General features: G+C 37.8%; 49 protein-coding genes and 1 tRNA gene (2 of these 50 only partly in view). 34 read left to right on the forward strand and 16 right to left on the reverse strand.

Features of this window, described 5'->3' with window-relative positions; all coding sequences use genetic code 11:
* Positions 1–575 carry the 5' portion of a MutS-related protein gene (locus tag EL17_RS12640; RefSeq protein WP_035074479.1) on the reverse strand. 1,180 nt of this gene lie to the left of the window's left edge, so the window shows 575 of its 1,755 coding nt (coding positions 1–575); its start codon is at positions 573–575; the stop codon falls past the left edge of the window.
* A gap of 132 nt (positions 576–707) precedes the next feature.
* Here EL17_RS12640 and EL17_RS12645 point away from each other — a divergent pair, with 132 nt between their 5' ends.
* Positions 708–893 (forward strand): hypothetical protein, encoded by a 186-nt coding sequence (locus EL17_RS12645; protein ID WP_035074481.1) that lies wholly within the window; start codon positions 708–710, stop codon positions 891–893.
* A gap of 5 nt (positions 894–898) precedes the next feature.
* Here the strand turns inward: EL17_RS12645 and EL17_RS12650 are convergent, their stop codons facing one another.
* From EL17_RS12650 to EL17_RS12660, 3 genes are all read right to left on the reverse strand, one after another.
* On the reverse strand, positions 899–1,771 hold the full coding sequence (locus tag EL17_RS12650) for a mechanosensitive ion channel family protein (protein ID WP_035074484.1): 873 nt from the start codon (positions 1,769–1,771) through the stop codon (positions 899–901).
* Positions 1,772–1,845: 74 nt separating this feature from the next.
* Positions 1,846–2,550, reverse strand: a complete 705-nt coding sequence (locus EL17_RS12655) for a methyltransferase domain-containing protein (RefSeq protein ID WP_035074486.1) — start codon at positions 2,548–2,550, stop codon at positions 1,846–1,848.
* Complete coding sequence (locus EL17_RS12660) at positions 2,547–3,632, reverse strand: type III polyketide synthase (RefSeq protein ID WP_035074489.1); 1,086 nt, start codon at positions 3,630–3,632, stop codon at positions 2,547–2,549. Before EL17_RS12660 ends, EL17_RS12655 begins: the two co-directional genes overlap by 4 nt.
* Before the next feature lie 88 nt (positions 3,633–3,720).
* On the opposite strand from EL17_RS12660, the gene EL17_RS12665 reads away from it, so the two are divergent.
* The gene (locus EL17_RS12665) at positions 3,721–4,623 is read left to right on the forward strand and encodes a UbiA family prenyltransferase (RefSeq protein ID WP_035074491.1); all 903 of its coding nucleotides are present in this window, start codon (positions 3,721–3,723) and stop codon (positions 4,621–4,623) included.
* A gap of 15 nt (positions 4,624–4,638) precedes the next feature.
* Here the strand turns inward: EL17_RS12665 and EL17_RS12670 are convergent, their stop codons facing one another.
* Positions 4,639–5,751 carry an NAD(P)/FAD-dependent oxidoreductase gene (locus EL17_RS12670; RefSeq protein WP_035074495.1) on the reverse strand — a complete coding sequence of 371 codons (1,113 nt, stop codon included), beginning with the start codon at positions 5,749–5,751 and terminating at the stop codon, positions 4,639–4,641.
* Positions 5,752–5,875: 124 nt separating this feature from the next.
* On the opposite strand from EL17_RS12670, the gene EL17_RS12675 reads away from it, so the two are divergent.
* Together EL17_RS12675 and EL17_RS12680 are read left to right on the forward strand one after the other, a co-directional pair.
* Positions 5,876–8,398, forward strand: a complete 2,523-nt coding sequence (locus EL17_RS12675; protein ID WP_035074499.1) for a zinc-dependent metalloprotease — start codon at positions 5,876–5,878, stop codon at positions 8,396–8,398.
* Positions 8,399–8,528: 130 nt separating this feature from the next.
* Positions 8,529–8,951: a Fur family transcriptional regulator gene (locus EL17_RS12680; protein ID WP_035074502.1), complete on the forward strand. Its 423-nt coding sequence runs from the start codon at positions 8,529–8,531 to the stop codon at positions 8,949–8,951.
* Here EL17_RS12680 and EL17_RS12685 read toward each other — a convergent pair.
* The gene (locus EL17_RS12685) at positions 8,948–9,175 is read right to left on the reverse strand and encodes a hypothetical protein (RefSeq protein WP_035074505.1); all 228 of its coding nucleotides are present in this window, start codon (positions 9,173–9,175) and stop codon (positions 8,948–8,950) included. The two genes, EL17_RS12680 and EL17_RS12685, sit on opposite strands and share 4 nt — an antisense overlap.
* 162 nt (positions 9,176–9,337) lie before the next feature.
* Between EL17_RS12685 and EL17_RS12690 the strand changes: the two genes are divergently transcribed.
* Positions 9,338–9,808 carry a YcxB family protein gene (locus EL17_RS12690; RefSeq protein ID WP_035074508.1) on the forward strand — a complete coding sequence of 157 codons (471 nt, stop codon included), beginning with the start codon at positions 9,338–9,340 and terminating at the stop codon, positions 9,806–9,808.
* A gap of 105 nt (positions 9,809–9,913) precedes the next feature.
* Here the strand turns inward: EL17_RS12690 and EL17_RS12695 are convergent, their stop codons facing one another.
* Both EL17_RS12695 and uvrA read right to left on the reverse strand, forming a co-directional pair.
* A complete protein-coding gene (locus EL17_RS12695; protein ID WP_035074510.1) occupies positions 9,914–10,963 on the reverse strand; it encodes a YCF48-related protein in 1,050 nt (349 codons plus the stop codon).
* A gap of 27 nt (positions 10,964–10,990) precedes the next feature.
* On the reverse strand, positions 10,991–13,798 hold the full coding sequence (gene uvrA, locus EL17_RS12700) for an excinuclease ABC subunit UvrA (protein WP_035074678.1): 2,808 nt from the start codon (positions 13,796–13,798) through the stop codon (positions 10,991–10,993).
* A 407-nt stretch (positions 13,799–14,205) separates the two neighbouring features.
* Between uvrA and EL17_RS12705 the strand changes: the two genes are divergently transcribed.
* From EL17_RS12705 to EL17_RS12725, 5 genes are all read left to right on the forward strand, one after another.
* Positions 14,206–14,808 (forward strand): RNA polymerase sigma factor, encoded by a 603-nt coding sequence (locus tag EL17_RS12705; RefSeq protein WP_035074514.1) that lies wholly within the window; start codon positions 14,206–14,208, stop codon positions 14,806–14,808.
* The gene (locus EL17_RS12710) at positions 14,783–15,037 is read left to right on the forward strand and encodes a hypothetical protein (RefSeq protein WP_035074516.1); all 255 of its coding nucleotides are present in this window, start codon (positions 14,783–14,785) and stop codon (positions 15,035–15,037) included. The genes EL17_RS12705 and EL17_RS12710 overlap by 26 nt, the downstream gene beginning before the upstream one ends.
* Positions 15,038–15,381: 344 nt before the next feature.
* Entirely contained in the window at positions 15,382–16,068 is a 687-nt protein-coding gene (nth, locus tag EL17_RS12715) for an endonuclease III (RefSeq protein ID WP_035074519.1), read from the forward strand.
* On the forward strand, positions 16,068–17,864 hold the full coding sequence (gene asnB / locus EL17_RS12720) for an asparagine synthase (glutamine-hydrolyzing) (protein ID WP_035074522.1): 1,797 nt from the start codon (positions 16,068–16,070) through the stop codon (positions 17,862–17,864). The genes nth and asnB overlap by 1 nt, the downstream gene beginning before the upstream one ends.
* On the forward strand, positions 17,861–19,060 hold the full coding sequence (locus EL17_RS12725; RefSeq protein ID WP_035074526.1) for a glycosyltransferase family 4 protein: 1,200 nt from the start codon (positions 17,861–17,863) through the stop codon (positions 19,058–19,060). The genes asnB and EL17_RS12725 overlap by 4 nt, the downstream gene beginning before the upstream one ends.
* On the opposite strand, the gene gldB is transcribed toward EL17_RS12725, so the two are convergent.
* Complete coding sequence (gene gldB / locus EL17_RS12730; RefSeq protein ID WP_035074529.1) at positions 19,029–20,024, reverse strand: gliding motility lipoprotein GldB; 996 nt, start codon at positions 20,022–20,024, stop codon at positions 19,029–19,031. The genes EL17_RS12725 and gldB overlap by 32 nt on opposite strands.
* A gap of 432 nt (positions 20,025–20,456) precedes the next feature.
* Between gldB and EL17_RS12735 the strand changes: the two genes are divergently transcribed.
* The 14 genes from EL17_RS12735 (at position 20,457) to EL17_RS12805 (ending at position 38,144) form a co-directional block, all read left to right on the forward strand.
* Positions 20,457–21,473, forward strand: coding sequence for a radical SAM/SPASM domain-containing protein (locus tag EL17_RS12735; RefSeq protein WP_240485991.1), 1,017 nt, complete (start codon positions 20,457–20,459; stop codon positions 21,471–21,473).
* Positions 21,474–21,681: 208 nt separating this feature from the next.
* A complete protein-coding gene (locus EL17_RS12740; RefSeq protein ID WP_051719986.1) occupies positions 21,682–24,267 on the forward strand; it encodes an SLBB domain-containing protein in 2,586 nt (861 codons plus the stop codon).
* On the forward strand, positions 24,264–25,349 hold the full coding sequence (locus EL17_RS12745) for a GumC domain-containing protein (RefSeq protein WP_035074532.1): 1,086 nt from the start codon (positions 24,264–24,266) through the stop codon (positions 25,347–25,349). Before EL17_RS12740 ends, EL17_RS12745 begins: the two co-directional genes overlap by 4 nt.
* 5 nt (positions 25,350–25,354) lie before the next feature.
* Positions 25,355–26,650, forward strand: coding sequence for an oligosaccharide flippase family protein (locus EL17_RS12750; protein WP_035074535.1), 1,296 nt, complete (start codon positions 25,355–25,357; stop codon positions 26,648–26,650).
* A 293-nt stretch (positions 26,651–26,943) separates the two neighbouring features.
* Positions 26,944–27,696, forward strand: coding sequence for a class I SAM-dependent methyltransferase (locus EL17_RS12760; RefSeq protein ID WP_035074540.1), 753 nt, complete (start codon positions 26,944–26,946; stop codon positions 27,694–27,696).
* Entirely contained in the window at positions 27,693–28,625 is a 933-nt protein-coding gene (locus EL17_RS12765) for a glycosyltransferase family 2 protein (protein ID WP_035074543.1), read from the forward strand. The genes EL17_RS12760 and EL17_RS12765 overlap by 4 nt, the downstream gene beginning before the upstream one ends.
* A 134-nt stretch (positions 28,626–28,759) precedes the next feature.
* Complete coding sequence (locus EL17_RS12770; RefSeq protein ID WP_035074546.1) at positions 28,760–29,752, forward strand: NAD-dependent epimerase/dehydratase family protein; 993 nt, start codon at positions 28,760–28,762, stop codon at positions 29,750–29,752.
* Between the two features lie 169 nt (positions 29,753–29,921).
* The gene (locus tag EL17_RS12775; RefSeq protein WP_035074548.1) at positions 29,922–30,866 is read left to right on the forward strand and encodes a methyltransferase domain-containing protein; all 945 of its coding nucleotides are present in this window, start codon (positions 29,922–29,924) and stop codon (positions 30,864–30,866) included.
* 466 nt (positions 30,867–31,332) lie between these two features.
* Positions 31,333–32,262, forward strand: a complete 930-nt coding sequence (locus EL17_RS12780) for an O-antigen ligase family protein (protein WP_316932664.1) — start codon at positions 31,333–31,335, stop codon at positions 32,260–32,262.
* Entirely contained in the window at positions 32,259–33,374 is a 1,116-nt protein-coding gene (locus EL17_RS12785) for a glycosyltransferase family 4 protein (protein ID WP_035074552.1), read from the forward strand. The genes EL17_RS12780 and EL17_RS12785 overlap by 4 nt, the downstream gene beginning before the upstream one ends.
* A complete protein-coding gene (locus EL17_RS12790; protein ID WP_035074555.1) occupies positions 33,367–34,080 on the forward strand; it encodes an acyltransferase in 714 nt (237 codons plus the stop codon). Before EL17_RS12785 ends, EL17_RS12790 begins: the two co-directional genes overlap by 8 nt.
* Positions 34,034–35,233 (forward strand): glycosyltransferase family 4 protein, encoded by a 1,200-nt coding sequence (locus EL17_RS12795; protein ID WP_240485992.1) that lies wholly within the window; start codon positions 34,034–34,036, stop codon positions 35,231–35,233. Before EL17_RS12790 ends, EL17_RS12795 begins: the two co-directional genes overlap by 47 nt.
* Positions 35,230–36,366 carry a DUF1972 domain-containing protein gene (locus EL17_RS12800; protein ID WP_035074559.1) on the forward strand — a complete coding sequence of 379 codons (1,137 nt, stop codon included), beginning with the start codon at positions 35,230–35,232 and terminating at the stop codon, positions 36,364–36,366. The genes EL17_RS12795 and EL17_RS12800 overlap by 4 nt, the downstream gene beginning before the upstream one ends.
* A 407-nt stretch (positions 36,367–36,773) precedes the next feature.
* Positions 36,774–38,144, forward strand: a complete 1,371-nt coding sequence (locus EL17_RS12805) for an undecaprenyl-phosphate glucose phosphotransferase (protein WP_035074561.1) — start codon at positions 36,774–36,776, stop codon at positions 38,142–38,144.
* A gap of 921 nt (positions 38,145–39,065) precedes the next feature.
* Here the strand turns inward: EL17_RS12805 and EL17_RS12810 are convergent.
* Positions 39,066–39,974 carry a universal stress protein gene (locus tag EL17_RS12810; protein ID WP_035074563.1) on the reverse strand — a complete coding sequence of 303 codons (909 nt, stop codon included), beginning with the start codon at positions 39,972–39,974 and terminating at the stop codon, positions 39,066–39,068.
* An 81-nt stretch (positions 39,975–40,055) separates the two neighbouring features.
* Between EL17_RS12810 and EL17_RS12815 the strand changes: the two genes are divergently transcribed.
* The 6 genes from EL17_RS12815 (at position 40,056) to EL17_RS12840 (ending at position 47,706) form a co-directional block, all read left to right on the forward strand.
* A complete protein-coding gene (locus EL17_RS12815; protein WP_035074566.1) occupies positions 40,056–40,622 on the forward strand; it encodes a 2'-5' RNA ligase family protein in 567 nt (188 codons plus the stop codon).
* A 526-nt stretch (positions 40,623–41,148) separates the two neighbouring features.
* Positions 41,149–44,262 carry a SusC/RagA family TonB-linked outer membrane protein gene (locus tag EL17_RS12820; RefSeq protein ID WP_035074568.1) on the forward strand — a complete coding sequence of 1,038 codons (3,114 nt, stop codon included), beginning with the start codon at positions 41,149–41,151 and terminating at the stop codon, positions 44,260–44,262.
* Between the two features lie 11 nt (positions 44,263–44,273).
* Complete coding sequence (locus EL17_RS12825) at positions 44,274–45,725, forward strand: SusD/RagB family nutrient-binding outer membrane lipoprotein (protein ID WP_035074685.1); 1,452 nt, start codon at positions 44,274–44,276, stop codon at positions 45,723–45,725.
* A gap of 11 nt (positions 45,726–45,736) precedes the next feature.
* Entirely contained in the window at positions 45,737–46,234 is a 498-nt protein-coding gene (locus tag EL17_RS12830; RefSeq protein WP_035074570.1) for a hypothetical protein, read from the forward strand.
* A 65-nt stretch (positions 46,235–46,299) separates the two neighbouring features.
* Entirely contained in the window at positions 46,300–47,013 is a 714-nt protein-coding gene (locus EL17_RS12835; protein ID WP_035074572.1) for a hypothetical protein, read from the forward strand.
* 114 nt (positions 47,014–47,127) lie between these two features.
* A complete protein-coding gene (locus EL17_RS12840) occupies positions 47,128–47,706 on the forward strand; it encodes a hypothetical protein (protein WP_035074574.1) in 579 nt (192 codons plus the stop codon).
* An 81-nt stretch (positions 47,707–47,787) separates the two neighbouring features.
* Here EL17_RS12840 and EL17_RS12845 read toward each other — a convergent pair whose 3' ends face one another.
* The 3 genes from EL17_RS12845 to polA form a co-directional block, all read right to left on the reverse strand.
* A complete protein-coding gene (locus EL17_RS12845; protein WP_035074576.1) occupies positions 47,788–48,210 on the reverse strand; it encodes a secondary thiamine-phosphate synthase enzyme YjbQ in 423 nt (140 codons plus the stop codon).
* 178 nt (positions 48,211–48,388) lie between these two features.
* The gene (gene radA / locus EL17_RS12850) at positions 48,389–49,765 is read right to left on the reverse strand and encodes a DNA repair protein RadA (RefSeq protein WP_035074579.1); all 1,377 of its coding nucleotides are present in this window, start codon (positions 49,763–49,765) and stop codon (positions 48,389–48,391) included.
* A 328-nt stretch (positions 49,766–50,093) separates the two neighbouring features.
* Complete coding sequence (gene polA, locus EL17_RS12855) at positions 50,094–52,925, reverse strand: DNA polymerase I (RefSeq protein WP_035074582.1); 2,832 nt, start codon at positions 52,923–52,925, stop codon at positions 50,094–50,096.
* Positions 52,926–53,139: 214 nt separating this feature from the next.
* Here polA and EL17_RS12860 point away from each other — a divergent pair, with 214 nt between their 5' ends.
* The 3 genes from EL17_RS12860 to EL17_RS12870 all read left to right on the forward strand — a co-directional run bounded on the left by EL17_RS12860 (position 53,140) and on the right by EL17_RS12870 (position 54,498).
* Positions 53,140–53,457, forward strand: a complete 318-nt coding sequence (locus EL17_RS12860; RefSeq protein ID WP_035074584.1) for a hypothetical protein — start codon at positions 53,140–53,142, stop codon at positions 53,455–53,457.
* Positions 53,458–53,503: 46 nt separating this feature from the next.
* Positions 53,504–53,824 (forward strand): seryl-tRNA synthetase, encoded by a 321-nt coding sequence (locus tag EL17_RS12865; protein WP_035074586.1) that lies wholly within the window; start codon positions 53,504–53,506, stop codon positions 53,822–53,824.
* 239 nt (positions 53,825–54,063) lie between these two features.
* Entirely contained in the window at positions 54,064–54,498 is a 435-nt protein-coding gene (locus EL17_RS12870) for a hypothetical protein (protein ID WP_035074588.1), read from the forward strand.
* 68 nt (positions 54,499–54,566) lie between these two features.
* Here EL17_RS12870 and EL17_RS12875 read toward each other — a convergent pair whose 3' ends face one another.
* Positions 54,567–54,998 (reverse strand): hypothetical protein, encoded by a 432-nt coding sequence (locus EL17_RS12875; RefSeq protein ID WP_035074692.1) that lies wholly within the window; start codon positions 54,996–54,998, stop codon positions 54,567–54,569.
* A gap of 55 nt (positions 54,999–55,053) precedes the next feature.
* Here EL17_RS12875 and EL17_RS12880 point away from each other — a divergent pair, with 55 nt between their 5' ends.
* Positions 55,054–56,718, forward strand: coding sequence for an amidase (locus EL17_RS12880; protein WP_084166208.1), 1,665 nt, complete (start codon positions 55,054–55,056; stop codon positions 56,716–56,718).
* 560 nt (positions 56,719–57,278) lie between these two features.
* Here the strand turns inward: EL17_RS12880 and EL17_RS12885 are convergent.
* Together EL17_RS12885 and EL17_RS12890 are read right to left on the reverse strand one after the other, a co-directional pair.
* Positions 57,279–57,353: transfer RNA gene (locus EL17_RS12885), tRNA-Val, on the reverse strand.
* Between the two features lie 113 nt (positions 57,354–57,466).
* Positions 57,467–57,671: the final stretch of a M14 family metallopeptidase gene (locus EL17_RS12890; RefSeq protein ID WP_035074592.1), read on the reverse strand. 2,324 nt of this gene lie beyond the right edge of the window; only the last 205 of its 2,529 coding nucleotides appear in the window; its start codon lies off the right edge, out of view — the gene reads right to left on this strand; it ends in the stop codon at positions 57,467–57,469.

Genomic DNA, 57,671 nt, shown 5'->3' on the forward strand with positions numbered 1-57,671 from the left:
CAATCATAAAAGGCTATTTTGGGTTTTTCATCTTTTAAAAATGCTTTTCCAAATGCTTCAAAGTGAAGCAAAAAGTCAGATTTAATCGATAATTCTTTTATAGCATCAAACCTTTTTTCGGCCACTGCAGCTGATACCAATGTTTTCATCTCATTAGCCAATCTTAACCTGCCTTCCTTGCTTACCGTGTGGTTTAGCAATTGGAAAAGAGAGTGTTCGCCAAATAGGTCCAGGTCATTGCTGAATGGATGTTTTTTATCTATAAATTCCTGGCCCTGATCAAAGGAGGCCAGTTTTCTGCTTTTCCTGAGATTTTCATCTTCTTTGATCTGGATGACTGCTTTCAGAAAAGCCTGCCTATCTTTAAGAGTATTGAATCTTTTAATTAAATAGACAAATAATATGCTCATCGGAAAAAAAAGAAAGAGGAGCCACCGCATCTCTGATAAGCCTACTATAACCACAGCCAATAACGCAAAAAACAAAACAAGCCTGCTGATAGATAAGCCAGCAATTTTTTTGCCTGTAAGGCTTAGCTCTTTTTCAGGATGGTCTAAATTAAAATCAATTTGCATCTGTTATAAATTTTATTTGTCGGTCAAAACATGTCCTCCCCAAAGCTAGGGTTGGAATCTCGCAAAAGGTAACCAGTCATCTGTGTGAGCAGCTATTTGAAACTACAGACAGGACTACTGCGTTAGTAACATATGGCTAAGAAGAATAAAAAACCAAAAAGCAATAGTTCGGATAAGGAACAATTAGCAGATGAGCTTGATTTTACAAGTGGTTTTGGGGGCTTTCCCTCAGATGTTGAATTTACCCGTAATATAGGTTGCGCTTCAAACAGTAAAAAAAAAGATTACCAAAACATCTACTTAATACTCAATCTTTAATCATATCAATCTTCCTTTTGATTATTATTGAGAGATATGGCGGGATTGCCCTCAGGAAAATAGTGGTTAACATCTCTCTGAGGGAATGGTACTTCTATATCATTTGCTTCAAAAGCTTCTTTTATCGCTTCCATATTATCCCAATATACTGGCCATAGATCTGCTGCATTGGCCCATGCCCTTACCGTAAGATCCAGTGAACTGTCTCCAAAGTTAGTGAAATAAACCACAGGAGCTGGATCTTCCAATACCCTTTCATCTTTCTGCAGGGTATCTATAATCACTTGCCTGGTTTTTTTTAGATCAGTTCCATATGCTACACCCAGGTTCATTTCCACTCTTCTGGTAGGTTTGGCAGATAGATTGGTAATGCTGTTATTAGCTAGTCCACCGTTAGGTATCACGACTACCTTATTATCAAAATTCCGTACTGTAGTATATAATATATCAATTTTTTCTACACTACCTAAAGTACCCTGTGCTTCAATAGTCTCCCCTACTTTGAAAGGTTTAAATATCAGGATAAGGACCCCTCCCGCAAAATTGGATAATGATCCCTGTAAAGCAAGACCTACTGCCAATCCTGCTGCTCCCAGAATGGCCAAAAAGGATGTAATGGGGAAACCTAATGTGGAGGCTACTGCTAAGATGAGCACCACATAAAGTACTACCCTTAAGAAGCTCAGTAGAAAAATAGATAAAGATGCTTCTATTTCATATTTGGAAAAAATCTTGGTAATGGTATCTATGATTACCCTGATCAAAAACCTACCTATAAAATAATATAGAAGTGCCTGAAGCAATATAGGGATGATAATCCAAGCATAAGTAATTACCCCTTTAGTAAAGTCTTCAATAGAAGAAATATCAAAATCCATAAATTATATAAAATTATTCAATCGATAAAATTAATAATTATAAACATATATTAAGAGTCTAAATAGGATAAAAATCAACTGAGGGCGATCACCTGCCACCTAAATGCCCAAAACCAGCGTATGCTAATCATACTCCAGCCTGATTTTTTTAGGACGGAAGTAATGTCGCCTGATTTGAAACTTCTCAATACCGATAGTGGACCGTCATTTTTTACCATTTCAGATTTTGAGAATAATTTTGTAATATATTTTATACTGTAATAGGCTAAAGGATGTCGGTGGAGGTCGTTTATGATCAGGCCGATAGTAGCATTATGCTTAAAACTCTGAAACATTTTGACGAGCTCATCATCAGTGAAATGATGGGTAAAAAGTGTGCAGGTAATGATATCCATTTTTTCCTTGGCAAAGGTTTCGTCGAATACATCTGCAGTATGATATACCACATTCTGAAGGTCTTTTAAGTTATCTTTGGCCATTTCTATAATATGTGGATTAGCATCCAATGCATGTATGGTTATTTTGGTACCATTTTTAATAGCCCATGAAGCGATTAACCGGACCATATCCCCTCCTCCACAGCCTATATCTGCTATATGGTAGTGAGGCTGAGGGTGATCTTTAATCACCTTGGACAATGCCGTGGTGAGTACTTTATTCCCTCCCAATAATTTGTTTACAATTTTTAATTCATGCAATGTTTGCTTCATCTCAGGGCCTGCTGAAGTAAAGTCATCCATCAATTCTTTCTGATAGCTTCTTTGTTTAAAAGATATCATAATTTTTCAAGGAGTAAAGTTTCAAGGGTAAGGCCTGGTCCAAAGCCCATCGCAAGGGTGTCCCCCTGCTGTCCGGGATGGCTAAGAATAGCATTCAGAACAAATAATATGGTAGCTGATGACATGTTTCCATATTTGCTTAATATACTATGGGCATGTAGATTTTGTTCAGGCTGTATACCAAAAGATTCTTCTACTTTTTTCAAAATAAGTTTGCCGCCTGGATGGATGGCAAAATTCTTAATAGCAGATAAGTTATATTTGTTTTCCAGTTTACTTTTCAGAGCGTCTATACCTTTTTCTAAAAGACCGGGGATATATTTGCTTAATTTCATCTCAAAACCGTAATCCCCAATATGCCAGGCCATATCATTTTTTCCCTCCCGGACCAAATTGCTCTGATAGCTTTTGATTTTCATACCTATAGGTTCTGAAGAGATAAGTGCTGCAGCCGCTCCGTCCGCAAACAGGGCATTGGCCAGCAGGTTGTCTTCGTTATATTCTTTTTGAAAGTGAATGGTACATAATTCGACCGAAACCACCAACACCTTGGCAGCAGGATCGCTATCGCAAATTCTATCTGCCATTTTTATGGCAGTAAATGCGGCATAGCAGCCCATGAAATGAATACAGTAACGTTCTATGGTATCATTTAGGCCTAAGCTGTCTATAATATCCAGTTCAACACCAGGTGCATACATGCCCGTACAGCTTACCAATATCAGATGAGTGATTTCTTGTGATTGATAAGGAGAAGATGCCAGACAGTCTTCTATAGCGGATATAGCGAGAGATGGAGCGGTCTGTTGAAAAATCTTCATACGTTGCTGGGTACTGGGAAATGGATTTAATGAGCGGTTGTTTGGAAAAAAAGTAAATTTAGAAGGATCGTCAAAGTTAAAATCACCCAGTACGCTATATCTACTTTGAATCCCTGAATGTCTGTATATAAAATTTAATTTTCGGGCCTCCTCTTCCCTGGTGTCCAATCCGTGGGCTATATTCATAAATGCTTTAATGGTATCCTGGGGAATCGCTTCTCCGGGAGAGGCAGTTCCTATGCTAACAATATGGTTCTTCATCTAAATAATTTAGTGTAAATTGTTATATATTGGGTGAGTTACTTATAAAACATAGTATATAGCTAAAAGTTACTTTTAAAAATGATATATGTTTAGACTATCGAACTGGAGACATCTTAGAGTATCCTTTTCATTTTACCTCTTACCCGTTTTTATTTTTGCTTTAGCTCATACGCCTAACTTAGACCCGTATAGGCTATGGATTGTTTTTTTTGCACTTCATTTTTTTTTGTATCCGTCCAGTAATGGATACAACAGCTACTATGATAAAGATGAGGGGAGCATAGGGGGGTTAAAGCATCCGCCAAAAGTATCAAGGGGTCTGTATTATTTATCTTTCGTGTTTTTGGGTATAGCACTTATGTTGGGGTTACAGATAAATATAGCTTTCACCGCTATGATGGGACTATATGCCGTTGTATCCATGGCTTATAGTCACCCCAGCATACGCTTAAAAAAATATCCAATCGCTGGATGGCTTGTAGCAGGGATGTTTCAGGGCTATTTTACTTATGCCATGGTATATGCTGGGTTGAACGGATTTGGCTGGCACGTTCTCTCAAGTTCACATGTATACATTCCCGGCATGCTTACCAGTATCATGATCTGGGGCAATTATCCCCTGACCCAGGTCTATCAACATGAAGAGGATAGCAAAAGAGGAGATATTACCATGAGTATCAAGCTAGGAATAAAAGGGACTTTTTACTTTTCAAGTTTATGGTTTTTACTCGCAGGACTGGGTTTTAGCTATTATTTTATAGCACAAAACCAGTTTTGGGCATTCTGGGCTTTTTTAGCGGCCATGTTCCCTTCTGTAATATATTTTTATGTTTGGTTTTATTTTGTCAATAAGGACGCTGAAAGGTATGCTAGCTATGCATGGGCGATGTGGATGGTTAGAATAGCAGCCACCCTACTCAATTTATTCTTTGTTTATTATTTTCTGGAACGAACCCAGCTGCTTCAGGTTATCGATTCGGGGTTTTGATTTCTTTAATAATGTTTATACAATAATCCGGCCGTGCGTATTTTTGATGATTTGAGTTCCTATATATGATGATTTTTGTAATAGGGCTACTGCTATATTGGAAGAAAGATTTGTTCCAAAAAGTTTTTGTACCGTACGGCCTACCCTTAGTCGGGTTTTAAAATTTTTAGTCCAGTTATCCACATATTGGCGTTCGATATCATTTCTGTTTTTATTTTGCAGAATGGCTTCAGCAGCCAGTTTACCTGAATGTATCGCTATAGCCATGCCATTGCCACAGAGTGGAGTGATCAGACCTGATGCATCTCCTATCATCAAAATGTGGTTATTGATCGGTTCTTTAGAGGAAAAATTCACTTCATTAATCACCTCCGGTTTTTCGAAGAGAAAATCACTGTTATGGAAAAGAGCTGATATGATAGGATTCTTATGGAGGACCTGTTTTTCCATTTCAGATATGTTCCCATATTTTTTTAACTGATGCTTGCTTCCAAGATAGCAAATATTAAAAGTGTCTTTTGCCACCTTATTTATCCCGAGATATCCTCCTTCAAAGTTGTGTAAAGCTACTATATGTGATGGAAAATCTGTTTTCACATGATATTTTACACCTATATATGGGGTTCTGGTATTTATAAAGGGCCGGGACAGGGATTTATCCATCTTTGATCTTTTTCCAAAGGCTCCCAATACATAGTTAGATGTTATAGAAGTTCCATCACTGAGATTTACATCAAAAAGGTTGCTTTTATTATTATAATTAACATCCAATACCTGTGTTTCCAAAAGGAACTGAACATTTATTTCCAAACATTTTTCATATAAAAATTGGTCGAAATGGTATCTACTTATACCAAATCCTCCAAGATCAAGTGGTAGGTCTACCATTTTACCAGAGATAGCGCTTAGCCGGAAGGTGGAAATATTTATAGGATCGTGTTCATAGGGATAAAGGTTTTCTTTGATAAGAAAATTTTTGACTTCATTGGACACATACTCTCCGCATACCCTATGGAAGGGATAAGTTTTTTTCTCTACTACTGTTACTTTTTTACCTCCTTTGGCCAGAAGATAAGCTGTAGTCAAACCGCCTAGCCCACCTCCTATCACCACTACTTTATCATCCATAGCGCTTTACCCTTTATTGTCCTTTTGTTCCGTTCATAAAATAATTTAACTAAAAGAAATATATTATATTAATTCAAAGTTAATTTGGCCATTCAACCAATTCTAAACTGATTAATTAATACAGATGTTTTCATCCAGTAATTTAAGGCAGGTGGTTTTGAGTACTTTGCTGTTAGGTGCTATCTTCTTCTCAGAGGACGTACAGGCCCAAAGGAAAAAGAAAAAAACCAACACAACTGCCAGTACATCATCTGATGCTCCTGCAAAAGCTGCTGCTGCAAAAAATGGCATCAAAGCTTATACCGAGGTTATCACTGCCAAAGCCAATTCAAAAGAAGGATTATTTAAGGTCCATGAAGTGGAGGGTAAATATTACTATGAGATTCCTGACAGTCTTATAGGAAGAGAAATGCTGATGGTCACGACTATAGCCAAGACCGCTGAAGGTATCGGGTATGGCGGAGAGCGTACCAATACTCAAATGCTCCGATGGGATAAAAGGAATGATGATAAGGTAATCTTAAAACTGGTTTCATATAAAAATACTGCTGCAGATTCATTGCCTATCTTTCAGGCCGTCAGAAACTCTAATCTAGAACCGATCATCTATACCTTTGATGTGAAGGCCAAATCCAAAGAGGATGATGGTGTGGTCATAGAGGTAACCGATCTTTTTACCAAAGATGTCCAGGCCATAGGTTTACCAAAAAATAGAAGAACGGAGTATAAAGTCACCAGACTGGAACCAGAAAAATCATATATTGAAAACATCAATACCTATCCTATCAATATAGAAAGTCGGTACGTAATGACTTATGCTGCCTCTGAACCACCATCTAATTCCAGTACGGGTACAATTACGGTGGAATTGAACAGTTCCATGCTGCTTTTACCCAAAACCCCAATGAAGCAGCGGCTATCTGATAGAAGGGTAGGATGGTTCAATACTACAGTAACAGATTATGGACTTGACGAGCAGAGGGCCACTAAACGGACCTATCTGGATAGGTGGAGATTAGAAGTAAAAGAGGAGGATATTGAAAAATTCAGAGCGGGGGAATTGGTAGAACCTAAAAAGCCGATAATTTATTATATAGATCCTGCCACTCCGGATAAATGGAGGCCTTTTTTGAAGCAAGGTGTAGAAGACTGGAATGTGGCTTTTGAAGCTGCAGGATTTAAAAATGCCATTCAGGCAAAAGATGCACCCACCCCAGAAGAAGATCCGGGATGGAGTGCTGAAGATGCAAGGTATTCAGTCATCAGGTATTTCGCATCTGATATACAGAATGCGTATGGCCCCCATGTATCTGATCCAAGATCAGGGGAAATATTGGAATCAGATATAGGTTGGTATCACAATGTGATGAATTTATTGAGAAATTGGTATTTTATACAGACTGCTGCGGTAAATCCAGATGCCAGAAGCGTCAAATTCAAAGATGATGTAATGGGTAGACTTATTCGATTTGTTTCATCCCATGAAGTAGGGCACACGCTGGGACTTCCCCATAATTTTGCTTCTTCTCATGCTATACCGGTGGATTCGCTTAGAAGTGCGTCGTTTACAAACAAATATGGTACCGCCCCCTCTATTATGGATTATGCAAGATTTAACTATGTGGCGCAGCCTGAAGATGAGGGTGTAAGCCTTTTTCCTGAGGTGGGGGTATATGATAAATATGCCATAGCATGGGGATATAGACCTATATTGGATGCAGTTACACCAGAAGATGAACAATCAGAATTAAATGAGTGGATTACATCTAAAAAAGGTGATCCGCTGTATAGATACGGAAGGCAGGGTAATTCATATGATCCGAGTACCCAAAGCGAAGATTTAGGAGATGATGCCATGAAAGCATCCGGTTATGGGATTAAAAACCTAAAGCGAATTATGCCCAATCTTATGGCATGGACAGCTGAGGAAGACAAACCTTATAAAGATTACAGCGATCTGAATGAAATGTATGGGCAGGTATTAGCACAATATAACCGGTACATGGGTCATGTAAGGACTAATGTGGGTGGTGTCTATGAAGTGTACCGATCTTCAGGTGATGATGAGAATGTGTATACGCATACCGATAAAAAAATTCAAAAAGAAGCAGTTAAGTTTTTGAACAAAGAGCTATTTGCTACCCCTACCTGGCTTATTGATAATACAATAATTGCACGTACCGAAGACTTTGGTGCTTTAGAAAGGATCAGAGGTATACAAGTGGGAACACTGGATAATTTATTGGATTTTGGAAGATTGGGCAGGCTAATAGAAAACGAAGCTATAAATGGCAAACAGGCTTATACCATGTTAGAGCTATTCGATGATCTACGCGATGGCATTTGGACAGAGTTAAACGCCGGAAAGACGATAGATGTTCACCGTCGATCTTTACAAAGAGCACATTTGGAGAGACTATCTGTACTGATGAATGATGATGAGCCTAAGATACCATCCCAATATAGAAGATATGTGGGTGCACAGATCAATGCATCCCAATCTGATATCAGACCTTTGGTAAGGGGAGAACTGAAAACACTTCAGCGTCAGGTAAGAGCTGCTATCCCACGTACATCAGACAGGGTTTCAAAATTACACCTGGAAGATAGTCTAGAAAGAATAAGCATAATGTTAGATCCTAAGTAGGAAGATACTTAGTAGTTTATTACAGAATAAAGGGGAGACAAAAGTTCTCCCTTTTTTATGGATATTCTTGTTTTGTTACGTAGGAGAATTATTTTTACATTTCATACGTTACAAACCTAAAAATCAGACTATGTCCCAAAATACCGCAGACATTCTTAAAGATCATAATTTACGGGTTACCAGCTGCCGGAGAGATGTTTTAAGTTCTTTTTTTAAAAGACAGGAGGCACTTTCCCACTCGGATTTAGAAGAGGAACTAAAAGATGATTTTGACAGGGTCACTATATATAGGACCTTGAAGACTTTTTTGGAAAATGACCTTATACATAAGGTATTGGATGACAGCGGAGCGACGAAATATGCCCTTTGCTTACACGAACATAGCAGTGAATCCCATCATCATCAGCATGATCATGTTCATTTCAAATGTGAAAAATGCGGCAAAACAAATTGTATAGAAGAAATTTCCCTGCCTATGGTGAGTTTGCCAAACGGTTACATCGGCAAGGATGCGAGTTTACTCATACAGGGAATCTGTAATAAGTGCAGTTAAAATTCTAATAATTCAGGCTTTGCCTTTTTAGGGGCATCTTTTGGCCAAATTACGCCCGGGGGCAGGTCTATTTTAGGTGGTGTCAGATCTTCTACTCCACCGTCACCATCATCTGTATCATTATCTTTTTTGTTTTTACGCGCCTTGGTCATGGTAGCCACAAAATAGATTAACACTACATAGGCCATTCCGCACAAAACCAAATCAATAAATAGGCTGCTCATGTCTATAAAAATTTAAATTTTTTACTTTTATTATAATGCTCAAAAATCTAACCATAAGCTTCTTATGTTTGTTAGAAAAAAATAAAATTAACCTTCCTATTTAGATATGATTTGCTTAATAGGTGATATCATTAGATATTTGCGCTCTGAAATAGCAAAATCATGATTATAAAAACCAAAAAGTATAAATTAGAAACCGGTACTTATATCAAGCTCGGGCTTCGAAATGTTTTTAAAGAACAATGGTGGGTTATTTTTATTGCCCTTGCTATTGCTTCCGGATATTTTTTTATAGCCTCGTGGTGGTGGATCAGTATGGCCATTTTGGCTTATGTACTGTATTTGCTTTTTTGGGTAATACAGTTTGCAGGAGTGACCCAAATGGAGCAGAACAAAGTGATGTTTACCAAACTTGCCTATGAAATAGACAGTAGACAGGTGCTGATGAAGGTCAATACCAAGCAAGGTATGCCCGTAAATTGGGATATGATCAAAAAAGCGTATATTGATAAAGATGCCTTTGTCCTGATTATGTCAAAGGCCCAGTTTATACACCTTCCATTTAGGATATTCAATAGCCCCAATGAAAAAAAATTTATGGAGACTATTTTAAAAAGGAAAGCACTTGTTTAAACAAAATTATATCTGAAATTTAAAGTTTTACATTATGCTTTATCTTCATGGATGATAAGAATCAATAAAGCAGTATAAAAACCGGGGCCATATGGCCTCGGTTTTTTATCTTTTGGTATAGTCAAGTTTGGCTACAATACCATTTGAACCGGAAGCCCAAACAGATCCACCTGATTTGGAAAGCTTGACAGCGTGAAATCCATCATCAGAGAACTTTACCCAATTTTCTCCTCCATCCGAGCTATAATCAGAACCATTAGGGCCTACCGTTATCAGCCAATGAAACCTGGGAAAATATGTGACGCCGGACCTATAGCCTTGAGGTTTTTTACCTTTATTTGATATCCATGATTTTCCTTCGTCATGGCTTAATATGATATTGTTTGAAGCATCATCTGGGGCTTCAAAATCTCCACCTACTGCTATCAGGTTTCGGTTATCTATCATACACAGGGAGAATATACCCTGCGATATAGTTCCCTGTTGAATAGGTGTATCTATAGTCTCCCATCGACCCCCCCGGTTGTGGGTATAATATATGTTACTATTAGTGCCCCCACTGGCCAGCCATATTTCATCTTCTTCTATAACCATAGCTGATCCACTGGCTGCAAATCCCGCCTCCCCTTCTTTTGCAGTTGGTGTATTCCGCAGCTGTTCCCAAGTTTCACCGGCATCTAAAGTCCTTAATATGACCCATATACCCTCTACAGGATCTCCGTATACAAATCCCTGTTTTTCATTTACAAATTCCATCCCGTTGAAAAAATCCTCCTTACTTCCTTCATAAATCTGCTGCCAAGAATTTCCTCCATCTATGGTTTTATAGATGGCAGCAGGTTGGCCAGCTGATAAGGCTATGGCAGTGGCGGCATTGATGGCTTCTATGTCCCTAAAATCGACACTATCCATTCCATTAATAAGTCCATGAGACCAAGTCTGCCCCCCGTCTATGGTCTTCATCCAGGTACCACCTGATCCGGTAGCCCAAGCTATTTCTTCCGTCAATGGGGATAAACCCCTTATTGATCCTGCTGTACCGGAATCGAAAATGATCCAGCCCTGAGGGTCGGTATATTCTCCCTTATGTTGTCTGGTTTCACAGCTTGTAAGGATAGATATTATAATAAAAAACACTAACACTCTATTGGTCATGATGTTTATATAAGCTGTAATATGTTTCTAATCTAAAAATGATTCTCTTAAATACCTCGCAGTATGGTTATCTTGTATTTCTTTCAGTGCTTTTGGCGTTCCTTCAAATGTGACATATCCACCTTTGTCCCCACCTTCAGGACCTAGATCTATCACCCAATCGGCCGATTTGATTACTTCGGTATTATGCTCGATAATGATCACAGAATGTCCCTGGTCTATCAGCGCATTGATAGAATGAAGCAATTTTTTTATATCATGGAAATGCAGCCCGGTAGTTGGTTCATCAAATATAAAGAGGATATGATCATTTGATTTATTATTGTTTTTACCTAAATATGAAGCCAGTTTTACCCTTTGCGCTTCACCTCCACTTAATGTGTTGGAAGATTGGCCAAGGCCTATATAGCCAAGGCCGACTTCCCCAAGCGGTTCCAGTTTGTTTATAATAGCAGGTTTATCCCTGAAGAAATCCAAGGCTTCATCTATGGTAAGATCCAGGACATCCGATATATCCTTATCATGGTATTTTATATCTAAAATTTCGTTTTTAAATCTTTTTCCCTTACATGATTCACATGTAAGGAAAATATCTGCCATGAATTGCATTTCGATCTTTTGGGTACCTTCTCCCTGACAGGCTTCACATCTTCCGCCGTCGACATTGAAGCTGAAAAATGCAGGCTTATAATTCCGCTGCTTGGATAAGGCTTGTTCGGCATATAAATTTCTGATTGCATCATAAGCTTTTACGTAGGTCACGGGGTTGGATCTGGATGATTTTCCTATTGGGTTTTGGTCTACAAATTCTATTTGGGTGATTTGTTTATAATCCCCTTCCAGTTTGTCAAATTTTCCCGTTTCATCTATCACAGTACCCAGGATTTTGCCTAAAGCAGGATAAAGTACTTTTTTGATAAGCGTAGATTTACCAGAACCACTTACTCCTGTTATGACGGTGAGAGCATGGAGTGGAAAACTCACCTGAAGGTTTTTCAGATTATTTTCTCTTGCGCCTTTTACGGTTATTTTGTCTTTCCAGGTTCTTATTCCCTGTTTTACGTTGATTTTTTCTTCCCCTTTTAGGTATTTGGCGGTATGGCTGTTACCTGCTTCCAGCAGCTGATCAAGATTGCCCTGAAATACAAGCTCTCCACCATGTACACCTGCATCTGGCCCTATGTCTATGATTTCATCTGCGGCTTTCATGATTTTCTCCTCATGTTCTACTACGATTACTGTATTGCCCATATCTCGTAGGCTCTTCAATACAGAGATCAGTCTGTCTGTATCCCGGGGATGGAGACCTATACTTGGTTCATCTAGGATGTACATTGATCCTACCAGAGCTGATCCAAGCGATGTAGCCAGTTTTATGCGTTGATATTCACCTCCAGATAGTGTAGAAGTAAGCCGATTAAGTGTAAGGTATCCCAGCCCAACCTTATTAATATATTCCAATCGATTTATTATTTCTTTTAGGAGGCGATTAGCTACTTTTTCTTCCGAAGATGTAAGTGTGATATTGAGAAAATGATCATATGCCTGTTCTATGGGCATCAGTACGATATCAATGATACTTTTTTGATCTACTTTCACATATGAGGCATCTTTCCTTAACCTGGTTCCTTTACAGTCCGGGCAGGTGGTCCTGCCACGGAAGCGGGACAGCATTACTCTATATTGGATTTTATGGGTTTTACTTTGAAGGTGTGTAAAGAATTCATCCAGACCTTTAAAATACTTATTGCCCTTCCATATTAAGTCCTGATGTTCCTGGTCCAGATCTTCATATGCCCTGTGTATAGGGAAGTCAAACTGGATTCCATTTTTGATGAGAGGCTCAACCCATTTTTTGGAACTTTCCCCCCTCCAAGGTGCTATGGCGCCTTCATAAATTGATAAGCTCTTATCAGGAATCACCAGATCAGGACTAATGCCCAGAACGGAGCCAAATCCCTCACATGTTTTACAGGCCCCATAGGGGTTGTTAAAACTGAAAAAGTTTACAGAAGGATGTTCAAATGTCATCCCGTCCAGTTCAAATCTATCATTGAATGTCTGATCCGCTTTACCGGGGACCAATATATGACAGGATCCATGGCCTTCGTAAAATGCGGTCTGTACACTATCTGCTATTCTAAACTGATTGTCCTCATCTTCATGTTTTACTGAAATCCTATCTATAAGGATATCATAATCTCCTTCCGGGAAATGGTCTTCATTGATAAGATCTTCTACAAAAAAAGCTTCCTTATTAATCAATACCCTGCTGAAGCCTTTTTGCAAGAGGATTTCAATTTCTTTTTTGATGGTTCGATCGGTAGAGATCAGTAGTGGGCAGCTGATCATCACCTTTTCCCCTTCTTCAAAACGGTGAATGAAATCAACTACATCAGTAATGGTGTTGTGTTTCACCTCATTGCCGGATATAGGTGAAATAGTCCTGCCTATGCGGCTGTACAGCAGTTTAAGATAATCGTAGATTTCGGTGGTGGTACCTACAGTAGAACGGGGGTTTTTGGTAGATACTTTTTGCTGTATGGCTATAGCCGGAGATACTCCTTTGATATATTCTACATCGGGTTTCTCCATTCTTCCCAGGAACTGGCGGGCATATGAGCTGAGGCTTTCTACATACATCCTCTGGCCTTCGGCAAATAAGGTGTCAAAGGCGAGTGAGGATTTACCGGATCCCGATAGGCCTGTCACCACTACTAATTTATTTCTGGGGATAGCTACGCTTAAGCTTTTTAGGTTATTTACCTTGGCATTTTTTATTATGATGAAGGCTCTTGGATCTAGTTGATCAAAAGGGACCGATTTATCTTCCATTATATGATGCATAAGTACAAATATACCAAGAGAACATGGTAAATAGTAATTTTGTTGGTATGGATAAATACGCCATTTTTAAAGTTTGGATAATAGGTATAGGGTTATCAAATTTTTTGTGGGTTTTACTCCTTAAAATAGGAGCATTTCGACGCTAAAGTTATAATTTAAAATAAAATTCGTTCGATTAGTATTTAGCTGTAAACTTCTTTTTTATAAAGGCTAGCAACATGTTACAGAGGAATGTTCGGTGGATATTACAATGATGTAGTTAATAAATCCAAAAAAACTCAAATTTGATTGCATTGTATTTTTCTAATATATACATTTGGAAAATAGCATAATATTGTTTCACGATAAATTCATAATATGGGATAAAACTCTACGTTATTTAAAAGTTAGAATTTATGAGTAAAAGGTTAGGGCCTAAGGACAGCGAACTTATCGCACAGTACAGAAATGGTAGCGAAGCTGCATTCGAATCATTAGTTGATAAGTATAAATCCAGGGTGTTTACGACGATTTATATGATCGTAAAAGATCATGGTGTGGCAGAGGATTTATTACAGGACGTATTCGTCAAAGTAGTACAAACACTCAACTCTGATCGATATAACGAAGAGGGGAAATTCCAACCCTGGTTAATGAGAATAGCTCACAACCTGGCAATTGATTATTTCAGAAAAATGAAGCGATACCCTTCCATTTTGATGGAGGACGGGTCGAATTTATTTAATACGCTGCAGTTTGCTGACGAAAATGTGGAAGATCTCCGGGTAAAGGAAGAAACGCATAAACTTGTCAGGCAGCTGGTTGATGAACTTCCAGAGACTCAGAGGGAGGTGCTGATCATGAGGCACTTTATGGATTTGAGCTTTCAGGAGATAGCAGAACAGACCGGAGTCAGTATTAATACTGCCTTAGGCAGAATGCGCTATGCGTTGATCAATATGCGAAAGAAAATGAATCAAATAAATTTCGCCTATGATAAAATCTTTTACCCCAAATGACCTGGTCAGCTATTTATACCAGGAGTTAAATGATGATGAATCTGACCAGATCAGGCAGGCATTGCATAGCAATGATGACCTTATGGATGAGTTTCTCGAGATGAAAAATGCATTCGAGGGATTGGATCATGCTTTTATTCAGCCATCTGATAAAGTAGTCATAGCGATTAAGAAAAAATCCAAACCTACAGGTCTAGAAAAGTACAATGATATACAAACCGCTCGATGAGCGGTTTTTTTTTACCACAAAAGGATCTGAATTCTTGCTTTCATAAGTATTTACCATATAGACTTTTTTAGATTTTTTGTAAAACTGAGCTTTTGAAGGAAAATCAATATTTTAGTACCTAATGAAAATGGTTTATCTTAAGTGAATGGCAATCCCTTTATTTAATTTTGAATATACATATGACATACAGCTTGCACGAAAAGCGCGGTTGATTCTGTTTCTAACCGCTTTAACTCGCCGATTTAATACTGGAGATTTCATTTACCTTTAACTATATTTCCATAAACTTGTTACTTTAGATATCCAAATTGGATCTACCGGTTAAAATATACTAAACTTTAGAAATGCTCAAGAAAGAAAGATACAAAGCTTTTATAGATCACTTTGCAGAGAATATGCCCGAAGTAGAGACGGAGCTGCATTATGACAGCCCATTTCAGTTGCTTATCGCCGTAGTCCTCAGTGCACAGTGTACAGACAAAAGGATTAATATGGTCACTCCTGCCATTTTTCGTGATTTCCCTACCCCTAAATATCTGGCAGCGTCAAATTTCGATGAGCTGTATCCTTATATTAAATCAGTATCTTATCCAAATAATAAAACCAAGCATTTACTGGGACTTGGCAAAATGCTGGTGGAGGAATTTAACAGTGAAATTCCATCTACGGTAGCAGAGCTGATCAAGCTACCAGGGGTGGGAAGAAAAACGGCCAATGTGATCACCAGCGTGATCTGGAGCCAGCCCAATATGGCCGTAGATACGCATGTATATAGGGTTTCCCGTAGACTGGGGCTCGTGCCTATGACGGCTAATACTCCTTTAGAAGTGGAAAAGCAGTTGATCAAACACATACCCACCCAACATATCCATAAAGCCCACCACTGGCTGATATTGCATGGCCGATACATATGTTTGGCCAGAAAGCCAAAATGTGATGTATGCAGCATCACCCACCTTTGTAAATACTACCATAAGCTCAAAAAAATCCACAAAATGGAGCAGGAGTTATTGTCAGAAAAACATAAGTAATGTGCGGAATTAACCTCATCATCAATAGCTCCGGTCACGACCCTTCTCATATCAAAAAGATGATGAAGGCTACCGCACATAGAGGTCCCGACCACTCTGATTGGTTGGATGTGGGTGAGGGTGTGATGGTGGCAGGGAACCGGCTAAAGATCCTTGATCTAGGAGATCTACCTAACCAGCCGATTACCACCCCGGATGGACGCGGCATATTGGTATGGAACGGGGCGCTGTACAACTATCAAGACCTAAGAAATATCCTGCTGGATGAGGGCATACAATTCCAAACACGATCAGATTCTGAGGTTTTGATCCATTGGCTGCAACAACATGGAATAGAGGGTGTGGAAAAGTTGGAAGGGATGTTTGCTTTTGCTTATGTGGATAAGTCAAAGAAAGAGGTGATCATCGCTAGGGATACATCGGGAAAAAAACCGCTATATTATGCTAAAAACCAGAATAAATGGGTATTCTCATCCGAAACTATCGGGGTAATGGCATCGGGTATAGTTCAAGCTGCTTTAAATCATAACCAATTAATGCCTTATTTTTATTCCAGACATACCTTTCCAGATGCTACCTTATATGAAGGGATTTACCAGTTTAAGGCCGGTAGCGTCTGTTCTTATAGTTTTTTGGGGGAAAAGCTTGAAGAGAGATCGCTTGAAAAAAGTTTTGTGCCTATAGCCATGCCCACTTTGGAGCAGTTTAAAGAGTTGCTTATAGATGCAGTGCTGAAACACTTCCATGCTGAGGTGCCTGTTGGGATGGTTCTTAGTGGAGGTGCTGACAGTACTTTGCTGTTGAACACCTGGTATAAAGAAACCGGAACGCCTCTTCATACTTTTACTGCTACATTTGGGAATAAATATAATTCCACTTACCCTGATGGCCGATTTGCTACAGGATTGGCTGCCAAATACCATTGTGCTCATCATGAAATATTGGTCACACCCCAAACAGTACAGGAAAATTGGGCTGACTATATAGTGAGTCTCGACCAACCAATAGGTGACAGTGCCGGCTTTCTCACCTGGCTGATAGCAAAACAGGCAAAGCAGTATGTGAAGGTGCTGATCAGTGGTGCTGGGGCGGATGAACTTTTTGGCGGATATAACCGGCACATCGCCTTCCAGAAATACCTTAAAAATCCCGGATTATATCATTCGATGGGAAAAGTAGCCAGATGGGTTCCGCTATTACCACGCTCTATACGCAAATTTTTTGATGCCCTGGAAAAGGATGTCTGTTCCAGCTTTCTGAATTTCACTGCACTTCAGCCTATACCGGATCCATATAAACCTTTATATTTATCTTATTATAAGCAGACCGGTAAGCCTTTTAAAGATGCATTGGAGTGGGACCGTTCCTTTTATCTCATCAATGATGTGCTAAAAATCCATGATAATGCCTCTATGGCCCATGGACTCGAAGGCAGAGCACCTTATCTGGATGGACCTTTAGTAGACTTGAGTAAGAGGCTATCGGAAGAGCAGCATTTATCACTGTCGCCAAAGGAGTGGATCAAAACTTTACTTAAACAACAAGATTTATCTCCTATCGCCAAACGCAAAAAAATTGGGTTTGGGATACCTATAAAGGAATGGCTGAAGGAAGATCTGAACTTTAGAAACAAACTATTGGTCACAGTAAAATCATTTGGAAAATCCCATGGGAAATATTTTCCAGAGGAAATGTTATTTATTTGTAAGGAACCAAATAGGTATATTGACAGCAGCTATTTACAAATCTGGAATCTTTATGTGCTAGCATCCTGGGTAAAGCATCATAAATTATGAGGATCATCTATATCCATCAATATTTTGTCACTCCAGTGCAAGGTGGAGCTGTACGTTCCTACTATCTGGCCAAAGGGATGGTGGAAGCAGGTATGGAGGTGGATATGATCACGGCCCATAATGAGGATGTATATGATCTGAAAATTATAGAAGGAATTAAGGTCCATTATCTACCGGTGGCTTATGACACTACATTTGGTTTTTTCAAAAGAGGTAAATCTTTTCTGCATTTTGTATCACATGTGAAAATGTTGATTCCCAAACTTCCCAGGCCAGAGCTCCTGTATATCAGCTCTACTCCACTTACCACCGGAATTATAGGCTTATGGGCCAAAAGGAAATATGATTTGCCCTATATCTTTGAAGTAAGGGATCTATGGCCCGAAGCTCCCGTTCAGATGGGAGCGGTCAGGAATGCCCTGTTAAAGACAACGCTTTATAGGCTGGAAAATAGAATTTATAAGAATGCTCTTAAAATAGTAGCCCTTTCTCCGGGTATTAAAAATTATATAGAAAAGAAAACCTCCAAAGAAAAGGTTTTTCTTATTCCGAATTTTGCCGATACTGCTTTTTTTAAACCTATTCAAAGAACCTCCGCCGAGAAATTTACCATTAGTTATGCTGGAGCAATAGGGCAGGTCAATGCACTGGAAGGATTGCTGGAGCTGGCCCAGCTAGCTAAGCAGAAAGGCAGAGACTGGCAATTTGTGATGATGGGTAAAGGGGCATTACTTCCCAAACTCACTAAAATGGCTGTGGATATGGGATTGGACAATTTAAAATTTGAGCCTTTTGGAAGCAAAGAAAAAGTTAGGGTACTGCTCCAAAATTCAGACATGGTATATATCAGCTTTGCACATTTGCCAGTGTTAAAATCCAACAGTCCCAATAAATTTTTTGATGCTTTGGCTATGGGCAAACCTTTGATAGTAAATCACAAAGGCTGGGTTCAGGAGCTTATCCACACCCATCAGCTTGGCATATATTATAATGCAAAGCAAGCAGATACCTCTTGGAATAGACTTTGTTTTTTTGTGGATAACCCTCAAAAGTTAGCAGAATCCGGTAAAAGGGCTAGGCAACTGGGAGAAAATTATTTCTCCTCAGAAATAGCTGTGAAGCAGGTGCTGCATGTATTGGATCCACAGAAGCACCCCTATAAAATCATAGACGGGGTTTATATCCTGACTGCCTGAAAATCCGTGTTGCGCTGCGCTCTTCCATCAGTTCAGAAAGGGAGATATTATTGGATGCTACATAGTCATCCACTATATTCCATCCCACCCATCTACCAATACGGCCAGGTGCATCCGGGCTTATTTCATCTGTAAAAGGGGCTTCACCTGTATACTTCCTGATCTCAAACGGGTTGGTTTCAAATAACAGCTCGTTTTCCACGAAGTGGCTCCAAATTAATTTTTCATTGGCATAGCTGGCTAAAATATCATCCTGAGAGTAACCTATGACCAATGAGTCAGGTGTACAGGGTAAGATGGATTTTGTAAAATGGTAGGCTTTGCCATAAAATACCATCTCTGCCAAAAGTGTATTATCCCTCATATCTGTATGGTTAAATTTTGATGAGATGGCCGTTACCAAGGTGGGGACCAAATATTCCCGCTGATATCTTTTGGTGATATACTGTGGTAGATCATCAGGTTGAAATGGGTGATTCTGCGGAAGGAAATAATCCAACCCTATTACAATGATATTATCATCTATATAGAAATCATTACTGAATCCACTTACAAAGGTATAAATTTTCGGTACGCTGTAATCTGGGAAATGGTAGCGGATATATTTAAAAGCATTTTCCAATTCCTGTTCTACTGCATCAAAATCCTGAAAATTAAATTGGACTGCCTTATTTAGCTCCTGCATTAAGGTGTCTTGGGTAATGCCCATCATTGAGGCATAAAAGTCATGCCTGCTGTGATAGAGATCTGCCTGTAGGTAATCCTGCACAAATTCTGGGTGAGCTTCAAGTAAGGTTTCGAGCTGATCTTCGGATGTTATATCAAAAAACATGCGGTCCATTCTAACTATATCCATATCTACTGGTACCCTCAGGATATCCTCAGACAGTTCACAGGTAACTGTAGGGCTACTGCATGAAATCAATAGGATCAGAAATGAAAAATTGAATGCCTGCTTTATCATTGATTTTAAAATAGGTGATATTGAAGCCAAAAATAAGTTAATTCATAAGAGATACCAGCATTAAAAAGTTAAAAAGTACAAATGAATAAATGCATGTTAAAATAAACAGGCTAGGTTTTAGGATACATAAAGTATTGGATTTCTTGTTCGGAATAATTTTATTGATCATCAAGAAAAATGGTCACAATATATTATTCTATCCCACGCCCTGTAAGATCTCCATAGCTTTATTGGCTAGCTGATAGTAAGTGCTTTAGTATGACAGTTATATTAAAGGATAGAATTTTTCAAATTTATATTAAAGGTTTACTTTATAAAAACAGTGAATGGAAGATACGCAATAGAACCTTAAAGTAGAAATAGAGGTAAAATGGTAAGATTGGCTAACAATTCAGCTAATTTTAGATGTTTTCCTATTATCTTGGTAAGGGTATGTACCATAACTATATGAGGTTTACATTTTTAATGGCCTGGGCATTTTTTAAATACTTTACATGGGTAAAGGTGTACAATTACCTGCTATTGGCCATTTCATTTTTAACATCCAGAATACTTAAAAAACCCAAAATTCTAGGGTTACCCACTAGCCTATCCATAGAGCCCACCACCTCCTGTAACCTCAGGTGCCCCGAATGCCCTAGTGGTTTAAGAAGTTTTACACGCCCTACAGGGATGCTGGATCCGGTGTTATTTCGAAAAACCATAGATGAAATGGCCCCCCACCTCTCCTATCTCCATCTGTATTTTCAAGGCGAACCTTACCTTCATCCCCAGTTTTTGGACCTCATATCCTATGCAGACATGAGGAAAATATTTACGGCTACCTCTACCAATGCGCATTACCTAAGCACAGAAAATATAAAAAAAACGGTTGCTTCTGGATTGAGACAATTGATAGTGTCTGTGGATGGAACTACCCAGGAAGTTTATGAAAACTACCGAGTTGGCGGAAAGCTTGAAAAAGTCATCCATGGAATTAAAGAACTTATCAGCTACCGAAATGGGCAGCGAAGAAGTTTTCCGCAAGTAATTTTGCAATTTCTGGTGACAGGTATAAATGAACACCAGATTCCCCAGGTTTTAAAGCTGGCAGAGGATCTGGGCGTGGATGACCTTCAGCTAAAGACCACACAAATATATAATTATAAGAATGGATCTCATCTGATCCCACGAAATCTAAAATATGCCCGATATGTATCCAATGGACAAGGCTGGAAATTAAAAAAGTCTATTGAGAACAAGTGCTGGAGGATGTGGAAGGGAGCTGTTGTGACCTGGGATGGAAAAGTTGTCCCCTGCTGTTTTGATAAAGACGCTAAGCATGTAATGGGAAATCTTCAAGAAGAAAATTTTGGCCATATTTGGAATAAACCTATCTACCAATCGTTTAGGAAACAACTTTTGGTAGACAGAAGTCAGATAAATATGTGCCTTAACTGTACAGAGTGAGTTTCTCACAATTAATTTATAAGAATATACCACAAAAGGATGGAATACCTATCTTTACGATTGTTTTCGGCAGGCCTTCGTACCAAAACAAAAAAACCAACCGATTATTAAAGTGGGTGACCGGGCGAAGCTGTGTCGATACACCATTCAATATATTTATAAACAAATGATATTATCCAAATGTAAATGCTGTCCAAAAGTCTTGATAATGAGTTTTATCATATTGATAACTTTAGGCTATACGGCAGCCCATGCACAAAATATTCCTGACATCAGCACCATAAGGGTAGATGACCTGACTGATGCACAGGTTCAAGAATTAGTAGCCAAAGGGAAGGAAGCGGGACTTACGGAGCCAGAATTATTGCAAGCTGCTCAGCAGAGGGGGCTGCCACGAACAGAAGTAGAAAAACTTCGTATTCGATTGGAGCAGTTAAAGCTAACTGGGGATGGACCTGGCCGCACCACCACCAGAAGGTCGGAGAGAGAAACCAGAAAACAGTCTGATTTGGTGGAAATCTCCGATGGTATGTTATCCCAAGATGGTGATCTCACAAGACCTACGTCAGATAAACCTATCTTCGGCAGCAAACTTTTCTCAGCAGTAGACAGAAAATTGACTTTTGAACCAAATCTTAATTTGGCTACTCCTCAGAACTATATATTAGGCCCGGGTGATATGTTATACATAGATATATATGGATTATCCGAGCAGAGTTATGAAGCAATAGTCTCGCCGGAAGGTAACTTAATGTTGGATAATGTGGGTCCCGTAAGTGTATCTGGTCTCACTATAGAGGATGCCACTAGAAGGATAAAAAATAGATTGGGCAATTATTATCCTGGCATGGGTGGAAGCAATCCGAATACATTCGCCCAAGTTTCTTTGGGAGATATACGGACGATCAAGGTTCATCTGGTGGGTGAAGTCAGAATGCCAGGCACATTTACCTTAAGTGCATTCAGTTCTGTTTATAATGCATTATATGCTGCAGGTGGACCATCTGATAACGGGACCTTAAGAAATATAAAACTGGTAAGGAACAACAGAACCTTGGCGACCATTGACATATATGAATTTTTGATGGAAGGATCAGCTAATCTTAATGCGCAGCTTCAGGATCAGGATGTGATTCTCGTCGAGCCATTTATAGCCAGGGTAGAAGTAGCAGGGGAAGTGAAGAGGCCAGGCATTTTTGAAATTAGAGATGGTGAATCATTGGAATCCGTAATGAAATATGCAGGAGGCTTTACTGATAATGCCTTTGCGGATCGGGTAAGTGTAACCAGAAATACCTCTAAAGAAAGAGCAGTATCAGATATTTATCAGGATCAGTTTTCTTTTTTCACTGTAAAAGGTGGAGACCGTTATCAGGTCGGAGAGATACTTAACAGATATTCTAATAGGGTTCAGATAAAGGGGGCCGTATTTAGAGAGGGTAATTATGCACTTTCTGAGGGACTGACGCTATCTCAGCTCATACAGCGTGCAGAAGGGCTGAGAGGTGAAGCGTATCTTCCCAGAGCGACTGTATTGCGGACCAATGATGATCTGTCTACAGAAGTATTTCAGGTCAATCTCGCTGAACTACAAGCCGGAAGGGGCAATGATATCTTGCTTCAGCGTGAGGATATTGTCCGAATTTCATCTATATATGACCTTACAGAAGAGTTTTATGTGAAAATTACAGGGGAAGTTAGAAATCCGGGTATTTTTCCATATTCCCGTAACATGACGGTGGAAGATTTAATAGTTTCGGCAGGAGGGCTTAAAGAAGCTGCCTCAGTTTCGGATGTGGAGGTAGCGCGTAGAATTCAGGATGCCAATGCGAGGGACATTTCAGAGATCATTGCTACCACGATCAATCCGGATCTCAGCCCATCTTCTGATCCCATCATCCTTTCTCCTTTTGATAATGTGATCATCAGACGGAAGACTAATTTTATGCTAGAGAAAATGGTGAGAATAGAGGGGCAGGTAAATGCACCAGGGGAATTTGCCGTAAGAAATGCAGAAGAAAAAATCTCAGACGTCATCCGAAGGGCCGGGGGACTGAGTGAATTTGCTTACCCTAAAGGAGCTACCTTGATCCGTAGAACAGAATTTTACCAGACTGAATCTGAAAAAATACGCAAACAGAGAAATTATGAAGAACTTTTGGCCAGGCTGGCAAATGAATCAAAGGATCCGTCAGAATCCCAGGCCATGCTTTTGCAGCGTGTGGGCAAAAGTATCCAGCAGCAACAGCCTTCGTTGTTAAACAGAGATGAGGATATCACTGTACAAACCAAAATAGATGCCCTAAGCGGTATAGCAGATAGAAAGGCAGATCTGGCCCCTATAAAAATAAGGGAAACAGAAGCAATTGCAATAGACCTGGAAACCATACTACAAAACCCGGGATCCAAACACGATCTCATTTTAGAAGAAGGAGATATCATCAGTATTCCCAAACAGCTACAGACGGTACGGTTAAGAGGAGACATCATTTATCCTACTACGGTGCGGTATGAAAGTGGCAGATCCATGAGTTTTTATATCAACAGGGCTGGAGGCTTTGATAATAGAGCTAAAAGGAGAAGAACCTATGTAGTGTATGCCAATGGAGAAGTGGCCAGAACAAAAAGTTTCCTCGGTATAAGGTCCTATCCTATCGTAGAACCAGGGGCTGAAGTGATCGTGCCTACTAAAGGTCCCCGTATTCCTTTCCGTCCTGGTGAAGTGATCAGCATAACTACAGGATTGGCAACATTGGCTTTACTTTTTAGTCAAATTAATTTTAATGGACAATGACAGATTATCAGCATATCAAAGATGATAAAATCACATTTCGGGAACTCATACTGCGACTGCAGGGCTGGAGTGAAGTTTTCAAAAGAAAGTGGAAGATACTGGTGGTATTTCTGATTATAGGTTTGATAGCGGGAGCAGCAGTGTCTGTATTTAAAAAACCTATTTATATAGCAGAAACCACTTTTGTACTGGAGGAATCAGATATGGGTGGTATGGGGGGCAGTATGTCAGGTCTGGCTTCTTTGGTAGGTATCAATCTCGGATCTTTGGGATCATCCAATGGCTTATTCTCCGGGGATAATATTATGGAACTGTACCGATCAGACAATATGCTCAGCAAAACGCTATTGAGTCCTATGAATGCAGTAGGAGATTCAGGCCAGCTACTGATCAATCGGTACATCACATTCAATAAGTTGGACCGAAAGTGGAGGAATGAGGTAGATTTCTCGGCCATGGACTTTGCTAAAAATAGAGAAATGTTTTCTATAAAAGAAGACAGTGTAGTCAAGGAAATCATCAAGGAAATCCGCAAAAGTAATCTTTCGGTAAGCAAACCTGATAGAAAACTCAGTATTATACAGGTAAGCATCGCATCTAAAGATCAGTTGTTTGCCAAGTATTTTAATGAGCAGCTGGTAGAAAATGTGAATACTTTTTACTATGAAACTAAAACTAAGAAAACAGCAGAAAACCTTTCTATTCTACAGACGCAGGCTGATAGTGTGAGAAAGATTTTAGATAGGAGCTTGACAGACTTTGCTTCAGCTACAGATAATGTGCCCAATCCTAATCCTCTCGTACAGCGGGCCATGGTAGAATCAAGAAAGCGCCAGGTAGACGTACAGGCGTCTTCTACCGTATATTCTGAAATAGTAAAAAACTTAGAAATCGCCAAAGTAAACCATAGAAATAATAGTCCTCTGATTCAAATAATAGATTTTCCGAGATTTCCTCTTGAGGAAAGTAAGATCAAACTTCTTAAAGGGTTAATTATAGGGGGCTTATCTTTTTTTATATTAGGAATCTTTTATATTTATTTATCTACCTTATATGCTGCCAATATTAGGGAGTCGGCATAAAAATCATGTTAGATAAAGTACCAGGCTTACCTTTTCGCCAGATAATAAAGCATAAATCAATACAGAATTTTATTTTTTTAGCTGTCATTCAGGCATCCAATATTCTGATATCTCTGATTTCTATGCCGTTACTGATCAGCTCTATTGGGGTAGATCAGTTTGGACTGGTAAACCTCGCCCTTTCTGTCATCATGTTAGGCAACATTTTAGTAGGGTTTGGATACAACTTAAGTGGTCCTCGGGATGTGGCGATCCATCATAAAGACAAGGTGATGCTTTCACACCTTGTTTCCAATATAATTTACAGTAAGGTAATGATGGCTGCAGTGGCAGCTTTAATTATTTTTATTGCTATTATCGGTTTTGACTTTTTTGAGGAATATCAGATGATATTGGCCTTTTCTGTATTGTTACTGTTTTCAGAGGCTATCATGCCTTTATGGTTTTTTCAGGGGCTGGAGAAGATGAAGCTGATCTCCATAGCCAATGTCTTTAGCAAACTTCTTTTTCTTATGGGTATAGTATTGTTTATCCATAGTCCTGAAGCATCTATATGGGTTAATTTTTTATTGGGAGGAACAGCTTTATCGGTCAATATTTTGCTTTTGGTTTATATCCATTATGAAATGGAGATTTTATTTTACAAACCTAAATTTTTCCAGATCTATTTTTCTTTAAAAAGAAATGTTCTACTTTTATTATCAAATTTTGCTACGCATATATCCATAAATAGCGGACTTATCATTTTAAGTTTTTTTTCAGCAGCAGAAGATTTGGGCATGTACAGCTTAGCTGAGAGAATTGTCATGATCTTGAGAATTTTTCCTTCTCTAATTGTTCAGGCGATATACCCAAATGCTGCCAGAAAACATCAGGAAGGAATACATTCGTTTATTAATTTTGCGAGAAAAATTTATGGGTGGTCTATACTGTTAGGGTTTGTCATCTCCTTAGTGACCTATTTTATAGCACCCTTTATAGTTTTTTTTCTATCTAAATCTGATCTTCCACCGGCAGTCATGTACCTGAAAATACTTTCATTTATCCCCTTTTTGGCCTGTTTAAACATAGCAAATATTCTCATGCTATTGGTGACGGACCAAAAGGACTTATTATTTAAATCTAGTTGGATTACATGTTTGTATATGTTAGGTTCATCATTAATTCTGACTGATAAGTTTGGAACGGTAGGACTATGTTATGCGCTATTGAGTACTGAGATTATAGTATTTATAATTAGTACAATCATACTTTATACCAAGCACAGCGTAATAACATTCAGACTTTATAATTTTAAATAATATTTTCAAAAGAAATTAAGCAATGTACAAGTAATGGAAATAGAGTAGCTAGAGTCATGGTAAATTCCACCTTTCCTTTCAAAAGGAAATTGTAAACACATGAAATATCCATGACGGCGGCCCAAGCGAGATTCCATTCCGACTTGGTGCAGAATAAATTATGACCGTTAAAATCAAAATATAACCAGATGAAATCTAGCATGAAGTAAGTCTCACACAGTGGAATGATTATATCATCTACGAGATACCGTCCCGGGCACACGTTATGACCTTGAAAAACTAATTAAAAACGGATGAAATCAAAACAAGATTGGAAAACATTTGGAGATGAAGATCCATTTTATGGGGTATTATCAGAAGAGAGATATAAATATAAAAACTTCAATAAAAATGGTCGTGCTGAATTTTATAAAACTGGATATCAATACGTAGAAGAGTTAAAAAGCAGAATAGAAAGTAAATTCGGTCACGGAATCTTAGATATGGATGTACTTGATTTTGGATGTGGCGTGGGAAGGTTGACACTTCCGTTTGCACAACAAACTACGGGAAAAGTCATAGGATTGGATGTTTCTCCGGGAATGATAAAGATAGCCGATGAACAAAGAGATATTCACAAATTTAAAAATCTCACCTACCACGCCTATTCTGGCATAGATATTCCAAATTTTGGTACTTTTGATCTGGTTAATTCTTATATAGTGATCCAACATATAGAGCCTTCCATTGGATATCCGCTAATCGATCAGCTATGCAAAATGGCCAAAATCGGTGGCATTGTTCATCTTCAAATGCCCTATGGGCACAATATTCCTATATTAAAGTATTTAAAATTTTATTTGAAAGTCCATAGCGATTTTTATAATAGATTTACTAATATGGTAAAGACAGGATCATTTACCAGAACTCCAGTGATGCAGATGAACTATTATAGCAGTGATAGTCTTGAATCTATATTTAAAAAATATACTGATATAGTACACAAAGAACCAACTGATCACGGAGGCCATCTTGGCAATTTTTATTACTTCAAGAGAATAAAATGAACTTATCAACCCTTAAAACCACACCTTCTGTTGCCATTATTATAGTTAATTGGAACAGTTATGCTCATACTAGAGGATGTTTGGCTTCTTTGAGGAAAGTTTCATACAATAATTTTAAGGTCGTTGTAGTAGATAACGGATCACAAGATGGATCTGATAAGAAGTTAGAAGATGAATTTGCTGAGATCATTTTATTGCGAAACAACGAGAACAAAGGTTTTACAGGTGGGAATAACAGAGGTATAGCCTATGCATTGGATCAGAAATTTGAATATTTAATGCTTCTTAATAATGATACTGAAGTGGAGCCAGATTTTTTAGACGAATTACTGAAAGTTATAGAAGGAGATACAAGCATAGGTGCCATTCAGCCGAAGTTTTATTTTTTGAATAATAAAGATAGAATTTGGAATGCTGGAGGGATAATTATAAAGAGCATTGGTTTGATCAGGACTATAGGAGAAAATAAGAAGACCAAAGGTAAATATAATCAGCCAAAAGAAACTGAATGGATCACCGGATGTTGTTTTATGGTAAGGGCTGAGATTATTAGAAACATTGGAGGGTTAAATGACAGGTTTTTCATGTATTATGAAGATGTGGAATGGTCGCTGCGTATACGTGATGCTGGTTTTAAATTGGAATATTGCCCAAGTGCTGTCGTATATCATGAAGCAGGAATGTCTAATAAAAATAAATTAAAAAGCAAAGAGGGATACATAAACCCAGTAGTTCATTTTTTAGCATCACGAAATCATTTGCTTATTTTAAGAAAGTACACACCTTGGTATCTCGTTGTTCCGGTCATTCTTTTTCAATCTATTAAATACGGGACTATACTTACTTATTTTTTGGTCCGAAGTAGGTTTAAAAAACTTAGATCTGTCTTACTTGGTCTTAAAGAGGGGCTTTTCAGTAATATGATTTGATAATTTGGGTGTTGGATTGTCATATTAATTAATCTGTTATGAAAATCTACAAGCAGTAGTGTTACGTAAGTATAATATAATATATTTAGTTTGTATATTGCAGGCTTAAATCAGAGTCTAGAAAAAATCGTTAAATGCAATCAATTGTTATAACCGGTGTCGCAGGATTACTCGGTTCAAGATTGGCAGATTGGTTTATCCAATATAAGCCAGAATATAAAATCATAGGGATAGATAATCTGATGGGCGGCTATGAAAGCAATATACATCCAAATGTTGAATTTCATAAGATTGATATTGCCAGTGGTGATTTATCCCATATTTTTGATGGAAATGATGTGAGTTATGTTTATCATTTAGCAGCCTATGCGGCCGAAGGTTTAAGTCCTTTCATTAGAAAATTTAATTATAACAATAATCTCATTGCCACAGCCAATATCATTAATAACTGCATTAAAGCAGAGGTAAAGAGGCTTGTATTTACCTCTAGTATGGCAACATATGGAGTTGGTAGTCCACCTTTTGATGAAAATGATCTACCTAATCCCATTGATCCGTATGGAATAGCGAAGTATGCCTGTGAAATGGATATTCGTGTAGCAGGAGAGCAACATGGATTGGACTGGTGTATCATCAGGCCTCATAATGTATATGGAATTAAACAGAACATTTGGGACAGATATAGAAATGTACTAGGGATATGGATGTATCAAAAGTTGAATAATGAACCTTTTTCAATTTTTGGGACAGGGGAGCAGGTTAGAGCCTTTTCATATGTTGATGATATATTAGAGCCGCTGTGGAAAGCAGCCTCTATAGAAAAAACTTCCAAAGAAATCATTAATCTTGGTGGCACCAAAGAATATTCCATTTTTGAGGCATGTGAGACCCTATCAGAAGTGGTAGGTGGACATGAAATAAAATATCATGAACCCCGCCATGAGGTGCAGATGGCTTTTGCTACTTTTGAAAAATCGCAAAGGTTGCTAGATTATGAAGACACGATTTCTTTGAAGGATGGATTGTCCAGAATGTGGGATTGGGCCCAGGAGCAACCGCACCGTAGGAGATTTACGTGGGAACAGTATGAATTGGATAAAGGGATTTATTCGTTTTGGAAAAAGTAAGTTTTATGTATTCGATGAATGGTAAACTTTGAAACTAGAATCTAAATTTTTCTTGATTTCTAATTTGTCTGTCGGAATGAAGTGAAGTTTACCTCATCTTTTTAGAATAATTCTAAAGGTTACCGGAAAGGCATGGTCAATTATTTTCATATATTATCTTATTGCTACCATGAATACATTTGAGGATATTCTTATCTGTCCAAAAACTGGTGAAAAATTGAACCTGGAAGGGAGCAAGTTGATTTCAAAGTCGGGTATCACCTATCCCATAGTCAATGGCATTCCTATATTGATAGATGATGACCAGAGCATTTTTAAGCAGGTAGACTTTACATCGTACAATAGAACTTTTTTTAGTAACAGTCCTTTTAAAAGAGCCATTTTTAACTTGATTCCTACTTTAGGATTAAATTATGCTTCAAAGAGAAACCTAAAAAAGGTGGAACAATTGCTGGTTTATTCTGATCAAAAACCTCGGGTTTTAACTGTGGGAGGTAGTATAGAGGGAGAAGGTGCTCAAGCGTTTCTTAATTCTCCCTATTTAGATATTATTGATACCGATGTTACCTTTGGTCCTAGGACGAAGATAATATGTGATGGTCATTCTCTTCCGTTTATGGATTCTTCTATGGATGTGGTGGTCATACAGGCAGTACTCGAGCATGTCCTTGATCCAGTACAGTGTGTAAAAGAAATACATAGGGTATTAAAACCTAATGGTATCGTTTATTCCGAAATTCCTTTCATGCAGCAGGTGCATGGTAAAGCATTTGATTTTACCAGATTTTCATTTTTGGGCCAGAGAAGACTTTTTAGGAATTTTGAGTTAATAGATATGGGACCTACAGCAGGACCGGGATCTTCCCTTTCATGGGCATATGTGTATTTTTTAATGGGCTTTTCAAATAATTTCTATATCCGCGTAGCGCTGCGTTTATTTGGTACATATACCTCTTTTTATTTAAAATATTTTGATCTCCTTACCAAAAATAAAGCCAGCACACTTGACGGTGCTTCTGGAATTTATTTTCTTGGCCGCAAAAGTGAGATTATCCTTGATGATACTGCCTTGATAGCCAGTTATAAGGGAGGCTTTCGCTCCTACTTCGCCTAAAAACATGTTACTTTTATCAGTTATAATGTATGTGGCAGCGTTGCTATATTTTACTTTAGATAAAATTATCTTTAAAGGTAAAAGCGAGTGGACTATAATTTTTTTGTGTCTCTACATGCCTTTTTATACACTTATATTAAGTATTGTATATTCCGCGACTGAATCCACTGCAGTCATGGCTTTCTTTCAATATCTTAAAGAAATAGTAATATCTTTGGGATTAATATCTTTTTTATTATATCAAAAAGATATTTTTGGATATGCTATTCGGCTCAATGTAGTTGATAAACTTTTCATTGCATTTTTGTCCTTATTCACACTCTATCTATTTCTCCCATTGGGTGAAGCCACTTTTTTTAATAAGCTATTTTATTTTAAGAATACGCTCATTCTAGGTATAATTTATTTTTTTGGAAGAATTGCAGATTTTTCCAAAAATCAACTTCACCTATTGTTTAAATGTATTATGGCAATTTCAATCGCTGCTTTTGTAGTCAATGTAATAGAAGCAGGTATATTGCATAGACATCTACAGACATATACAGGATATGCTGAATATAATTATGCAGTTAATAATCAGGAAGTGAGTGGTAATTACGGCCTAACTTGGACGTTTGAAACGCAGTCTACCTCTAAAAGATTAGCTTCCTTTTTTGCAGACCCGTTGGAACTGGCCAGTTCTATTATGTTAGGATTTGCTGTAGGTTTAATTTTTTATCTTACTTCGGAAAGAAAAGATTATTTCCTTTATGCAGTCGTAATGCTATGTTCTACTGCTAGTTTATTTTTCTCATCCTCCAGGGCAGCTTTTGCTGCTTTCTTTTTTATGTTATTTTATATAGCTATTGTATTTAGGCTTTATAAGCTGATTATAGCTGGGGCATCCCTTTTAGGCTCCTTTATACTTTATGTACTTTTTTTGTCTTCCGATGATTTTTATTATTTTGTCGTAGATACCATCACTTTTCAAAACGCTTCTAGTGTTGGCCATGTTATAGAGTGGCTGGAGGCATTGGATTCTATGATAGCTAATCCAATGGGTATAGGTCTTGCCATGAGTGGCAATGTGGCAAGCGTGACAGATGAATTGAGGATAGGGGGAGAAAATCAATTTTTAATATTTGGTGTACAGTTAGGCTTTTTAGGCATGTTTTTATATATACTTTTGCTTGCTTGTGCTATTGTGATCTCTATCCGTGTTTTCCGGTTAAGCCCTGACACTAATGCTGCTCGTATTGCATTTGTTGCTGCCTCTGTAAAAGTGGGGATGCTGTTGCCCCTTTTTACGGCTAATGCTGAGTTGTACATGTATGTATCATGGATCACATGGTGGATGGTAGGATATAGTGTTAAAGAATATAATAAAATTAAATATGCCTCTACTTTACTATTATGAAGAAAAAGGTGCTTATTGATATATATTACCTGCATGTAGCCCAGACAGGAATAAAAACCTATACTGAAACACTGTGTAGTCAAGTGCTGACTTATGGTGGAAATGAATTTGATTTTATAATTACTCCGGATCCTGATAAGATCAAGAAGAGTAAATTCTACAAGGGAAAGACATCTAGATGGAAAAACCTTCTTTTTCAGACATTATATTTTCTGAGGAAGCAGCTAGTGGTTCCTATAATGAGTTACAGATATAATGTAGATATAGTGTTTTGTCCGGATATCATGATACCACTTTGGGGCAGGGGTAAAATGATATCCGTTATACACGATGCTTTTTTCTGGGAGAATCCAACACATTATCATCGGCTTTGGCTAAAATATTTTGTTACATTTTTAAAATGGGGATTAAGTAATAAGGGACATGTTGTTACCATTACAGATTTTTCTAAAAAACAATTGAAGAAACATTTGGAAGTAGGTACACAAATGTATGTAGCTTGGCCTGCCAGCAATTTATCTGCTTCTAATTTGTATATGGATCTACCTGATTTAATAGGATCTCCTTATTTCTTACATGTTGGGGTTCTGGAAAAAAGGAAAAATATATCTCTATTAATTGAAGCTTTTGCACTATTTGTAGTGGATCAGCCGGAATATAAACTCGTACTCGTAGGACAAAGCGGTCCAAGAAAAAACCTTAATGATCACGAGAATCTCATTTATCTTATTAATCATCTAGACATTAATGATAAAGTAATCCTGACAGGGCACGTAGAGTTGAAAGCTTTGCAAAGTTATTACAAGCATGCTGTAGGATACATTTTTCCTTCCAAAAATGAAGGCTTTGGACTGCCGGTCCTTGAAGCATTTTCCTACAAACTGCCGGTTATCATCACACCGCAAGGCGCATTGATGGAGGTAGGAGGAGACGCGGTTCTTATAGCTGAACCTTATCCAGAAGATTTGGCTTCGAAGATGTTCTTATTGTCAGAGAATGAAAATTTAAGAAAAACGCTTGGCCAACTAGGTAGCCAGAGACTAACAAATTTCACCCCTCAAAAGTTTTTTATAACTTTGAAGGATATTTTCAAACAGGTTCTTAATGAATAGATTTTTAGACAAAATCCTTAACAGCTTTACCGATATAGACTTATCTGACAGATTTGGGAATGGTTGGGATACTGCTTCCACCTTGGGGGTAATGTTAAGAATGATGAGATGGTATATCAGAGGTTTAGCGCATAGGTGGCGGTTTAAAGAATCTTCTGCATTATTGCTGATAGGCAAAAATGTGATCCTGCGTCAGCCTTCCTATCTTACTGTTGGTAGTAATTTTATTGCACAGGACAACTGTGAGATAAACTGTTTATCAAAAAGGGGGTTGGTGTTTGGAGACAAAGTGACGGTGGGTTCTTATGCCATTATTAGACCGACCAATCTTTATGGTGGAGAACCCGGTGAAGGATTGAAAATTGGAAATAATTCTAATATAGGCGCTTATGCTTATATAGGATGTTCAGGTTATATAGATATTGGAGACAACGTCATGATGTCTCCGCGCGTAAGCATCTATTCTGAAAACCATAATTTTGAAGACATAGCATTTCCTATGATTGAACAAGGCGTTACAAGGTCATTTGTTAAAATAGAAAATGATTGTTGGATTGCTTCCAATAGCATAATCCTAGCAGGAGTAACTGTAGGTAAAGGTTCTATTGTAGCGGCAGGTAGCGTGGTGACGAAGGATGTACCACCCTTCAGTATAGTAGGTGGTAATCCTGCTAAAATTATTAAATACAGAACTAACTATGAGTAATACTCACAAATCCATCTTAATACTTCACAGTTCATCGGATTTATATGGAGCTAGTAAAATCTTATTGACTACAATCAAAATTTTTAAAGAAAATGGATTCATTGTGGAAGTTGTTTTATCTGAAGAAGGCAGGTTATCTTATGCTATACGTGAAGAAAGTATTAAAGTCTATATCATAAGATTAGGCATTCTCAGACGGAAATATTTTAATATAAAAGGTATATTCAATAGAGTTTTTGTTGTAAGTAAAGCATATAAACAGCTGCTTAATATAATTGAGAAGGAAGATTTCACCCATATTTATTCCAATACCACAGCTGTATTGGTTGGTGCATTAGTAGCTAAAAAAACTAAGACGTACCATATATGGCACATTCATGAGATCATAACAAACCCAATGTGGTTTACTAGAATAATGGGATCATTTGTAAATCGATATAGCGATTATGCTATAGCGGTGTCAGAAGCAGTAAGTCAGTATTGGAGACCCTATATTTCAAAAGAAAAGCTAAAAGTGATATACAATGGTATAGACTATACTCCTTATCTTTCTCCAACAAAAAGCTTTAGAGAATTGAATGGCATAAATCAAGATGTATTATTGATAGGAATGATTGGTAGGATTAGTGCTTGGAAGGGGCAATTGTACTTCTTGGACATAGCTGATCAGATAGTTAAAAATTATTCCAATGTTCATTTTTTAATAGTAGGAGATGCTTTTCCAGGTGATGAGCATTTATTGACGGCTTTGAACAAGAAAATCTTAAAGCTAAATTTGGAAAATGTAGTTACCGTTCTTGATTTTCAGCAAAACGTATCTTCGATTTATGAAGCTTTGGACATATTTGTACTGCCTTCTATAAAACCTGATCCATTACCTACTGTAGTCTTGGAAGCAATGGCGTCTGCTAAGGCTGTAATTGCTACTGGTCATGGGGGTGCTTTGGAAATGGTATTAGAGGGAAAAACTGGTATTTTTATACCTCATGATAATGCTAAAGCAGCTTACCAAAAAATAAAATTGCTGCTAAGCGATAGTTTGTATAGGAACAATTTAGGTCATAATGGTAGAGAAAGGGTTTTAAAAGCATTTTCTGAAGATTCTTTTAAAATAAACATAATGGAAATTTTTAAAGATACAGAGTCGAAATGAAGGACAATAGAAAAACAAGAGTTGCCATCTTAGGATCTCGAGGCTATCCATATGTATATAGTGGATATGAAACATTAGTAAAAGAAATAAGTGAAAGAATGGTTCAGCGGGGATTGGATGTTACAGTATACTGCCATGCCTCATTATTTGATAAAAAACCAGTTACAGTAAAAGACATTCGATTAGTATATATTCCTGCCATAGAAACAAAATCTTTAACACAACTTACTCATACATTTTTGTCAATGATTCATGCCTGTTTTAAAAGATATGATGTAATATTGATGGTAAATAGCGGAAATGGACCTTTTGGTTTATTATCAAGAATTTTTCAAATACCTACTGCTATTAATTTGGATGGATTAGAATGGGATAGGCCTAAATGGAAAGGTTTAGGAGCCAAATATTTTAAATTGGCTAGTAAGCTGGCTACCAAGCTATATGACGTGCTCATCACAGATTCTTATGAAATGGAAAAGATATATAAAGAACTATTTAATAAAAATTCAACCGTAATAGCCTATGGAGCCTACCCAAGTATTAAATCTAATTATACTAAAATTCAAAGATGGAATTTAGTACCAGAAAGTTATTTTTTAATAGTTGGGCGATTGGTTCCTGATAATAATGCGGACCTTATTATAGAAGGATTTGTCAAATCCAATTCATGCCGAAAGCTTGTGATAGTGGGGGATGTGCCCTATCAAGATGCTTATTCAGAAAAAGTTAAAAGCATACAAGATGAGCGATTATTATTTACTGGATATGTTACCGATCCAGAAGAATTGGCTGCGCTTTATCATGATTGTTTTGCCTATTTTCATGGCCATGAATATGGAGGGACCAATCCTACAATGTTAAAAGCCATGGGATATGGGTGTGCTATATTAGCCTTAGATACTCGGTTTAATCGTGAAATGCTTCAAAATGGTAAGCATGGATGGTATTTTCAAAAAAACAAATTATCAATAAAAGATGTTGTGGAAAGGGCTGAGACAAATACTACAGACATTCATAAGTTGAGGATAACTGCAAGGGAAGGTCTTACGAAAATGTATGATTGGGACCATGTAACAGATCAATATGTAGAAGTATTTGAAAGATTGGCAAAGAAAAAAAATACTTTCACCTAAAAGATATTGCAAGACAGCATCCCTAGAAATGGAAAACAAAAGCTATTTATCCTGATGAACTACAAATTATCTAAAATAAGCTTATTTAGAACTTTGCAAGTATTAGCGGATAGTTATACAGCTTTAATAGTAGCCATTTTCGCCTTTATGAAGATGTTTCTGATGTAATATGAAAAAATGAATGTCAGAATGTAATAGTATATCCGGGGTATTAATTTAACGTAAGAAATCTAAGATTAGCTTTAGGGTATATAAGTATAAACAATTTGGTATATAAATAGTAATTTTAAATTCTTTACATTTACAGCACAGATTGCCAATGTTTTATAAAATCTTCCGATTTAAAAGGAATAATTATTGATATTACTGTGTAAATTGCGGCTTTAATGTGAGAGTTAATATCTTTTATGGCTAAACGCTTTTATAAATACTTTCCATGGTTATTTGCTATTGGAGATTCATTGATTATAATCCTTTCGCTAGTTTTTTCGAAAGTAATTTTAAATTCATTTTTCAATGGAAATTTAAATACTGAAGTTTACCAGGTAGGTTTTATATTATTTTGGGTACTTATAACTTTGATTAGGAAAGACTATAAATTAGGAAGAACTACAGATTACAGCTTTACGCTTTATAGGTTGTTCCAGTCGATGTTGTGGTATGTGGCAATAATATCACTTATATGGGTATTGTTTCAAAATCACACATTAAGTAGACAGTTTCTTTTTATCTATCTCAATATATTATGTTTGTTACTCAGTTGTTACCGGGTAGCAGCTCATATTGCATTAAAACAATATAGGGCCATCGGTGGTAATTATAGAAATGCCGTTATAATCGGTAAAGGGGGCACTAGCAATAAATTAGCTCATATGTTCCGCTTTCGTAAAGATTTAGGCATTAATTTTCTTGGATATTTTGATGATTCTTTTAACTGTATTGAAACTCACGGAAAATTAGAAGATTTTTATAAAAAAGCTTCAGGAATGGACCTTGATCTTATATATGTAAATGATAGTCTTAGAACAGATAGTATTAAAGAAATAGTAAACTTTGCTGATGACCATTGTATTAAAGTTAAAATTATACCTAGTGAAAATTTACAACTGGAAAAGCATCTTTCATTTTCCAAGTATGGAGATTTTTTTGTAATTAATGTAAATGAAATCCCACTCGATAATTCATACAATAGGTTTGCTAAGAGATCATTTGATGTAATATTCTCCTCGCTTATAATAATTTTTATATTAAGTTGGTTAATACCATTGGTTGGTATACTAATTAAATTGGAATCTAAAGGCCCTATATTTTTTGTACAAGAACGTAATGGGGAAAATAACCGAGTATTTCGATGTCTTAAATTCAGATCGATGAGGCCTAATGAGTATGCAGATGTGCTACAAGCACGAAGAAATGATCCTAGAGTGACCAGATTTGGAGCTTTTCTCCGGAAAACATCTTTAGATGAAATGCCACAATTCATAAATGTCTTATTTGGTGAAATGGCTATTGTGGGACCAAGACCTCATCCTGTACCTTTAAACCAAAAATACGTTCAAATTATAAAAAAATATAATACACGTCATAAGATAAAGCCAGGTATTACTGGATTAGCTCAAGTCAAAGGATATAGAGGAGAAATTGAGCAACCTTACCAGATTCGGTCTAGAGTAAGGTTAGACTATTTTTATATTCAAAACTGGACACTTTGGCTAGACATAAGTATTGTGATGAAAACCATTCATGAATTGATATTTAACAGAGATAATGCTTATTAATCGATGTTTGTTTAGAAATTAATAAAAATGATTAAATTAAAGTGCCTACCCTATTAGTGACAGTCTTTTAATCGATAATATTACATATTTAAATATTTAGGGATCATAAAGTTATTTTTATACCGGAATGGAACTTAAGGATATTGCCAGGTTGACCGCAGTCAAATAAGTCCTTATCTAGCAACCCTTTCTGCTTACCATTCCGCCGGGAGCTCTGAAAGACATAATTGTTTATCTATACAAGCCATATATCAAACCGATCGTGATGGGTAAGTAAAACAAGCCGGTGCGGACTTACTTACATAGATAAACTGGAGTTTAAGGCCTTCAATGAAAGTACTAGGTTAAAACTGTCATTAGCCAAGCACAAAAAATTTCTCGGACCTGCCATACAACTTGGCACCGACAGGATCTATGCGATAAAACAGCAAAAGTAAGTTCTGTATTGCCAATAAGATATTCACCAGCTTTCCCTAAAAAAGCCCCAAGAAGCACAGTGAGCCCGAAAAGATCCTGAGTTCAGAAATCACCATACAGTGAGCCATCGGCATGAAAGGGGTATTCGGTATCACCAATGAGTTCTACGGACTGATAAAAATCAGAGTGAAAGCAGAGAAAAGTGAAAAATTAATGACCCTGTTTGGAACAATGGTAGCAAATGCGTCACGATAGCCAAAAGGAGAGCCCGCCAAAGCTGAAAGCACCCTGGAACCAAAAAAAAAGCTTTACTGGGATAAGTGTCCCCATACCACCAAAGTGCTAAAATTCAATAAAAAATGAGGAATAAATTGAATATATCCTAGTCAAAATTGACTTAAAAAAAATCTCCCAAAACAACGTATAAAAGCCAACTAAGTTCTTAAATAGTTCTTAGTTGGCTTATATAATGAATTTTCCAAGAAACCCTTTAAATAAAGTATCCTAAATTTTCAAAAGCGCTTCTAAAAATGTCATATTCTCTCCTTTTTTCTTTAGTATCAACATCGGTGTTTCGTTATTGATCTGTATAAGCTTTTCGGCTACACTGCCCAGTAAATAAGCTGCTGACCCAGTCCTTCCCCTACTCCCCATCACAATCATATCTTTTTGTAAGTTCTTAGCTGCTGCCATTATATAGTTGGCTGCGGGATCATCTTCTTTCAGGACAAAATGGCAATCATAGTGCTGTAGCTTATGGTGCTGGATAAAAGTTTTGTATTCTTTGTGGGCATTTTTTTCCATGATCTGTGCAAATTCATGGTAAGATTTACCTGTTTTGTAATAGCCCTTGGGTACTTCATAAATATGGATGCAGGTAATTTTTGCATGGAGTTCACTCGATAGCCTTTCCACAAACTGAAGGGTTAGGTAGCTGTGCTCAGAAAAATCTACTGGGACCAGTATGTTTTCAATTTCCTTGATTTGGACATTTTCTGTAAGGAAAAGGACTGAACAGGGAGATTTCTGTGCTAGATTTTTAGCTAGAGTGCCATAACCATCTAGTTCCGTTTTCCGACCCATGATTAGGAGATCAATATTTTTGATTTTTGCCCACCTCAAGATAGTTTCCATGGGATTTCCTTCTTTTACGCTGATGTCCACTTCCACATCCTCCGGTATGGATGCTTTAACTTTTACTGCTATATTATTTTTGATGGCCTCATCCACAGGAGCAAGTAGGTCAGGATAGGCTTTTGCCACATCTTCAGGCAGGGTCAGGTCTTTTTCTACATGTACAAAATAGATTTTATCTATACCCAATACAGCTACCATTTTTGCTGTTTTTTCTATAAGCGTATTATCCATTTCGGTAAGGTCAAGCCCTACCAGTACCTTGCGAAATTGTTTCATGTCTGTGAAAATTCTAATTTTGGTCTAATTTAATTGATTACCGCGTGTTTAATGATGATAAACAAAAAATAATTTCCAATAATGGCAAAGCAAATTGGTAAATACTTCCTAGCTATAGTACCGAAAGGGGATATTCAAGAACAAGCTACCCGGATGAAATTGGAATTAAAAGAGAATTTCAATATTAAATATGCCTTAAAATCCCCTTCCCATGTTACCCTAAAGATGCCATTTAGATGGAATGAAGCAAAAGAAGAGAAGTTGATAGACAAATTACAGATTTTTTTTGGGGATAAGGAGGGATTTAAATTGACTTTTAAAGGGATAGGGAGGTTTGGGAGAAGGGTAATATATATCAGGGTAGAGGAACAAGCTCAACTTATAAAAATGCAATCAGACCTTTCTACCTATTGCAGACATGAACTTAAGTTGGTTGAAGAACTAAGCGATAAGGCTTATCATCCCCATATGACGGTAGGTTTTAAAGATTTAAAAGACCAACATTTTGATGGTTGTATGAAATTATTAAAAGATAGGGGATTTTTTGAAGTGATGGATGTCCAAGAAGTGGCACTGTTAAAAAAAGAAGGATTTAGCTGGACGGTTGTTCATATGTTTGGCGTAAATGGGGAATATAGTAAAAATTGATCTATAGAGGGCTTTAATAAAAAAGAATGTTTTAAATTATAGAATAATTGATAATATAATTATTTGAATAAATAATAAAAATTTTTTTTATATTGTGTTTTGGATTTTAAAAAGGTTTTTATTTGGTAGGTAGTAAAATTGATAAATTTTGATTTAAAATTAAATTCTTTTTTTTCTAAAATATTTATTTAATGCATAGAAAATGGTTATAAAATCTATTAATTATAAAATTTTATTTCTTATTTCTCTTTTGCAGGTAAATTGGTAATAATTGTAAAACATTCTTTTAACAATTTATTGTCCAAGTAAAATTCAATTTTAAGTGATTACAACATTATTTTTCTATTATTTTAAGATAATTATGAAAATTTTTATAACTTAGTTAGGATGTTGATTTGGTTTTCATCGTATTTAGCCAAATAATATAATTTAAAGTAATTATGCAAGGTCCCAGGCGTTTTGGATCTTATCAAGAATGCATTTATAATTGTTAAATGAATTGTTAATAAACCTTAATTTAAAGCACATGAAGAAAATTTTACTATGCTTTGTGATGACCCTATTTACAGTATTATCTGTAGTGGCGCAAAGCAGGACGGTAACTGGAAGGGTTACCTCCGAAGATGAGCCAGAGGGGGTTCCTGGAGCCAATATCTTGGTAAGGGGAACATCCTTGGGAACTGTGACAGATATGGATGGTAGGTTTTCACTGGATGTACCGGAAGGCCGTGATGTATTGGTAGTGAGTTTTCTTGGCTACACTACTCAAGAAGTAAATATTGGGACTAGAACGCAGTTAGACATTGTCATCAGAGCGGATGTACGGGCTTTAGGTGAAGTGGTCGTTACCGCACAGGGTATAGAGCGGGATGAAAGATCCCTTGGATACTCTGTTCAGTCAGTGCGCGGAGATGCCATATCCCAGCGTTCAGAGCCAAACGTTCTGAATTCGCTTCAAGGAAAAGTAGCCGGTGTTACGATCGGTGCTGCTTCGGGAGCGCCTGGAGCATCCACTAATATAAACATCAGAGGTATTACTTCCTTTACGGGCAATAACCAACCTTTGATTGTAGTAGATGGAATTATCTTTAGTAATGATACCGACAATACACAAAACACCTTATTTGGTTCTCAGCCAGCTAACAGGTTAGCAGATATTGCCCCTGAAAATATCGAATCTATCAACATACTGAAAGGCCCGGCTGCCTCAGTATTATATGGATCCAGAGCTTCAGCGGGTGCTATAATTATAACAACAAAGACAGGAAGAGGCCTTGAAGATAGAACGGAAATCACCGTGACTTCCTCTTTTAATTTGCAGAATCCAATACGTCTTGCTGAATTGCAGGATCAGTATGGTCAAGGAACTCAAAGCAATTATGTACCTACTGTTTCTCCTTCTTGGGGCCCAAGATTTGGAACACCTGGATTTGAAACAGTTGAAAATTTGCAAGGAGAAATTGTACCTTACCGTGCTTATCCAAACCACTTTGACCAGTTTTTCCAACAAGGCAGAATTTATCAAAATGGGGTAAGTATAGCTTCCGGTAACATCGATGATAATTTTATTGTATCTATGAATACCACCAATCAGGAAGGGATTATCCCTAACAGTAGATTCGATCGTTACAATGTACAAGTAGGTGGTAATAAATTGTTGAACAACGGAGTAAAAGTAGGCGGTACTGTTACCTATGTGAAGTCTTTCCAAAGAAACTCTACTTCAGGTAACGCTGGGTCACCTTTAGGTCAAATTACCAGGATCCCCAGATCTTTTGATTTGATTGGTAGACCTTTCCAGGATGAATTGGGACAAAGTATCTATTACACTGATGCTCAAAACCACCCATTGTGGAGCACAGAGAATGAGATATTTGAATCTAACGTGGATAGGGTATTTGGAAATATCAATGTAGGTTATGATTTCACCGATTGGTTAAATGTATCCTATAGAATTACTGCCGATACTTATACGGACAGAAGAAATCAGACCTTAAGGATAGGTTCTGCCCGTGCCCCACAAGGAGAATTAGCCGATGAAGCTTTGTTTAGATCAGAATTGAACGGAGATCTTTTGATCAATATGCATAAGGCGGGAATTTTCTTTGAAGGTTTAAATGCTAATTTACTATTAGGACAAAATTTAAACCAAAGAGATTTTCAAAGAATCGGTGTAGTGGGTGAAGGCCTTACTATCCCGGGATTTGATAACGTGAGCAATGCCTCTGTTTTTACCAATTCCTTAGAATTAACCACTAGGAGAAGATTGGTAGGACATTATGCCCAGCTAAGCTTAGATTATAGAGAGTATTTGTTTTTAGAATTATCTGGTAGGGTAGATCAGTCTTCAACTTTGCCGCAGCAGAACAATGCTTATTTCTATCCATCAGCAGCGCTGAGTTTCGTTGCTACGGATGCATTGGACATTGAAACTGAAACCCTTTCATATATTAAATTAAGGGCTTCTGCTGCCAGAGTAGGTAGGGATGCTGATCCTTATTTGCTTCAGACTTTGTTTGTATCTGGATCTTATGGAAATAATGTTGCCAATATAAATTTTCCATTATCCGTAGGGGGTGCTAGTATACCCGGTTTTGGTGTAAGTACCAGGATAGGTAGTATGGATCTGACCCCGGAATTTGTAACTTCCTATGAAGTTGGGTTGAATTTAGGCTTCTTTGAAAACAGGTTCGGATTAGATATCGCCTATTTTAATACGGTTAGTACGAATCAGATATTTAATGTAGCCATATCACCATCTACGGGATTTGATACAAGAACCACCAATATAGGTGAGATGAGAAACAGGGGTATAGAAGCCATGTTATCTGCTACCATCATCAATACGCCTAGGTTTAGATGGGATGCCAATTTCAACTTCACCAGAATCAGGAATGAAGTTACGGCCATAGCACCTGGAGTTACTAACTCTAACATTCCGGGTGATAGTTTTTCAGGAATTGCTCCTTCTATAGCGGTGGGCCATCCTTACGGTGTTATTATATCCACTGCTTTTCCTAGAAATGCTGCGGGGGAACTATTGATAAATCCACTTACGGGTACGTTTGCCCCAGGTGTTCCAGGTCAAGTAGTCGCGAATGTACAGCCAAACTGGCTAGGGGGTCTGACGAACAACTTTACTTTTGGGAACTTCATGTTATCCACACTGATTGATGCTAGAATTGGCGGAGAGCTTTACTCTTTTGGCCAGGTAGATTTAAGAACTGGTGGACATATAGATTACACCGGTATAGACAGGGACCAGCCAAGAATACTGCCCGGTGTAATTGAAGTCGAAGAGGGGGTTTACCGGCCTAATAATATCCAGATTCCTGCCGAAACCTATTTTGGTGCTGGAGGGTTAGGAGGTCTTGCCTCTGAAGGAGCCGTATTTGATGCTACCGCGATCAGATTAAGAGAAATAGCCCTTAACTTTACTTTGCCATCTAGATTCTTGAACAATACGCCTTTCGGTGAAGCTTCGATTGGTGTGAGTGGTCGAAACTTATTGTTCTGGGCTCCAGGCTTCCCTACAGACCCGGAACTTAACACACAGGGAGCAGGTAATATTCAGGGAATGGATCTTAATGGGCCTCCACAGGTACGTAATTATGGTGTAAACTTGAGATTCACACTTTAAAAACAATGAAAATGAAAAAACTCATATATATATTGGGAGCAGTAATATTTACTGCTTCTACAGGATGTTCAGATTTTCTGGATATAAATGAAACCCCGAATAACCCTGTAGCGGTAACGCCTAATGTGTTATTACCGGTGGCTCAGGCGGGTACTGCCTTTGCCAATAACAATGAACTGAATAGGTTTGGATCCACTATTACAAGCGTCACTGCTGGTGCGGGTAACCTCCCTGCCAGATATGATATTTATAATTTAGACGGATCTGATTTTAACAATCAGTGGAGATTTGAAATTTATAATGGTGCTTTGATTACCTATGAAGAAGTTATAAACGCTGCGACAGAAATAAATTCGCCATCTTATATAGGTATTTCTAAGATAATGAAAGCCTATACTTGGGCCCTAACTACTGATGTATGGGGGGATATTCCTTATTCGGAAGCTCTGAGAGGGGAAGAAATCGTTCAGCCAAGATTGGATTCTCAAGAGGAAATTTACATGGGCGGAGAGGGTATCCAAAGTTTATTTGATTTAGTCCGCGAAGGTCTGGCAGATTTGGATCAGGAATCTTTGACAAATCCAGGAACCGACGATCTGGTATATGGGGGTGATCTGGAGCGCTGGAGAAGGGCCGGGTATTCTTTAATGTTAAAAATGGCCAATACGATCAGTAAGGTAAGGCCTGATGAAGCGAGGCAGATTATAGAAGAGGTTCTCACGGCTAATAATTATATGCTTTCCAATAATGACAATTTATCCGTTACTTTTGGTTCTGCTGTTGGTAGTAGGGCGCCGATCTATGAATGGACATATGTGTCAATATTTGAAAATGATATGATGATCAGCACCAGATTTGTCAATAGATTACAACAGCTGAATGACCCAAGGCTTCCCATATTTGTCACCAGACCTAACGGAATCTACGTGACGATTGATAATGGCTTTAGAGGAACCTTACCTCAGCCTCAGGACACTTGGTCTAGGTTCAGTGCTTATGCCACCGGCCCAGGTGGACAAGGACCGGTGAGATTAATCACTTACGCCCAGACCCAATTTATATTGGCTGAATCAGCACTTATGCTAGGCACTCCGGGTAATGCTCAGGATTACTATCAAACAGGCATTAGAGCTTCGATGTCTCTGGCTGGATTAACTGATGAAGCTATTAATGCCTATTTTCTGGCCAATCCAACAGTCGTTACACTAAGCGGTTCGCAAGAAGAGAACCTTGAAAAAATCATCACCCAGAAGTACATTTCTCTTTTTGGAAATGGAATTGAGCAGTGGAATGATTGGAGAAGAACTGGTTACCCGGTATTGCCGGACCATCAGAATGTGGTGGGAATTGATGGAACTAGACCTGTAAGAGCTCAGTATGTAAATCAGGAACTTGAAAGAAATCCTAACTTCCAGATTGTTTTACCAAATGTACCAGTTTGGTGGGATGTTACTCAAAACTAAATTTTAAGGCAATGAAAACAATATTTAAAAATATATTAGCAGCCGTAATCTTTCTAGGTCTTATATCCTGTGAGCAAGATTTTGGGCAATTTAACCGGGATAATCGTCCTGAAGTTCCCATAACCTTTCCTAACGCCACTACTTTTGGATTTGATCCTTACATAGTCGTTTCAAATGCAGGACCGGGTGATATCCAGTTCGTTCTGGAAATACCGGAAAATTCTGGTCGTACGATACGGGAGATCACTAGGGTATCAGCAGGCGCTACGGCATTAAATGCCGGTTCTCTCAATACTGCAGGGACTTATGTAGAAAATCCTATTCCAGGGGATGGAAATCAAGTAGTTTTTAATACTACTTTGGAAGAATTTAGAGCTAGAAGACCTAATGTTACCAGTACTCCTCCTGCAGCAGGAGGGTTTACAGAGTTGGCATTTTTCTTTCTTGTTACATTGGATAATGGGGAAGAGATTGTTTCAATGAGAGCTCGGGTGAGAGTAACTGAATAATTAAAAACAAAGCCCTTGGATGATTTCAAGGGCTTTGCTTTTTATTACACATATACTTGGGAAGAATGAAAAGCTTTTACAGATTTATTATTGTCAGTACTGTACTTATGGGTGCATCAACTAACATTATTATAGCCCAAGAAAGAGCACGAACGCAGTTTCAGGAATATAGTACAGGACCCGGATCGTTTATTCAGGGTATACCGGTGACTAAAGCCCCATTAAAAGGAACAGTCTATCTATATGAAAATTATTCTCCCGGAATTCTGATTACCACTGATGAGGAAAAGGTTAGTGATGTTAATTTACGGTATAATATCCAAGATCAAAAAATTGAAATGCGAAAGAATAACTTGGACATTCAGCTTAATAGTAGATTGATTGATTCTTTTCATATTTTAAATGATAGTGAGGCTGAATTTATAAATGTTTTTAGTCTTCCAGTGGATCAAAATCATGGTTTGGACGGATTTATGCAGATTTATGGAAATGCTGATGGCCAAATGTTACTAAAGCGCTGGTATCTTAATATAAAAAAGGCAAATTATAATGTTGCCTTAAGTACCGGAACTAAGTATGACGAAGCCATAGTAAAAAGTGAGATGTTCCTGGTTTCAGATAATCAGCTTATTTCATTCCAAGGAAAAAACAAAGAGATAAAAAGTAACTTCCCAAATAAAAGTAAAGAGCTTATAACTTTTGTAAAAGCTAATAAGATCAAATTTAAATCTAACGAGGATTATATACTATTCTTTAATTATTTTTCGACTTTAGATTAAAGTCATTTATATGATATCAGTAAATATTAAGCGTTTTTATATTCTATTTCCTAATTATAATTAGTTTATTTAGGTATATATTGTCATTTTAAGTTTTGTATACCTTTTATAATAATGAGAAAAACTTTAGTGTTCGCATTCGTATTATTGGCCTTCCAAACCTTTGGACAACAGCAGGGAAGTGCCCATTCCGGGTCCGATCAATTTTGGGAGCAGTTAAAAACTCACTGCGGTAAATCCTATGAAGGCGCACTGACCTCAGCCACTCCAAATGATACCTTCACAGGAAAAAAACTGGTGATGCATGTAAGATCCTGTGACGAGGAGAATGTGATCCGGATTCCTTTCTTTGTAGGAGATGATAGGTCCAGAACATGGGTATTGACCAAAAGGGATAATGGGACAATCGAACTTAAGCATGACCACAGGCATGAAGATGGAAGTCCTGATAAGGTAACTATGTACGGAGGAACAAGTCCGAATACAGGATCAGCTAAACTTCAATATTTTCCGGCCGACCAGGAAACTACTGATTTGATAGATTATGCTGCTACCAATGTATGGTGGATAACTTTGGATGAAAACAGTTTTTCTTATAATTTGAGAAGGGTGGTCAATGATAATCACTTCTCCGTAAAATTTGATCTCACCGAGGAGGTAGATACACCGGCTGCACCTTGGGGAGCTGAGTAAATAATCGGGACTTAGTATCCAAAATACCTTTTTATAGATATAATTTTTTTACTTTCTTATCTTCCTAATTTGTTGAAAACTTTACTCACCCATAGCCGTAAGCACCAGCTTTCTGCTCCCACCATGATTGCGGAATTCACACAAATATACACCCTGCCAGGTGCCAAGGTTAAGTTTTCCACGAGTAACGGGTATTTGAAGACTATTTCCTAATAAACTGCTTTTTATATGTGCAGGCATATCATCTGGGCCCTCATAGGTGTGGATAAAGTGTGGGTAAGTTTCCGGAATGAGGTCATTTATAAAGGTTTGGAAGTCTATTCTCACTGTTGGATCAGCATTTTCATTTATTGTGATTCCTGCTGAAGTATGTTGGATAAATATGTGTAATATGCCTTTATCAATTGACTTTAAGTCTGAAAAGTTATCCACAATTTCATCTGTGATCAGATGATACCCTCTTGGGTATGGTTTTAATTTTAATGTTTTTTGTATAACAGTCATTTTCTTTAGTTATTAATAATTCATTGAATTTTAATATTTGCCATTGTATTTATGGCAAAGACTTCCTCCAAGATCAGGCCATATCCACTTATTTTGACTGTTCTCTTTACTTTCTATTCTTATGTATAAAGCTAAATAAAAATGTGTAAATACTTTTCTATCAGGCTATTATTATGGATTATCCAGTAAAAAGCCCCTGATACATTTCCTCCAATTTGGTTACGGGGATGACTTGGATGTTGAACTTACCAAGGTCAATTCCTTTGATAGCATATTTGGAAACAATTATTTTTTTAAAACCTAATTTGGCAGCTTCAGCTATTCTGTTTTCTATCCTATTCACAGCTCTGATCTCCCCACCCAGACCTACTTCCCCGGCAAAACAGACCTCTGGAGACACCGGACTGTCTTCATATGATGATATAAGGGATGCGCAAACTGCCAGGTCCAGTGCAGGATCATCCACCCTTAGGCCCCCTGCTACATTTAGAAAAACATCCTGTTGCCCGAGCCTCATTCCACCACGTTTTTCAAGTACAGCCAAAAGCATATTGAGCCGTTTAGCGTCATGTCCTGTACTGCTTCTTTGGGGTGTTCCATAAGTAGCAGGACTCACGAGTGACTGGATTTCTATTAGTAGTGGCCTGTTGCCTTCAAGCATGGCCCCAATGGCCACGCCATTCAGCGTTTCTTCTCTTTGTGTCAGCAGGATCTCCGAAGGATTAGCAATGCCTCTAAGCCCTTCTGTGCGCATCTCATAGATGCCAAGTTCACTCGTGGAACCGAACCTGTTTTTGGTCGTGCGCAGTATCCTATAAGATAGATGTCTGTCTCCTTCAAACTGCAGGACGGTATCCACCATATGCTCAAGTACCTTTGGCCCTGCAATAGCCCCTTCTTTAGTGATATGTCCTATTAAGAATACCGGAGTTCCTGTCTCTTTGGCAAACCGAAGAAGCTCAGCCGTACACTCTCTTACCTGGGAAACACTTCCTGCAGCTGATTCTACCAACTTGCTGTGAAGGGTCTGAATGGAATCAATGATCAAAACATCTGGCTTTAAATTTTCCAGGTGTTGAAATATGCTTTGGGTATTAGTTTCTGAAAGTATAAAACAATTGTCTGAAGTGAAGGGCATCCTTTCTGCCCTCATTTTGATCTGTACTTCACTTTCCTCTCCGGAAACATATAATACCGTTTGCTTTTGAAGCATAAGTGCAATCTGTAGAAGCAAGGTGGATTTTCCTATGCCAGGTTCACCTCCGATCAATACCAAAGAGCCAGGCACAATCCCTCCTCCCAGTACCCGGTCCAGTTCTGGATCATCACTGACTATCCTGGGATGCTCCTCAAAATTTATTTCTTTTATTTTTTGTGGTTTAGAAGCCCTTTTATCGTTTGATTTGGTCTTCCAGCTCCCTACACCCACTTCTTCTTTGTGGATAACTTCTTCTACATAAGTGTTCCATTCATTACAGGCTGGGCATTTGCCTATCCACTTGGGACTTTGGGCACCGCAATTTTGACAGAAAAATGAAGTTTTTATTTTGGCCATAAGTAATTTGCAATTGGATATTTTACCACATAATCAATAGAGTAATTCACAGCCCTGCATTTAGAAAGTAGGAGATTAGAATGTTGTTTGACAAGTTTACCCACACCTTAAACGGCGGTATGACGATGGGGCAGGTAATCAGTGACTTCGCTTCAACTGTTTGGAAGAGTCTCTTATAAGCTTTAGGGCAACGATCTTAAAAACTGAGTATACTTATCAGGGCTCCTTTTCAGAACCGTTTCATCAGATTTTTCCGTGTGCTCCCTACCGGTCCCTTAGCCGAAATGAAGTGGGGTGACACTTGGGATTTAGTATTTGGGCCTTCCTATTAATGCGCTTCCAGCCAGTCCTTCCCCACTCCCACTTCTACTTCCAGAGGCACCTCCACCTTGACAGCATTGGACATGATTTCCGGAATGTGTTTTTTGAGAAGTTCTACCTCATCTTTATGGGCATCAAATACCAATTCATCATGTACCTGCAAGAGCATTTTGGATTTAAGTTTTTGGCTTTGCATCCACTTATGGATTTCTACCATGGCTACTTTGATCATATCCGCTGCGCTACCTTGTATAGGTGCATTGATGGCATTTCTTTCTGCGAAACTTCTCATGGTGGCATTGCGGCTGTTGATATCTCTCAGGTACCTCCTTCTTCCCAATATAGTTTCCACATATTCATGTTTACGGGCATTCTCTACGCAGGAGTCCATATAGTTTTTTACAGCAGGAAATTCTTCAAAATAAGCTTTGATAATATCACTGGCCTCACCTCTTGGAATATTTAGGCGTTGGGACAGCCCAAATGCGGATATGCCATAAATGATACCAAAATTGGCTGTTTTGGCCTTTCTTCTCATATCTGAGGTTACCTCATCAAGATCTACTTTGAATATCTTTGCGGCCGTAGTAGCATGGATATCCCGTCCCAGCCGGAAGGCCTCTATCATAGACTCATCTTTGGCAAATGAAGCCATGATTCGTAATTCAATCTGGGAATAATCTGCAGCTAAAATAACATAATTTTCATCTCTTGGAACAAAAGCTTTTCTGATCTCCCTACCCCTTTCAGTTCTTATAGGTATATTCTGTAGGTTGGGATTGGTGGAAGATAGTCTTCCGGTTGCCGTTACTGCCTGATTGTAGGAGGTATGTATTCTTCCAGTCTTTTCATTGATAAGAAGAGGCAATGCATCTACATATGTGGATTTTAATTTTATCAGCTGGCGATATTCCAAAATCACGCGGGCTATTTCGTGCTCTAATGCCATCTTGGACAATACTTCCTCTCCTGTGGCATATTGTCCAGTCTTTGTTTTTTTGGCCTTTGGATCTAGGTTTAGTTTAGTGAAAAGGATTTCTCCAAGCTGCTTTGGAGAAGAAAGGTTGAATTTTTCTCCCGCTATGGCGTAAACTCTCTCCTCTATTAGCTTGCTTTCATTTTCTAATTCTATTGACAATTCAGCCAAGCTCTTGGTATCAATCCGAACCCCTTCAAATTCCATAGCAGCCAAGACTGGTATAAGCGGTACTTCTACATCACAGAATAGTTTTTCCAACTGGTTGGATTTTAATTCAGGATCTAATGCTTTTTTCAGCTGTAGGGTAATATCTGCATCTTCCGCAGCATAATCAGATATGGCTTCAGGAGCCAGGTCCCGCATGTTACCCTGTCCTTTTCCTTTTTTGCCGATCAGCGAAACGATAGATACTGGTTTATAGTTTAGGTACAGTTCGGACAACCAGTCCATGGAATGCCTTCCTTCTGGATCTATCAGGTAATGGGCTATCATCGTATCATACAGCGCTCCCCGTACTTCTAAGCCATAATTTTTTAGTACCAGCAGATCGTATTTTATATTTTGTCCTATTTTACTGATTTTCTCATTTAAAAATAATTCAGTAAAATTAGAGAGGATGGTTTTTGCCTCTTTCTGATCTGATGGGATGGGTACATAAAATCCTTCTCTTTCAATATATGAAAAAGAAAGGCCTACCAGTTCCGCCGCATTTGCATTTACGGAAGTGGTTTCAGTGTCAAAACAAAACTCATCCTGTAGTTCAAGATAATTTACCAGATCTTTTATCTTGGCAGGTGTATCTACCAGGTGATAGCTATGAGCTACACTGTCTAAGGTATCCAGTGGTGTAGGCATCGGGGCAAGTTCCTCTGCTTCATCTACAATCGTCTCCACTGTTTCCTTCTGATCGGTTTTTTCATATTGTCCTGTAAAAAGGCCTAATTGTTCATGCACATTCATTTTAGGCTGTGTGACCGTTTCATTAAAAACCCTTCTGGTGAGCGCCCTAAATTCAAGTTCTGCAAAAAGAGCCTTTAATTTTTCCTCATTAGGCCCGTCATAAGTATAATCTTCAGGTTTAAATGCTATGGGGACTTCTTGGTTAATAGTGGCCAGTTCTTTTGAAAGCAGTCCTTGTGGGCCAAAGTTTTCCACATTCTCCCGCTGTTTGCCTTTAAGCTTGTCAGTATTTTTTAAAAGTTCTTCTATAGTTCCATATTCTTTTAATAGTTTTGTGGCAGTCTTTGCTCCAATACCTGGAATCCCCGGTATATTATCCACACTATCACCCATTAAGCCCAATATATCCCTGACCTGATCCGGGTTTGCTATATCCCACTTGGCACATACTTCTTTGGGTCCCATGATATCCACTGCATTCCCCATAAATGAGGGCTTGTACAAAAAAATATGGTCTTCTACCAGTTGGCCATAATCTTTATCCGGGGTCATCATATAGACGGTAAAGCTTTTGTATTCAGCTTTCTTGGCGATGGTCCCGATGATGTCATCAGCTTCGTATCCGTCTAATTCCAGGACAGGTATATTGAAGCCTTTAACAATTTCTTTAATCCAGGGTATTCCTATCTCTATATCTTCAGGCTGTTCCAACCTATTAGCTTTATAAGCTTCAAATTGTACATGTCTAAAGGTGGGAGCCTTGGTATCAAAGGCTACAGCCATATGAGTTGGTTTTTCTTTTTCTATAACTTCGAGCAGTGTATTGGTGAATCCCAGCATGATTCCAGTATTTAAACCTTTGGAGTTGATCCTTGGATTCTTACTAAAAGCAAAATGGGCCCTGTATATGAGCGCCATGGCATCGAATAGAAACAGCTTTTTATTACCTTCTGTAGACATATGTATAATTTGATCTTAAGCTTTATGAAATTACGAAGCCTAAATTACAAATTATATAAGAAACTATCCCTTTTCTACCTTTCAATAGAACTCAAACAAATATTTAAAAAAAAAATAGCAATAATTAATATTGGTCTGATTATTGAAAATGGATATTTAGAATCGTAAGAAAATGTAAATTTTACTTTATTTGTTTTATAAAAACTTAAAAAAAATGAAAAAGATAGCCTATTTTTTATCCCTTGTATTTTTGATGACAGCTTTTGCACCTGTAGCTATAGCGGACTCCCATAAAAAGGATAAAAACGAAACTGAAATTTCAGAAGCTGATCAGGAAAGACTTACAGAAATCGAAACTCGTGTCGAGGAAATTAAAAAAATCAAATTTAACGAGTTAGAAAAAGAAGAACGTCGGGCCTTAAAAAAGGAATTAAAAGAAATGAATAAGGAGGCCAAGCAGCTTTCCGGAGGTGTTTATATCTCTGTGGGAACTATTATAGTGATATTGATCCTACTAATCATCCTAACTTAGTATTTAATAATTAATTCAAACTTTTCAATAAATAATATTTACGACCATGAAAAAATTATCTCAATTATTAATGTGCCTAATGTTGTTTACAGCGGTTGCACCAAGTTTAGCAGAAGCAAAAGGCCTTAAAAATGATACTGATAATACAGAAATATCTGCAGAGGATCAAGCTAGATTATCTGAAATAGATACGAGAGTGGCTGAGATCAAAGAAATGGATTTTTCAGAAATGACTAAAGCTGAGAAAAAAGAAATTCGTAATGAATTAAAGAGCTTAAACAAAGAGTCTAAACAGCTGGCTGGTGGAGTTTATATTTCAGTCGGAGCCATTATTATTATTTTGCTGATTATACTTTTATTAACCTAAATATAGGCCTTGCTTAATCCCCTCTGAAAAACCTGATGCACTGCATCGGGTTTTTTTTATGTAGACCGTGATAAGCCATTTTTGTATAATATATTGTAGTTAAATATATAATTGAAATTTTATTTCTTAATTTTTTATATTTTATGACATTAAGTCTTAAAAAACGTTAAAATATTGTGTCTAGGCATCTTTTACTACTCGGGGCCGTAAACTTATATACCAACTAAAGGAGAAAGAAGATGAAAAAGCTAATATATATAATGACCGCAATATTAGGAGCTGCATTTATGACTTCATGTACAGGATCAGCTACCATGGTAGGTGGTACAGTAGGTTATGGATATGGATATTATGATAATGTATACTTTCATGGCCATCCCGGATTACATAGAAATAATGTAGTCATCGTAAATAACCATACTCAGCATAACACTACTACCGTAGGGGCTAGGAACAGTCGATCTACTACCAAGGTAGCGCCGAATAACAGACAGAAAACTAGAAGAGCATCGGTACAAAATAATCAGCATAATACAAGAAGCAGTAATGTAACTGCACCAAGCAGAGCAAATACTAATGTAAATAGGTCCGCTGCCCCTTCACCGGCTAGAACAACTGCACCGTCTAGTAGATCCGGTGCTTCTACTACCAGGGCAGCCAGAGGAGGAAGATAATTCATAAAGAGTGGTTAGTGTTAGGATCCCTCAAACTAGGAAGTTTGGGGGATTTTTGTTACTATTTTTTATCCAAGGGATTGTAAATATGTTGTTACTTTTAATGCCCGCATATATATGTATGATAGAGGCAAAAGCCATATAATTTCATTGAAAAGGAGATGAAATGCCGTGCGTTTATTCCATCCCAGCATCTCAAGATAATATAGCCCAAACCAGATGGCTAAGATAATCTTTCCTATAATTCCCACTAAAATTAACCACCTCCAATTAATGGGATAAAAGGCGGACAAAAATAATACTATTCCTATGATCAGGCCAAAAGTGCCAAATAGATTATATTCCATATGCCTGGGCTCCCCAAATGAAAACCAATTTATAAGCGCGCTTCCAAACCATTTAAAAAAAGCTCCCCATGCAACAGTATACATGCCCGCTATAAGCAATATTCCCCTCATGGGCATTGTAAATTGAGGATATGACGGAAGGTTTTTTTCCATGACGATTTTTAAGTATTTTTCTGTGCTCAATATGATTTTACTTACAAAGCTAACCATGTATTCAAAAAAAACATCATTACCTATAGCTATCCTGTTTATTTCTTCACTTCTGGCTACAGGCTTTATGATCGGTAAACAATATGATAAAATATCAGTGGAAAGCATAGCTTACGCTGAAGCAATCATTGGTCTCCGGTTCTCTGATGTGGAAAGAGACAGTATGATTACCACACTTGAAAATCAAAAGCAGGCCTATGACCTATCAAGAAAAACTTCCATACCCAATGATATAGCGCCATCATTGATATTCAACCCTCTTCCGCATGGATTTACTCCAGACCAAAAGCAAAATGAATACAACTGGGGCCTTATAGATCAAACAAATCTTCCCGATAATGAAAATGACATCGCCTTTTTACCGGTAACTACATTATCTATTTTGATTAAAGACAAGCATCTGACGTCAGAAAAACTTACAAAACTGTACATATCCAGAATTAAAGCTCATGGAGATACCCTTCAGGCTTTGATTACTTTGCTGGAAGCATCAGCGATCAGGACAGCTCGTGCTATGGATAAAGAAATTGCTGCTGGTAAGTACAGAGGACCTTTACATGGAATACCATATGGGATCAAAGACCTCTTTGCCGTAAAAGGTACCAAAACTACCTGGGGGGCCGAGCCTTACCGAGATCAGGAAATAGATGAAACTGCTGAAATTGTGGATAGACTGAATGAGGCAGGTGCGGTTTTGGTGGCAAAATTTACTTTAGGCGCTTTGGCTATGGGAGATGTATGGTATGGTGGAGTGACTAAAAACCCTTGGAATTTAAGACAGGGTTCCAGTGGGTCATCTGCAGGATCAGCAGCTACTGTTGGTGCAGGTTTGGTGCCTTTTGCCATTGGGACGGAGACTTTAGGTTCTATAGTGTCTCCATCTACAAGGAATGGAGTTACCGGACTGAGACCTACATACGGCAGGGTAAGTAAACATGGTGCTATGGCCTTGAGCTGGTCTATGGACAAAATAGGTCCTATCAGTAGATCTGCTTTGGATAACGGTATCATCCTTTCTGCACTAAATGGAAAAGATGCCAAAGATAAAAGCACTATAGCTGCAGCTTTTAATTATGATGCTACCAAACCGGTCAATGAACTGAAGGTGGGATATTTAGTAGACCTTTTTGAGAGAGCCCATGAAAATGATAAAGAAGTATTAGAAGTAATGAAAGGTTTAGGAATAGCGCTTCAACCTTTACAATTGAAAACCTCGGTAGAACCTGGAGCTATGCGGATCATGCTCTTGGCAGAGGGTGCTGCAGCTTTTGATGAACTCACACGCTTGGATCAGGATGACCTACTGGTGGCCCAGCATAAAAATGCATGGCCCAATCTATTTAGAGCAGCTAGGTTTATACCGGCCGTAGAATATATTCAGGCTAGCAGGCTAAGAAGTATGCTAATAGAGGAAGTGCATGAGTTATTTAAGGATTATGATGTCATCATTACACCATCATTTGCCGGTTCTCAACTGCTTATTACCAACCTTACCGGGCATCCTGCCTTAGTAATGCCTAATGGGTTTACTGCTGATGGAAGCCCTACTTCTATAACATTTCTTGCTAACTTATTTGATGAAGAGAAATTAATAATGTTAGGAAGGGCTTATCAGGATGCCACTGTATGGAATAAAAGAAGGCCTGCTTATTTTGATAATTAAGGTATTACATTACATGCTTATTTACTTAAATTCTGATAAGGGCCATTATTTACCAGTTGGCATACAAATAACTAAAGTTGTATAATCTTTTTATTAGGAGAACTGCCACTAGTTGATGGTTCTCCATTTTTAATTCATTTGGTTAATAACTTTACAAGAAAAATTAGGCTTTAAATTTTTTAAGCCCATTACGATAATACCTGGTTTTATGGGAAAATCATCATTTGATCTGGAAATATGATCCCCTGCCCAGCATTAAGTTCTTCCGTACTGATTCTAAAACCTTTTGTGATTTTTGGAACCAGCGAATTTTTAAATTATATAGCGGCTAAAACAGTATTAAAATGATTAGTAGCAAAAGAGGCCCATTAATGTCCCTTTATTCTGCTTTAAAAAATACTGAAAGGATAATAGTATCCAGGCGAAATTAATTGGTTAATCAGAAATAATAAGATGAGTAACAAATATGCATAAAAAAAACCTGACCGGTTTAGGGGGGATTATTTGCTATTATAGTACTATCAATGTTTATTTAATATATTTGTTGTACATTGATTATGAGGGTCCTACCGGGCTCGAACCGGTGACCTCTGCTCTGTCAAAGCAGCGCTCTGAACCAACTGAGCTAAGGACCCTTTTAAAAACAGTGCAATATGTGAAAAATTTTCTAAAATTTAGGTCTTGCTATACAAGATAACAGCTATGTTTTCAAAATAAATATAAAGTAATTTCTTCAAAGTTTTTTTCGCTACTGACCGACCAAAAATAGGGCATTGGCCATTATTAATTTTCCATTTTGCCAGAAGTTTCGGAAGCTTGGATTGTCCACCATATAAATGACCTGTCCTTTACCTAAGGTATCTACTCCAAAGATTAAGGATTGAGCCATCATTGGTTTTACCTGATATCCGATGAAACCTGTTCTATAGTTGTCAGACGTAGGTATTATTCCC

The sequence above is a fragment of the Anditalea andensis genome, from assembly GCF_000714815.1.
Classification (GTDB): Bacteria; Bacteroidota; Bacteroidia; order Cytophagales; family Cyclobacteriaceae; genus Anditalea; species Anditalea andensis.

Excerpts from the sequence above, each read along its gene's own strand:
- EL17_RS12645 (WP_035074481.1), top strand. The coding sequence starts at position 708 with ATGGCTAAGAAGAATAAAAAACCAAAAAGCAATAGTTCGGATAAGGAA.
- EL17_RS12650 (WP_035074484.1), bottom strand. The coding sequence starts at position 1,771 with ATGGATTTTGATATTTCTTCTATTGAAGACTTTACTAAAGGGGTAATT.
- EL17_RS12655 (WP_035074486.1), bottom strand. The coding sequence starts at position 2,550 with ATGATATCTTTTAAACAAAGAAGCTATCAGAAAGAATTGATGGATGAC.
- EL17_RS12660 (WP_035074489.1), bottom strand. The coding sequence starts at position 3,632 with ATGAAGAACCATATTGTTAGCATAGGAACTGCCTCTCCCGGAGAAGCG.
- EL17_RS12665 (WP_035074491.1), top strand. The coding sequence starts at position 3,721 with ATGTTTAGACTATCGAACTGGAGACATCTTAGAGTATCCTTTTCATTT.
- EL17_RS12670 (WP_035074495.1), bottom strand. The coding sequence starts at position 5,751 with ATGGATGATAAAGTAGTGGTGATAGGAGGTGGGCTAGGCGGTTTGACT.
- EL17_RS12675 (WP_035074499.1), top strand. The coding sequence starts at position 5,876 with ATGTTTTCATCCAGTAATTTAAGGCAGGTGGTTTTGAGTACTTTGCTG.
- EL17_RS12680 (WP_035074502.1), top strand. The coding sequence starts at position 8,529 with ATGTCCCAAAATACCGCAGACATTCTTAAAGATCATAATTTACGGGTT.
- EL17_RS12685 (WP_035074505.1), bottom strand. The coding sequence starts at position 9,175 with ATGAGCAGCCTATTTATTGATTTGGTTTTGTGCGGAATGGCCTATGTA.
- EL17_RS12690 (WP_035074508.1), top strand. The coding sequence starts at position 9,338 with ATGATTATAAAAACCAAAAAGTATAAATTAGAAACCGGTACTTATATC.
- EL17_RS12695 (WP_035074510.1), bottom strand. The coding sequence starts at position 10,963 with ATGACCAATAGAGTGTTAGTGTTTTTTATTATAATATCTATCCTTACA.
- uvrA (WP_035074678.1), bottom strand. The coding sequence starts at position 13,798 with ATGGAAGATAAATCGGTCCCTTTTGATCAACTAGATCCAAGAGCCTTC.
- EL17_RS12705 (WP_035074514.1), top strand. The coding sequence starts at position 14,206 with ATGAGTAAAAGGTTAGGGCCTAAGGACAGCGAACTTATCGCACAGTAC.
- EL17_RS12710 (WP_035074516.1), top strand. The coding sequence starts at position 14,783 with ATGATAAAATCTTTTACCCCAAATGACCTGGTCAGCTATTTATACCAG.
- nth (WP_035074519.1), top strand. The coding sequence starts at position 15,382 with ATGCTCAAGAAAGAAAGATACAAAGCTTTTATAGATCACTTTGCAGAG.
- asnB (WP_035074522.1), top strand. The coding sequence starts at position 16,068 with ATGTGCGGAATTAACCTCATCATCAATAGCTCCGGTCACGACCCTTCT.
- EL17_RS12725 (WP_035074526.1), top strand. The coding sequence starts at position 17,861 with ATGAGGATCATCTATATCCATCAATATTTTGTCACTCCAGTGCAAGGT.
- gldB (WP_035074529.1), bottom strand. The coding sequence starts at position 20,024 with ATGATAAAGCAGGCATTCAATTTTTCATTTCTGATCCTATTGATTTCA.
- EL17_RS12735 (WP_240485991.1), top strand. The coding sequence starts at position 20,457 with ATGTACCATAACTATATGAGGTTTACATTTTTAATGGCCTGGGCATTT.
- EL17_RS12740 (WP_051719986.1), top strand. The coding sequence starts at position 21,682 with ATGAGTTTTATCATATTGATAACTTTAGGCTATACGGCAGCCCATGCA.
- EL17_RS12745 (WP_035074532.1), top strand. The coding sequence starts at position 24,264 with ATGACAGATTATCAGCATATCAAAGATGATAAAATCACATTTCGGGAA.
- EL17_RS12750 (WP_035074535.1), top strand. The coding sequence starts at position 25,355 with ATGTTAGATAAAGTACCAGGCTTACCTTTTCGCCAGATAATAAAGCAT.
- EL17_RS12760 (WP_035074540.1), top strand. The coding sequence starts at position 26,944 with ATGAAATCAAAACAAGATTGGAAAACATTTGGAGATGAAGATCCATTT.
- EL17_RS12765 (WP_035074543.1), top strand. The coding sequence starts at position 27,693 with ATGAACTTATCAACCCTTAAAACCACACCTTCTGTTGCCATTATTATA.
- EL17_RS12770 (WP_035074546.1), top strand. The coding sequence starts at position 28,760 with ATGCAATCAATTGTTATAACCGGTGTCGCAGGATTACTCGGTTCAAGA.
- EL17_RS12775 (WP_035074548.1), top strand. The coding sequence starts at position 29,922 with ATGAATACATTTGAGGATATTCTTATCTGTCCAAAAACTGGTGAAAAA.
- EL17_RS12780 (WP_316932664.1), top strand. The coding sequence starts at position 31,333 with ATGGCAATTTCAATCGCTGCTTTTGTAGTCAATGTAATAGAAGCAGGT.
- EL17_RS12785 (WP_035074552.1), top strand. The coding sequence starts at position 32,259 with ATGAAGAAAAAGGTGCTTATTGATATATATTACCTGCATGTAGCCCAG.
- EL17_RS12790 (WP_035074555.1), top strand. The coding sequence starts at position 33,367 with ATGAATAGATTTTTAGACAAAATCCTTAACAGCTTTACCGATATAGAC.
- EL17_RS12800 (WP_035074559.1), top strand. The coding sequence starts at position 35,230 with ATGAAGGACAATAGAAAAACAAGAGTTGCCATCTTAGGATCTCGAGGC.
- EL17_RS12805 (WP_035074561.1), top strand. The coding sequence starts at position 36,774 with ATGGCTAAACGCTTTTATAAATACTTTCCATGGTTATTTGCTATTGGA.
- EL17_RS12810 (WP_035074563.1), bottom strand. The coding sequence starts at position 39,974 with ATGAAACAATTTCGCAAGGTACTGGTAGGGCTTGACCTTACCGAAATG.
- EL17_RS12815 (WP_035074566.1), top strand. The coding sequence starts at position 40,056 with ATGGCAAAGCAAATTGGTAAATACTTCCTAGCTATAGTACCGAAAGGG.
- EL17_RS12820 (WP_035074568.1), top strand. The coding sequence starts at position 41,149 with ATGAAGAAAATTTTACTATGCTTTGTGATGACCCTATTTACAGTATTA.
- EL17_RS12825 (WP_035074685.1), top strand. The coding sequence starts at position 44,274 with ATGAAAAAACTCATATATATATTGGGAGCAGTAATATTTACTGCTTCT.
- EL17_RS12830 (WP_035074570.1), top strand. The coding sequence starts at position 45,737 with ATGAAAACAATATTTAAAAATATATTAGCAGCCGTAATCTTTCTAGGT.
- EL17_RS12835 (WP_035074572.1), top strand. The coding sequence starts at position 46,300 with ATGAAAAGCTTTTACAGATTTATTATTGTCAGTACTGTACTTATGGGT.
- EL17_RS12840 (WP_035074574.1), top strand. The coding sequence starts at position 47,128 with ATGAGAAAAACTTTAGTGTTCGCATTCGTATTATTGGCCTTCCAAACC.
- EL17_RS12845 (WP_035074576.1), bottom strand. The coding sequence starts at position 48,210 with ATGACTGTTATACAAAAAACATTAAAATTAAAACCATACCCAAGAGGG.
- radA (WP_035074579.1), bottom strand. The coding sequence starts at position 49,765 with ATGGCCAAAATAAAAACTTCATTTTTCTGTCAAAATTGCGGTGCCCAA.
- polA (WP_035074582.1), bottom strand. The coding sequence starts at position 52,925 with ATGTCTACAGAAGGTAATAAAAAGCTGTTTCTATTCGATGCCATGGCG.
- EL17_RS12860 (WP_035074584.1), top strand. The coding sequence starts at position 53,140 with ATGAAAAAGATAGCCTATTTTTTATCCCTTGTATTTTTGATGACAGCT.
- EL17_RS12865 (WP_035074586.1), top strand. The coding sequence starts at position 53,504 with ATGAAAAAATTATCTCAATTATTAATGTGCCTAATGTTGTTTACAGCG.
- EL17_RS12870 (WP_035074588.1), top strand. The coding sequence starts at position 54,064 with ATGAAAAAGCTAATATATATAATGACCGCAATATTAGGAGCTGCATTT.
- EL17_RS12875 (WP_035074692.1), bottom strand. The coding sequence starts at position 54,998 with ATGGAAAAAAACCTTCCGTCATATCCTCAATTTACAATGCCCATGAGG.
- EL17_RS12880 (WP_084166208.1), top strand. The coding sequence starts at position 55,054 with ATGTATTCAAAAAAAACATCATTACCTATAGCTATCCTGTTTATTTCT.